This window comes from Mycobacterium sp., assembly GCF_002863225.1.
In the GTDB taxonomy this organism is placed as follows: Bacteria; Actinomycetota; Actinomycetes; order Mycobacteriales; family Mycobacteriaceae; genus Mycobacterium.
In genome coordinates, this window is record NZ_PKEK01000010.1 from 57672 (window position 1) to 115342 (window position 57671).

General features: G+C 65.8%; 53 protein-coding genes, 1 tRNA gene and 4 pseudogenes (1 of these 58 only partly in view). 27 read left to right on the top strand and 31 right to left on the bottom strand.

What is annotated here, in order from left to right; all coding sequences use genetic code 11:
- The 7 genes from CYU59_RS02325 to CYU59_RS02355 form a co-directional block, all read right to left on the bottom strand.
- Positions 1–319, bottom strand: the start of a protein-coding gene (locus CYU59_RS02325) for an RNA methyltransferase (RefSeq protein ID WP_292975628.1). It extends 341 nt beyond the left edge of the window; 319 of the gene's 660 nt are visible here — the first part of the coding sequence; its start codon is at positions 317–319; the stop codon falls past the left edge of the window.
- Positions 304–1194, bottom strand: coding sequence for a hypothetical protein (locus tag CYU59_RS02330; protein ID WP_292975457.1), 891 nt, complete (start codon positions 1192–1194; stop codon positions 304–306). The genes CYU59_RS02325 and CYU59_RS02330 overlap by 16 nt, the downstream gene beginning before the upstream one ends.
- 5 nt (positions 1195–1199) lie before the next feature.
- A complete protein-coding gene (gene pyrE / locus CYU59_RS02335) occupies positions 1200–1739 on the bottom strand; it encodes an orotate phosphoribosyltransferase (RefSeq protein ID WP_292975459.1) in 540 nt (179 codons plus the stop codon).
- Positions 1726–2502, bottom strand: a complete 777-nt coding sequence (locus CYU59_RS02340) for an SDR family oxidoreductase (RefSeq protein WP_292975461.1) — start codon at positions 2500–2502, stop codon at positions 1726–1728. The genes pyrE and CYU59_RS02340 overlap by 14 nt, the downstream gene beginning before the upstream one ends.
- A 147-nt stretch (positions 2503–2649) precedes the next feature.
- A complete protein-coding gene (ttfA, locus tag CYU59_RS02345) occupies positions 2650–3498 on the bottom strand; it encodes a trehalose monomycolate transport factor TtfA (protein ID WP_292975464.1) in 849 nt (282 codons plus the stop codon).
- A 113-nt stretch (positions 3499–3611) separates the two neighbouring features.
- The gene (clpB, locus tag CYU59_RS02350; RefSeq protein ID WP_292975467.1) at positions 3612–6158 is read right to left on the bottom strand and encodes an ATP-dependent chaperone ClpB; all 2547 of its coding nucleotides are present in this window, start codon (positions 6156–6158) and stop codon (positions 3612–3614) included.
- 128 nt (positions 6159–6286) lie between these two features.
- Positions 6287–7141 (bottom strand): DUF6159 family protein, encoded by an 855-nt coding sequence (locus tag CYU59_RS02355; RefSeq protein WP_292975469.1) that lies wholly within the window; start codon positions 7139–7141, stop codon positions 6287–6289.
- 112 nt (positions 7142–7253) lie between these two features.
- Between CYU59_RS02355 and CYU59_RS02360 the strand changes: the two genes are divergently transcribed.
- From CYU59_RS02360 to CYU59_RS02385, 6 genes are all read left to right on the top strand, one after another.
- Positions 7254–7577, top strand: a complete 324-nt coding sequence (locus tag CYU59_RS02360; protein ID WP_292975471.1) for a hypothetical protein — start codon at positions 7254–7256, stop codon at positions 7575–7577.
- 163 nt (positions 7578–7740) lie between these two features.
- Positions 7741–9027 carry a serine hydrolase gene (locus tag CYU59_RS02365; protein ID WP_292975631.1) on the top strand — a complete coding sequence of 429 codons (1287 nt, stop codon included), beginning with the start codon at positions 7741–7743 and terminating at the stop codon, positions 9025–9027.
- A gap of 18 nt (positions 9028–9045) precedes the next feature.
- Positions 9046–9717, top strand: a complete 672-nt coding sequence (locus tag CYU59_RS02370; protein ID WP_292975473.1) for a GAP family protein — start codon at positions 9046–9048, stop codon at positions 9715–9717.
- Positions 9718–9753: 36 nt separating this feature from the next.
- Positions 9754–10917 carry an FAD-binding oxidoreductase gene (locus CYU59_RS02375; RefSeq protein WP_292975475.1) on the top strand — a complete coding sequence of 388 codons (1164 nt, stop codon included), beginning with the start codon at positions 9754–9756 and terminating at the stop codon, positions 10915–10917.
- Between the two features lie 258 nt (positions 10918–11175).
- Positions 11176–12249, top strand: coding sequence for a hypothetical protein (locus tag CYU59_RS02380; protein ID WP_292975477.1), 1074 nt, complete (start codon positions 11176–11178; stop codon positions 12247–12249).
- 94 nt (positions 12250–12343) lie between these two features.
- On the top strand, positions 12344–13234 hold the full coding sequence (locus CYU59_RS02385; RefSeq protein WP_292975479.1) for an aldose 1-epimerase: 891 nt from the start codon (positions 12344–12346) through the stop codon (positions 13232–13234).
- Between the two features lie 77 nt (positions 13235–13311).
- Here the strand turns inward: CYU59_RS02385 and CYU59_RS02390 are convergent, their stop codons facing one another.
- The 4 genes from CYU59_RS02390 to dnaK are packed head-to-tail and all read right to left on the bottom strand — an operon-like array spanning position 13312 to position 17408.
- Positions 13312–13683, bottom strand: a complete 372-nt coding sequence (locus CYU59_RS02390; RefSeq protein WP_292975482.1) for a helix-turn-helix domain-containing protein — start codon at positions 13681–13683, stop codon at positions 13312–13314.
- Positions 13683–14855 carry a molecular chaperone DnaJ gene (gene dnaJ / locus CYU59_RS02395; RefSeq protein ID WP_292975484.1) on the bottom strand — a complete coding sequence of 391 codons (1173 nt, stop codon included), beginning with the start codon at positions 14853–14855 and terminating at the stop codon, positions 13683–13685. The genes CYU59_RS02390 and dnaJ overlap by 1 nt, the downstream gene beginning before the upstream one ends.
- A gap of 49 nt (positions 14856–14904) precedes the next feature.
- Positions 14905–15555 carry a nucleotide exchange factor GrpE gene (gene grpE / locus CYU59_RS02400; protein ID WP_292975486.1) on the bottom strand — a complete coding sequence of 217 codons (651 nt, stop codon included), beginning with the start codon at positions 15553–15555 and terminating at the stop codon, positions 14905–14907.
- Positions 15552–17408, bottom strand: coding sequence for a molecular chaperone DnaK (gene dnaK / locus CYU59_RS02405; protein WP_292975487.1), 1857 nt, complete (start codon positions 17406–17408; stop codon positions 15552–15554). The genes grpE and dnaK overlap by 4 nt, the downstream gene beginning before the upstream one ends.
- 262 nt (positions 17409–17670) lie before the next feature.
- Between dnaK and CYU59_RS02410 the strand changes: the two genes are divergently transcribed.
- The 5 genes from CYU59_RS02410 to CYU59_RS02430 all read left to right on the top strand — a co-directional run bounded on the left by CYU59_RS02410 (position 17671) and on the right by CYU59_RS02430 (position 21564).
- A complete protein-coding gene (locus tag CYU59_RS02410) occupies positions 17671–19140 on the top strand; it encodes an amino acid permease (protein WP_292975489.1) in 1470 nt (489 codons plus the stop codon).
- Between the two features lie 29 nt (positions 19141–19169).
- A complete protein-coding gene (locus tag CYU59_RS02415) occupies positions 19170–19805 on the top strand; it encodes a TetR/AcrR family transcriptional regulator (RefSeq protein WP_292975490.1) in 636 nt (211 codons plus the stop codon).
- Positions 19790–20449, top strand: a complete 660-nt coding sequence (locus CYU59_RS02420; RefSeq protein ID WP_292975492.1) for an enoyl-CoA hydratase-related protein — start codon at positions 19790–19792, stop codon at positions 20447–20449. The genes CYU59_RS02415 and CYU59_RS02420 overlap by 16 nt, the downstream gene beginning before the upstream one ends.
- Positions 20450–20464: 15 nt before the next feature.
- Positions 20465–20920: a PPOX class F420-dependent oxidoreductase gene (locus CYU59_RS02425; protein WP_292975495.1), complete on the top strand. Its 456-nt coding sequence runs from the start codon at positions 20465–20467 to the stop codon at positions 20918–20920.
- Positions 20921–20997: 77 nt separating this feature from the next.
- The gene (locus CYU59_RS02430) at positions 20998–21564 is read left to right on the top strand and encodes a hypothetical protein (RefSeq protein WP_292975497.1); all 567 of its coding nucleotides are present in this window, start codon (positions 20998–21000) and stop codon (positions 21562–21564) included.
- On the opposite strand, the gene CYU59_RS02435 is transcribed toward CYU59_RS02430, so the two are convergent.
- Positions 21561–22070: a TetR/AcrR family transcriptional regulator C-terminal domain-containing protein gene (locus CYU59_RS02435; protein ID WP_292975500.1), complete on the bottom strand. Its 510-nt coding sequence runs from the start codon at positions 22068–22070 to the stop codon at positions 21561–21563. The genes CYU59_RS02430 and CYU59_RS02435 overlap by 4 nt on opposite strands.
- A gap of 65 nt (positions 22071–22135) precedes the next feature.
- On the bottom strand, positions 22136–22858 hold the full coding sequence (locus CYU59_RS02440; RefSeq protein WP_292975502.1) for a maleylpyruvate isomerase family mycothiol-dependent enzyme: 723 nt from the start codon (positions 22856–22858) through the stop codon (positions 22136–22138).
- A gap of 283 nt (positions 22859–23141) precedes the next feature.
- Between CYU59_RS02440 and CYU59_RS02445 the strand changes: the two genes are divergently transcribed.
- The 5 genes and pseudogenes from CYU59_RS02445 to CYU59_RS02465 all read left to right on the top strand — a co-directional run bounded on the left by CYU59_RS02445 (position 23142) and on the right by CYU59_RS02465 (position 26072).
- Entirely contained in the window at positions 23142–24200 is a 1059-nt protein-coding gene (locus CYU59_RS02445; RefSeq protein ID WP_292975505.1) for a dihydrodipicolinate reductase, read from the top strand.
- A 25-nt stretch (positions 24201–24225) separates the two neighbouring features.
- On the top strand, positions 24226–24663 hold the full coding sequence (locus tag CYU59_RS02450; RefSeq protein WP_292975507.1) for a hypothetical protein: 438 nt from the start codon (positions 24226–24228) through the stop codon (positions 24661–24663).
- Positions 24635–24828: pseudogene (locus CYU59_RS02455) on the top strand (hypothetical protein); the annotation flags it as partial. The gene CYU59_RS02450 and the pseudogene CYU59_RS02455, both read left to right, overlap by 29 nt.
- Before the next feature lie 78 nt (positions 24829–24906).
- Complete coding sequence (locus CYU59_RS02460; protein ID WP_292975509.1) at positions 24907–25503, top strand: TetR/AcrR family transcriptional regulator; 597 nt, start codon at positions 24907–24909, stop codon at positions 25501–25503.
- Positions 25500–26072 carry a DUF308 domain-containing protein gene (locus CYU59_RS02465; RefSeq protein WP_292975511.1) on the top strand — a complete coding sequence of 191 codons (573 nt, stop codon included), beginning with the start codon at positions 25500–25502 and terminating at the stop codon, positions 26070–26072. The genes CYU59_RS02460 and CYU59_RS02465 overlap by 4 nt, the downstream gene beginning before the upstream one ends.
- A gap of 20 nt (positions 26073–26092) precedes the next feature.
- On the opposite strand, the gene CYU59_RS02470 is transcribed toward CYU59_RS02465, so the two are convergent.
- Positions 26093–26707, bottom strand: a complete 615-nt coding sequence (locus CYU59_RS02470; RefSeq protein ID WP_292975513.1) for a dihydrofolate reductase family protein — start codon at positions 26705–26707, stop codon at positions 26093–26095.
- Between the two features lie 70 nt (positions 26708–26777).
- On the opposite strand from CYU59_RS02470, the gene CYU59_RS02475 reads away from it, so the two are divergent.
- The 6 genes from CYU59_RS02475 (at position 26778) to CYU59_RS02500 (ending at position 33690) form a co-directional block, all read left to right on the top strand.
- Positions 26778–27707, top strand: coding sequence for an LLM class F420-dependent oxidoreductase (locus tag CYU59_RS02475; protein WP_292975515.1), 930 nt, complete (start codon positions 26778–26780; stop codon positions 27705–27707).
- Positions 27708–27721: 14 nt separating this feature from the next.
- Positions 27722–28219 (top strand): hypothetical protein, encoded by a 498-nt coding sequence (locus CYU59_RS02480; RefSeq protein ID WP_292975517.1) that lies wholly within the window; start codon positions 27722–27724, stop codon positions 28217–28219.
- Positions 28220–28276: 57 nt separating this feature from the next.
- Entirely contained in the window at positions 28277–28696 is a 420-nt protein-coding gene (locus CYU59_RS02485) for a hypothetical protein (RefSeq protein ID WP_292975520.1), read from the top strand.
- A gap of 2 nt (positions 28697–28698) precedes the next feature.
- On the top strand, positions 28699–29103 hold the full coding sequence (locus CYU59_RS02490) for a hypothetical protein (protein WP_292975522.1): 405 nt from the start codon (positions 28699–28701) through the stop codon (positions 29101–29103).
- A gap of 177 nt (positions 29104–29280) precedes the next feature.
- Positions 29281–32370 carry a heterodisulfide reductase-related iron-sulfur binding cluster gene (locus CYU59_RS02495; RefSeq protein ID WP_292975524.1) on the top strand — a complete coding sequence of 1030 codons (3090 nt, stop codon included), beginning with the start codon at positions 29281–29283 and terminating at the stop codon, positions 32368–32370.
- A gap of 27 nt (positions 32371–32397) precedes the next feature.
- Positions 32398–33690, top strand: coding sequence for a pyridoxal phosphate-dependent aminotransferase (locus CYU59_RS02500; RefSeq protein WP_292975634.1), 1293 nt, complete (start codon positions 32398–32400; stop codon positions 33688–33690).
- Positions 33691–33699: 9 nt separating this feature from the next.
- Here the strand turns inward: CYU59_RS02500 and CYU59_RS02505 are convergent, their stop codons facing one another.
- Entirely contained in the window at positions 33700–34116 is a 417-nt protein-coding gene (locus tag CYU59_RS02505; RefSeq protein WP_292975526.1) for a DUF732 domain-containing protein, read from the bottom strand.
- Positions 34117–34595: 479 nt separating this feature from the next.
- On the opposite strand from CYU59_RS02505, the gene CYU59_RS02510 reads away from it, so the two are divergent.
- Positions 34596–35819 (top strand): PPE family protein, encoded by a 1224-nt coding sequence (locus tag CYU59_RS02510; protein WP_292975528.1) that lies wholly within the window; start codon positions 34596–34598, stop codon positions 35817–35819.
- A gap of 3 nt (positions 35820–35822) precedes the next feature.
- Here CYU59_RS02510 and rfbA read toward each other — a convergent pair whose 3' ends face one another.
- The 8 genes from rfbA to dcd all read right to left on the bottom strand — a co-directional run bounded on the left by rfbA (position 35823) and on the right by dcd (position 46228).
- Complete coding sequence (gene rfbA, locus CYU59_RS02515) at positions 35823–36689, bottom strand: glucose-1-phosphate thymidylyltransferase RfbA (RefSeq protein WP_292975530.1); 867 nt, start codon at positions 36687–36689, stop codon at positions 35823–35825.
- Between the two features lie 3 nt (positions 36690–36692).
- A complete protein-coding gene (locus CYU59_RS02520; protein ID WP_292975533.1) occupies positions 36693–37061 on the bottom strand; it encodes a nuclear transport factor 2 family protein in 369 nt (122 codons plus the stop codon).
- Between the two features lie 43 nt (positions 37062–37104).
- Positions 37105–38430, bottom strand: a complete 1326-nt coding sequence (locus CYU59_RS02525; protein WP_292975536.1) for a UDP-glucose/GDP-mannose dehydrogenase family protein — start codon at positions 38428–38430, stop codon at positions 37105–37107.
- Positions 38431–38518: 88 nt separating this feature from the next.
- Entirely contained in the window at positions 38519–40219 is a 1701-nt protein-coding gene (locus CYU59_RS02530) for a hypothetical protein (protein WP_292975538.1), read from the bottom strand.
- Positions 40220–40340: 121 nt separating this feature from the next.
- A complete protein-coding gene (locus tag CYU59_RS02535; protein WP_292975636.1) occupies positions 40341–41960 on the bottom strand; it encodes a hypothetical protein in 1620 nt (539 codons plus the stop codon).
- Between the two features lie 198 nt (positions 41961–42158).
- Positions 42159–44165 carry a hypothetical protein gene (locus CYU59_RS02540; protein ID WP_292975540.1) on the bottom strand — a complete coding sequence of 669 codons (2007 nt, stop codon included), beginning with the start codon at positions 44163–44165 and terminating at the stop codon, positions 42159–42161.
- Between the two features lie 161 nt (positions 44166–44326).
- Complete coding sequence (locus CYU59_RS02545; protein WP_292975543.1) at positions 44327–45604, bottom strand: ammonium transporter; 1278 nt, start codon at positions 45602–45604, stop codon at positions 44327–44329.
- Positions 45605–45658: 54 nt separating this feature from the next.
- Positions 45659–46228: a dCTP deaminase gene (gene dcd / locus CYU59_RS02550; protein WP_292975546.1), complete on the bottom strand. Its 570-nt coding sequence runs from the start codon at positions 46226–46228 to the stop codon at positions 45659–45661.
- A 71-nt stretch (positions 46229–46299) separates the two neighbouring features.
- Here dcd and CYU59_RS02555 point away from each other — a divergent pair.
- Positions 46300–46373 (top strand) — tRNA-Gly (locus tag CYU59_RS02555).
- A gap of 62 nt (positions 46374–46435) precedes the next feature.
- On the opposite strand, the pseudogene CYU59_RS02560 reads toward CYU59_RS02555, so the two are convergent.
- The 5 genes and pseudogenes from CYU59_RS02560 to CYU59_RS02580 form a co-directional block, all read right to left on the bottom strand.
- Positions 46436–46687: pseudogene (locus CYU59_RS02560) on the bottom strand (tyrosine-type recombinase/integrase); the annotation flags it as partial.
- Positions 46688–46849: 162 nt separating this feature from the next.
- Positions 46850–47938 carry an endonuclease NucS domain-containing protein gene (locus tag CYU59_RS02565; RefSeq protein ID WP_292975549.1) on the bottom strand — a complete coding sequence of 363 codons (1089 nt, stop codon included), beginning with the start codon at positions 47936–47938 and terminating at the stop codon, positions 46850–46852.
- 24 nt (positions 47939–47962) lie between these two features.
- A pseudogene (locus CYU59_RS02570) lies at positions 47963–48595 on the bottom strand (type ISP restriction/modification enzyme); the annotation flags it as partial.
- A gap of 104 nt (positions 48596–48699) precedes the next feature.
- Positions 48700–49569 (bottom strand): hypothetical protein, encoded by an 870-nt coding sequence (locus CYU59_RS02575; protein ID WP_292975551.1) that lies wholly within the window; start codon positions 49567–49569, stop codon positions 48700–48702.
- Positions 49570–50327: 758 nt separating this feature from the next.
- Positions 50328–51185, bottom strand: a complete 858-nt coding sequence (locus CYU59_RS02580) for a TIGR04255 family protein (RefSeq protein ID WP_363113748.1) — start codon at positions 51183–51185, stop codon at positions 50328–50330.
- Between the two features lie 146 nt (positions 51186–51331).
- Between CYU59_RS02580 and CYU59_RS02585 the strand changes: the two genes are divergently transcribed.
- A complete protein-coding gene (locus tag CYU59_RS02585; protein WP_292975554.1) occupies positions 51332–51754 on the top strand; it encodes a hypothetical protein in 423 nt (140 codons plus the stop codon).
- Positions 51755–51893: 139 nt separating this feature from the next.
- Here the strand turns inward: CYU59_RS02585 and CYU59_RS02590 are convergent, their stop codons facing one another.
- The gene (locus CYU59_RS02590) at positions 51894–52496 is read right to left on the bottom strand and encodes a TetR/AcrR family transcriptional regulator (protein WP_292975556.1); all 603 of its coding nucleotides are present in this window, start codon (positions 52494–52496) and stop codon (positions 51894–51896) included.
- Positions 52497–52622: 126 nt separating this feature from the next.
- On the opposite strand from CYU59_RS02590, the gene CYU59_RS02595 reads away from it, so the two are divergent.
- Positions 52623–53384 (top strand): hypothetical protein, encoded by a 762-nt coding sequence (locus CYU59_RS02595; protein WP_292975558.1) that lies wholly within the window; start codon positions 52623–52625, stop codon positions 53382–53384.
- A gap of 41 nt (positions 53385–53425) precedes the next feature.
- Here the strand turns inward: CYU59_RS02595 and CYU59_RS02600 are convergent, their stop codons facing one another.
- The gene (locus CYU59_RS02600) at positions 53426–54034 is read right to left on the bottom strand and encodes a TetR/AcrR family transcriptional regulator (protein ID WP_292975561.1); all 609 of its coding nucleotides are present in this window, start codon (positions 54032–54034) and stop codon (positions 53426–53428) included.
- A gap of 92 nt (positions 54035–54126) precedes the next feature.
- On the opposite strand from CYU59_RS02600, the gene CYU59_RS02605 reads away from it, so the two are divergent.
- Entirely contained in the window at positions 54127–55299 is a 1173-nt protein-coding gene (locus CYU59_RS02605; RefSeq protein ID WP_292975563.1) for an SRPBCC family protein, read from the top strand.
- A gap of 47 nt (positions 55300–55346) precedes the next feature.
- Here CYU59_RS02605 and CYU59_RS02610 read toward each other — a convergent pair.
- Positions 55347–57653: pseudogene (locus tag CYU59_RS02610) on the bottom strand (GH92 family glycosyl hydrolase); the annotation flags it as partial.
- Between the last annotated feature and the right edge of the window lie 18 nt (positions 57654–57671).

Consider the following 57671-nt stretch of genomic DNA (forward strand, 5'->3'; position numbering starts at 1 on the left):
TCCACCGGCGGCGGCCGACGATGTGCACGGTGTCCACGGCGAACGCGTTGGCCGCGCGCACCACCCCGCCGATGTTGGCGTCCTGGCCGAAGTTCTCGATCGCGACATGCAGCGGGTGCCGCCGGCCGTCGATGTCGGCCACGATCGCCTCTCGGGTCCAATACCGGTAGGCGTCGACGACGTTGCGGGTGTCGCCGTCGCGCAGCAGGTCCGGGTCGTACCGCGGGTCGTCGGGGAGCTCGCCTTGCCAGGGCCCGACCCCTGCGCCCGGGACGCTCCACTCGGTGGGACCGGGCCCGTCGCTCACTTGGCCGTCCAGACCGCGGCGTGGGTGCCGACGATCGACACCGTCGCGTAGAGCAGCGCGGCGTTGAGCTCACCCTGGGTGCACAGCGACGCGTTGACGTGCACCGAGTCCAGTGACGCTTCGGGCAGGATCAGCACCGACGAACCGTAGGCCACACACGCCGGACTCAGGCCCGGCGGAGGCAGTGTCGGCGAGACCAGCAGCATCATCGGCCCGCCACGCGCCGCGGAGTCGTCGCGGTACTTCGCGGCGATGGTGTCGGCCTGCAGGCCCAGCAACATATAGCCGCTGCCGTTGAACGCGGCCGGGTCGCCCAGCGCGTCCTTGTTCAACTGGGTGCCGTCGGCGCGCCACGCCGCCACACTGGTGGTCCGCACCACCAGCCCGGTGTCGCTTTCCTTGGTCGGCAACACCCCGACCGGAAACGCCGCCGCGTAGGCCGCCGCGGTGTCGGCGATCCGATCGCGCGGGGAGTAGAGGTAGACGCCGCGGACGGCGGCGCGGTCTTTCATCGGGCCCAGGCACACCGTGCCCGCCATCCGCTTGTCCCTGGACTCGGAGAAAGATTGCACGACAAGGTTTTTCACGCCATCACAGCTGCCGATGCCGGCCGCCTCGATGGGGTGGGCCAGCGCTCCGTACAGCCCGAGGCGGATATCGCGCGGCTCGGCATGGGGTTTCGCCGGATCCGCCGGGGCGGCATCGATGTCGACCAGCACATAGTCGTCCTGCCAGCGCAGGTTCGACACCGACGTGTTCCAGCCCAGCACCGCCAGCGACTCGCCGATCCGTGCCGCTCCCGCGCCGTAAACTTGTTGCTTGCCAGCCGAACTCGTACATCCACAGAGCAGCGCCAACGCCGCGATCGTCGCGATGACAGTGCGCACTGTGACTAACTCAGCCCGAGATCCGCCAGCCCGAGCACGCTGCGGTACGGAATGCCTTCGGCCTCGATGACCTCGGCCGCACCGGTGGCCCGGTCGACGACCGTCACCACGCCGACCACCTGGGCGCCCGCTTCCCGCACCGCGCGCACCGCGGTCAACGCCGACCCGCCGGTGGTGCTGGTGTCCTCGACCACCAGTACCCGCTGGCCGGTGATGTCGGGACCTTCGATGAGACGTTGCATGCCATGGGTTTTCACGGCCTTGCGAACGACGAACGCGTCGATCGGTCGGCCTGGCGCATGCATGACGGCAGTGGCCACCGGATCGGCCCCCAGAGTCAGCCCACCCACTGCGACGTAGTCCCAGTCGGCGGTGAGGTCGCGGACCAGTCGGCCGATCAGCGGGGCGGCCCGGTGGTGCAGGGTGGCCCGGCGCAGGTCGACGTAGTAGTCGGCCTCCTTGCCCGAGGACAGCGTGACGCGGCCGTGCACGACCGCCAATTGCGTAACCAGGTCGGCCAGTTCGGCCTTCTCAGGTGCGGCCACGGCCCCGCCCGAAGACACTGGTCGCGGCGCGCGACAGGGTTCGCGGCACCATCCGGGTGACGGTGGTGATCGCTTTGTACTGCAGGCCGGGAATGATGAGCACGTTGCCGCGGGCGACCTCGGCCAGCGTTTCCCGGACCACGTCGTCGACCTCCAACCACATGAACGACGGCAGCGAGGCCATGTCGATTCCGGCCCGGTCGTGAAACTCGGTGTGCACGTAGCCCGGGCACACCACGTGGATGCCGACGCCGGTGCCACCCAACCCGGCGGCCAAGCCTTCGGTGAACGACACCACGTACGCCTTGGACGCGGAATAGGTGGAGCCACGGCCCGACAGCAGACCCGCCACACTCGAGACGTTGATGACGGTGCCACGACCAGCGTCGATCATCGCCGGCAGTGCGGCCCGTGTGAGCTGCATGACCGCGGTGACGTTGACGTCGAGTTGACGTTGCAGCAGTGCGGGATCGGCGGTCCAGAACTCGCCGGACGTTCCCAGGCCGGCATTGTTGACCAGCACATCGACGCCGGCGGCCACCCGCTTGGCGACGGCGTCGCGGCCGGCGGCGTCGGCCAGGTCGGCGGGAAGCACCTCGACGTCGCGGCCGCCCTCGTCGGACAGCTCGGCGGCGAGTGCCTCGAGCCGTACGACATCCCGGGACACCAGCACCAGGTCGTACCCGTCGGCCGCATAGCGTCGGGCGAATCCTTCGCCGATACCGGAGGTGGGCCCGGTGATCAGGGCGACGGGGCGAGGCACGGCGTCAGTGTACTGAGCGCGAAATCGTGCACGAGGCCCGTCTGGGTACCGCTGTGCCCGCCTTCGCGCGAATCACCACATCAATTCGCTACGAGGTGGGCACATTGGTAGTCGCCGCCGCTGGAGATTGCTGTGGCAGATGTGAATTCAGCGTTGGTGATGCGAGGCCTGGTGCCCGTTGCGCCCGGTCGGTGGGCGGCGGGTCTGCTCCTGACGAGCAGGCGGCGGGGTCGCGGAGGCAGAACGGGTCGTGGGTCCGCCTTCACGGGAGAACGCCTCCGGCTGGTGGGGCGTCTCGCTGCGGCCGGCCGGGGCCAGCGGACGGCTGGGTGAGGCCTTGCGACGGCCGGCGGCCGGCGGCGCACCGGATGAACCCGTCGACTGCGGCACCGGCGGCAGAACCCGCAGCAAGTCGTTGAACTGTCGCACGGTGCGCAGGCCCTCGTCCCACTGCGCACGGGTGCTGCCGATCGGCATGCTGACCAGCGTCCAGTTCTCTTCGTTCCACATGATCTCGGCGCAGTCGGGGGCGGTGTGCGCGAACGTGACCATGCGCCGGTCGCAGGCGCGCCGGGCGGCGTCGAGGTTCGTGGAGTACACCATCCGCGGCCCGATCGCACCGAGCAGCCAAATGTCGTTCTCCCGAGGCTCTTTGAGGCCCTTGAGCCGAACATCGACGACGACGTTGGTACCGACCTTGCGATGCAAGGCGATCACCGTGGCGACTTCTTCGATGTCGAAGATGAACACCGCCTCGCCCCGGATCTGACCCAGCACGACGTTGTTGGCGGGGACGTTGCTGCCCACGGTGGACATCACGCCGCGCTTCCAGCGCTTGAGGATCTCGGTGGACTCGCGCTCGTAGTCGAATCCGTGCGAGCGCGCCCAGGAGTGGCGACGGCGACCCCGGCCGCGACGTCGGTCGATGTCGACGTACAGCAGCACCGCTGCGCACACAAAGCACAGCGCCGAAAGGGTGAACCAGAGTGGAACCATCGCCCCGTAGCCTAGCCGCTGTCGGCCCTGAACGAAGAACGCCAGCAGGTCACAACAGAATTAAAGTTTGCCGGCGCTTCGGCGGCGATCACACCGCCGAAGCGCCGAACACCTCAGCCCAGCACCAGCGATTCGCCGTCGGCGCTGACGTTGACCGGCACCACGTCGCCGTCGTGCACATCACCGGCCAGCAGCATTTTCGCCAGCTGGTCACCGATGGCGTGCTGCACCAGCCGCCGCAGCGGACGGGCGCCGTAGACCAGGTCGAACCCGCGCTTGGACAGCCACTCCTTGGCCGGCAGCGACACCTCCAGTTGGAGCCGCCGTTGGGCCAGTCGCTTGGCCAGCTGCTCGAGCTGGATGTCGACGATCCGGACCAGCTCGTCGGGTTGCAGGGCGTCGAAGATCAGCACGTCGTCGAGCCGGTTGATGAACTCGGGCTTGAACGCCGAGCGCACCGCGGCCATCACCTGCTCCTCCGTGCCGCCCGACCCGAGGTTGGACGTCAGGATCAGGATGGTGTTGCGGAAGTCGACCGTGCGGCCCTGCCCGTCGGTCAGCCGGCCCTCGTCGAGAACCTGCAGCAGCACGTCGAACACGTCCGGGTGGGCCTTCTCCACCTCGTCGAACAACACGACGGTGTAGGGCCGGCGGCGGACCGCCTCGGTCAACTGACCGCCCTGGTCGTAGCCGATGTAACCGGGAGGCGCACCGACCAGGCGGGCCACCGAGTGCTTCTCGCCGTACTCGCTCATGTCGATGCGGACCATCGCCCGTTCGTCGTCGAACAGGAAGTCGGCCAGCGCCTTGGCCAGCTCGGTCTTGCCGACACCGGTGGGCCCGAGGAACAGGAACGAACCCGTCGGCCGGTTGGGGTCGGCAACCCCGGCCCGGGTCCTGCGCACCGCGTCGGAAACGGCAGCCACCGCGTTCCGTTGCCCGATGACGCGTCTGCCCAGCTCGTCTTCCATCCGCAGCAGCTTGGCGGTCTCGCCTTCCAGCAGCCGCCCGGCCGGGATGCCGGTCCAGGCTGACACCACGTCGGCGATGTCGTCGGGTCCGACTTCCTCCTTGAGCATCACGTTTTCCCGCGCCGCCGCCTGCGGCACCGTGGCGTCGAGCTTCTTCTCGATTTCCGGGATGCGGCCGTAACGCAGCTCGGCGGCCTTGGCCAGGTCGCCGTCCCGCTCGGCACGTTCGGATTCGCCGCGCAGCGAGTCCAGCTGTTCTTTGAGCTCGCGGACGACGTCGATGGCGTTCTTCTCGTTCTGCCACCTGGTGGTCAGCTCGGCCAGCTTTTCCTTCTGGTCGGCCAGCTCGGAGCGCAGCTTCTCCAGACGGTCGCGCGACGCGTCGTCGGATTCCTTCGCCAGGGCCATCTCTTCGATCTCGAGCCGGCGCACCAGACGCTCGACCTCGTCGACCTCGACGGGCCGCGAGTCGATCTCCATCTTCAGCCGGCTGGCCGCCTCGTCGACCAGGTCGATCGCCTTGTCCGGCAGGAAGCGGGCGGTGATGTAGCGGTCGGACAGCGTCGCGGCGGCGACCAGCGCGGAGTCGGTGATGCGGACCCCGTGGTGCACCTCGTAGCGATCCTTCAGTCCGCGCAGGATTCCGACGGTGTCCTCGACCGACGGCTCGCCGATGAAGACCTGCTGGAAGCGCCGCTCCAGCGCGGCGTCCTTTTCGATGTACTTGCGGTACTCGTCGAGCGTGGTGGCGCCGACCAGGCGCAGCTCGCCGCGGGCCAGCATCGGCTTGATCATGTTGCCGGCGTCCATCGCACCCTCACCGGACGCGCCGGCGCCGACGATGGTGTGCATCTCGTCGATGAACGTGATGATCTGCCCGGCGGAGTTCTTGATGTCGTCGAGCACGGCCTTGAGCCGCTCCTCGAATTCGCCGCGGTACTTGGCGCCGGCCACCATCGAGCCCAGGTCCAGGCTGACGACCGTCTTGTCACGCAGGCTTTCGGGCACGTCGCCGTCGACGATGCGCTGGGCCAGGCCCTCCACGATCGCGGTCTTACCGACACCGGGCTCACCGATCAGCACCGGGTTGTTCTTGGTGCGACGGCTCAGCACCTGCACGACGCGACGAATCTCGTTGTCCCGCCCGATGACCGGGTCGAGCTTGCCTTCGCGGGCGCGCTCGGTCAGGTCGGTCGAGTACTTCTCCAGTGCCTGATAGGTGGCCTCGGGGTCGGGGTTGGTGACCCGTGCGCTGCCGCGGACCTTGACGAACGCCTCGCGCAGCGCCTGCGGCGACGCGCCGTGACCGGTCAGCAGTTTGGCCACCTCGGAGTCGCCGGTGGCCAGACCGACCAGCAAGTGCTCGGTGGAGACGTATTCGTCGTCCATCTCGGTGGCCAACTGCTGCGCGGTGGTGATGGCCGCCAGCGATTCACGCGACAGCTGCGGTTGCGAGTTGGCGCCGCTGGCCTGCGGGAGTCGGTCCAGGATGCGTTGCGCTTCGGCGCGGACAGTGGCGGGCTCGACGCCGACAGCCTCCAGCAGCGGCGCGGCGATCCCGTCGTTCTGCGTGAGCAGGGCCAGCAGCAGATGAGCCGGCCTGATCTCGGGGTTGCCGGCGGCAGTGGCCGCCTGCAGCGCCGACGTCAGCACCGCCTGCGTCTTGGTTGTCGGGTTGAAAGAGTCCACGACACCTCCGTTCTAGGTCACGACGGGCACACCGGCCCGCCAAAAATGCTTGTCGCGATGTTCAACGCCGTCAAGGTTGAGTCTGTTCCGCTCAACTCTAACTATTTTCGGGCAATGTCCGCCAGTGCCTAGGCCGGGCGGGGTTGGAACGCCGCCTGCAGCTGCGAGCCGTCGAAGCCACCAGGCGTCTGCCCGTGCAGCGCGAACTGGAACACCGCGACGCGGAAGATCTGACTCAGGGTCGTCGAGACCACCGCGACGGCGAACATCGTCAGCACCGCCACGGCCAGCACGAGATAGCCGAGCAGCGCTTGTCCGCCGGTCAGCAGAAACATGACGGCGAATACCGCGACGGTCCCGATCGCAAGACTGAAACCCACCGTCACCAGCCCGATCGTGGCCGCTCCGGTAGCGCCCTCGCCCCAGCGGGCCTTGATGACGGCGGCGGAGTGCTGCAGCGACCGCAACGGGCCGGTGCCCTCGAACGCGATCACCGGCACGACGAAGAACGTGGCGATCCCCCACGCGGCGCCGGCGATTCCGGCCGCGATCTTGCCCAGCAGTGGCACCCGGTTCTCGAACGCCCGTAACAACAGCCCGAACGTGGTGGCCACCAGCGTCCAGCCCAGGATCGGGCCGATCCGGTGCGCGGCGGCCGCCAGCCCGTCGCGGACTCGGGTGTCCTCCCCGCGCATGGAGCGCACCGCGCACGCCGCCAGGGCCACGTTGAAGAACAGGGCGACAAAGGTCGATGCGTATGCGTATGCGGATGCGATGCCGGCGGCGTAGATGACCGGGTCGTTGCGTTCGACGGTCCGATGGTCGAAGACGCCGCGGGAGATCAGCGCCGGCGCCCAGATCGAGACCATCGCCAGGCAGGCGAAGACCGTCGACAGGACCGGGAACAGCGCCAGCGACGCGTCGCCGCGCAAGATGTCCCAGCTCTGCCGGGTGAGCGCCCAGCCGCGTGCCAATCTGTCCATCGACGCACCTCCGGCGTGCCCCCGTGAGCGTCGATCTTAGGTTGCGGCAACCGCGCGGGAGCCGTGATCCGAACGACCCGCCGGGTCGTCCATTCGAACGTATGATCGATCGGTGGGTGACCTCGCGTCGATCGGATACAACGGGCAGCCGGTGCGCAATCCGTTCCGGGTCGTGCGCCCACCACTCACCGTGCTCATCGACCTGACCGTGCTGTTTCCCCGCGAGCCGCACCGCAGTGGCCGGTACAACCCGAATGGCCTGCAGTTGCACAAGGTGGTCGAGGGGCAGCTCACCTGCTGGGGCATCTGCGAGCAGGGCGATTGGTGGGGGCTGGTGACCTACCCGATTGCCTACGGGGCCAAGCGCAAGATGGTGACGCACTGGGTTCCGGCCTGGACACTCCGCAAGAGTCCACCACGGCGCGAGGGGCTGTAAGTCCAGGGAAAACCCCGGTATCCCGCGATGGATTCGACGTTTACTCTTCCTGTCACAGCCGCGTCCTCGTCTCGGCTGCCTGAACAGAGACCCGATGAACGCATCCGTCACGCCCACGCCGTTGCGCCGGCTCGCCGCGCTGACCGGCGTCGCGATCGCCCTGATGTCCGGCGGCTGCGCGACGCCGCGCGCAACGCCCGGAACGCCGTCCGGCAACGTCAAAATCGTCACCGGCACACCGCCGGGGTTTCGCGCGCAACAGACCGTCGACATGTTGAACTCCGATTGGCCGATCGGACCGACGAACGTCGCCACCCTGGCGACGCCCAGCGCGGCCGGCGGCGTGCAGGCCACCATGGAGAACCTCTGGTGGGACCGCCCGTTCACGGTCATCGGGGTCGACTACAACGCGGGGCGCGCGGTCGTGCACCTGCTCAACTCGTTCGGCGCGCAGCAGAACATCGCGATCCACACCGACGACGCCGGCATGGTCGACCGATTCGACGCCGAAGTCGTTGCGCCCAAGATCAATTCCTGGGCCGACGTGGACGCCGAACTCGCCAAGTCGCATGCCCGCCATTCGTATCAGGTCGCCAAGGTCGACGACGGGCGCTGCGATCGGGTAGCCGGCCTCAACACAGCCGAATCATTGCCTCTCGCTTCGATTTTCAAGCTGTACGTACTGTATGCGGTCGCCGAGGCGATCCGGGCCGGCACGCTGTCCTGGGACGAGCAGCTGACCGTCACCGATAAATCCAGGGCGGTCGAATTCGCGACACTCGACGACCATCCGACCGGCTCGACGATCTCAGTGCGCGCCGCCGCCGACATCATGATCGCGAAAAGCAGCAACATGGCCACCGACCTACTGATCGACCGGGTCGGCACGGTCGCCGTCGAGCACGCCCTGGTTGCCGCCGGCCACCATGCCCCGCAGAGCATGACGCCGTTTCCGACCATGCATCAGTTGTTCACTCTCGGCTGGGGCCAGCATGATCTGCGCCAGCAGTGGAAGGATGCGGCGGGCGCACCCGCAGATCGGGCGCGTCTGCTCGACGAGGTCAAATCGGTTCCCTATCAACCAGATCCGCGCCGCGGCCACACTCCGGCGTCGACGTACGGCATCGAGTGGTACGGCAACGCCGAAGACATCTGCCGGGTGCACACCGCGCTGCAGGCCGGCGCGGTCGGGGCGGCCGAGCCGGTGCGACAGATCCTGGCGGCGAGTCCGGGTATCGACCTCGACCGGCAGCAGTGGCCCTACATCGGCGCGAAAGGCGGAAACCTGCCCGGGGACTTGACTTTCAGCTGGTATGCCGTGAACCGATCCGGTCAGGCCTGGGTTGTCAGCTTCCAGTTGAGCTGGCCACAGTTTCACGGCCCCGCAGCGGGCGCGTGGATCATTTCGATCGCCAAGCAGGTATTCGCGATGGCAGACAAGCAGTCCTAGGCCGGTTAGGGTTCTCCCGTGTCGACCAGCTTGGGCTCAGTGCTGACCACGCTCGTGCCGCTGGCATTGGTGGTCTCGATCTCGCCGCTGTCGATCATTCCGGCGGTGCTCGTATTGCAGACGCCCCGACCGCGGCCCACCGGGCTCGCCTTCCTCGGCAGCTGGCTGTTCGGGTTGTGCGCGCTCACCGCGATCTTCGCGTCGTCCTCCGACGCACTGGACGGGCTGCGCAAGTCGCCACCGACCTGGGCCTCCTGGCTGCGGGTCGTGCTCGGCGTGGCGCTGATCGCGTTCGGCGTGTACCGATGGCTGACCCGGAAGGGGCATTCCGAGTCACCGAAGTGGATGCGGGCCTTTGCAACCATGACGCCGTCGCGCGCCGCGCTGACGGGTCTGCTGCTGGTGGTCGTGCGACTCGAAGTGCTGACCATGTGCGCGTTGGCCGGTTTGGCGATCGGCAGCAGCGGGCTCGCCAGGCCGGACGAGTGGACGGCCGCGGTGATCTTCATCGTGGTCGCCGCGTCGTCGGTGGCGCTTCCGGTGCTCGCATACGTCGGCGCCGGTTCCCGTCTCGACGATTCGATGGCGAGCCTGAAGCTCTGGATGGAGAAGAACAACGCGGCACTGCTCGCGGTCATCTTCGTCCTGATCGGTGCGATGGTGTTCCACAACGGCATCAAGGCGTTGTGACGGCGAACTCCGCGGTCGGGCATAGGATCGGCGGCCGTGAGCCTCGACGATCGGGATGCGCTGGCGGTTCTGTATGCCGCCGTGGACGCCGATGACGCCAACGGGCTGATCGGCCGGTTCTACACCCGCTGGTTCTCCTTCGACGTGTCGCCGCGCGATCTGTTCCCGCCCGAGATGGCGGCCCAACGTGTCGTCTTCGCCCAGGCATTGAAGTACCTGTACGGCGAACTGGTGGCTCAGCGTTCGGACGAGCCGGTGGCGTTCCTGGCGCAGTTGGGTCGCGATCACCGCAAGTACGGCGTGCTGGCCGAGCATTACGAAACACTGGGGCAGGCGTTGTATGCGACCCTGCGCGACGCGCTCGCCGAAGAATGGACCGACGCCGTGGACGCCGCCGCCCGGCAATCGCTGAACCTGATCACCGGGGTGATGAGCGGAGCCGCCGAGGCCGAAGGCGGACCGGCCTGGTGGGACGGCACGGTGGTCGAACACCTGCGGGTGTCTCGCGATCTGGCGGTGATCCGGCTGCAGCTGGACAACCCGATGCCGTACCACGCCGGCCAGTACGTGAATGTTGCTGTGCCGCAATGCCCGCGGCGCTGGCGGTACCTGACCCCGGCCATTCCGCCCGACAGCAGCGGTGGCGTGGAGTTTCACGTTCGCGCAGTGTCCGGCGGCTTGGTCAGCAACGCGATCGTCAACGAGACCCGGGCCGGCGACCGGTGGCGGATGTCCAGTCCGCACGGCGCCCTGCAAGTCGACCGGGACGGCGGGGACGTGTTGCTGGTGGCCGGTAGCACCGGGCTCACGCCGCTGCGCTCGATCGTCATGGACCTCACCCGCTGGGGTGAGAACCCGCGCGTGCACTTGTTCTTCGGCGGCCGGTATCCGTGCGAGCTCTACGACCTGCCGACGCTGTGGCAGATCGCCTCGAGCAATCCCTGGCTGTCGGTGACGCCGGTCTCCGAGTTCGACGGCGACCCGGCGTGGGCCGAGGAGTATCCGGACGTGACACCGCCGCGGGGCCTGCACGTACGCCAGACCGGGAAGCTGATGGACGTCGTCACCCGGTACGGCAACTGGGGCGACCGGCAGATCCTGGTTTGCGGCGGCCCACACATGGTGCGCGCGACCAGGGACGCGCTGATCGCCAAGGGTGCGCCTGCGGAGCGCATCCAGCACGACCCGTTGTCCCGCTAGCGCGGCCCGCCGGACGCGTCGATCGACCGCGGCTTGCCCAGGATTTTTTAAAACTACCCAGGTAAACCTCAGGTCGCGAGGTCACGCTCGGGCGACGGAACAATGCAGAAATAGCGCTTCTAGCTGCAGTTATGCCACGGCTAGCCGCGCTGAACGAGCTTAGAAGAAACTTATTGCGTCTCAGTTATCTCTAAGGTAGCGTCGCTCACGCCTTAGGACAGGCAACCCTAACAAACGATACTGAACAGAGGAGATGTGGTGCAATTAGCCTTGGAAACTGGCCCGAGCACCCGGTCGATGGTGCGCCCCGTTGCGGCCAATCGAACTAAAGCCGCGCTAGTCGCCGGGTTTGCCCTGGCGGGCGCCGGCCTGATCGCTGTAGGACCGTCGACCAACCCGACGCTGCCAAGCGTGCAGCACCATGAGGTTCAGCTGGTCGACCAATTCGTGAATCCAATCGACCCCGCCACCGTGTTCCCTCTCGCACTGCAAAACATCGGGAACCTTCAGACAGCAATCGGCAATGTTCCGCTCGACGACAAGCTGACCGACCTCTTCACCGCTTACGGCGATCGGCTCGCCAACAGCTTTGAGGTGTCGGCCAACGCCTTCCAGGATTTGATCGAGCAATTTCCGACGACGCTGCAGAATTCACTGGATTACCTGGCCGACGGCGAGTTCGTCGCGGCGTACAGCGAACTCAACAGCTTCGGCCTGTTCGGTCTCGAGGATGTGGCGGCGCCAATCTTCGATCTGGTCAGCAGCAGGCGCGGTGAGGGGATACTCAACGACCTGGCTCAGCAGACGTACCAGGCGTTCAATGCGGTGTTCACCAGGGGTGACCTGTCTGGTTTCACCAAGGCGCTGCTCGGACCTGGCATCACCGCCAACTTCGAGGCGGCACTGATCGCCGATAACGTCGAGGACGCGATCAACAGCGGCGACTACCAAGGTGCATTCAACAACCTGCTCAACGCACCCGGCCAGATCCTGGGCGCCTACCTCAACGGGGCTCAATTCCCCTTCGTCGAGAATGGCGAGACGTTCCCCGGCCTCCTCAACGGAGGTCCGTTGCAGTTCCTGTTCGTCACCCTCCCTACCCAGATCTCCGACGCCATCACCCTCCCCGACACCGTCGCGGCGGCATCGGCCGAGGCGATCGACAACGGCGACTGGAGCTCGCTGCTGGGCGGCGACTGGGGTGCGCTGTTCGACGCCGGTAACTGGAGCGCCTTGTTCGACGTTTCTGCCCTCACCGACAGCGTGACGTCAGCAATCGACCCAAGTGCTGTCACCGACGAAGTGACCGCACTGGCGACGTCGCTCTTCTAGCGCGAGAACAGGCGGGGCGGTGGGAGTTGAGGAGCTCCCCCGCCCTGCCCTGTTTTCCGGAGCAGCACACAGCGCTCGCACTAGTGTCTAGCCCATGCACACCGTCACGCTGAGCGACCCGTCATCGTCGGTAGAGGCGAAGTTCGTGCCGGAGGCCGGCATGATCGGGATCTCGCTGACCGACGCGGGCGTCGAGTTGCTCGGACAACGGCGCGGGTTGGACGCCTACGTGACCAACGGGAAGACGATGGGCATACCGATCCTGTATCCCTGGGCAAATCGGTTGGGCGGCAACACCTATGAAGCTGAAGGTACAACCGTCACGCTGACCGACGGTGAATTCGGGGTGCGCACCGATCCCAACGGGCTGCCGATTCACGGCGTCCTCGCCGCGTTTGCGAACTGGCGGGTGACTCACGAGTCCGCCCACGAGCTCGCCGCCGAGGTCGACTTCACCACCGACGACGAACTGTTGGCCAGCTTTCCTTTTCCGCACCGGCTGGCCCTGACCATCACCCTGGTCGACCGGACATTGCGGGTGCGTGTTTCGGTGAACCCGACCGGCCGGCAAGCGGTGCCGTTGTGCTTCGGATTCCACCCCTACCTTCAGCTGCCGGACGTCCCCCGCGCGCAGTGGGTGATCGAGACCCCGGCGCTGCGACACCTCGCACTCGACGACAGAGGGCTGCCGACCGGCGACGCGGTTGTCCAGCCCGCGCTCAGTGAACCCTTGGGAGACAGAGGTTTCGACGACGGGTACGACCAGGTGGCCGAGGGCGCGGTGTTCGCGGTGTCCGGTGGGGGCCGGCGGATCGAGGTCCACTTCGAAGAGGGCTATCCCGCCGCGCAGATTTTCGCGCCGCCCGGTGAGGACGTCGTGTGCTTCGAGCCGATGACCGCGGTCACCGACGCCCTGCGCCGCGGTGGTTACCGGTCGGCGCAGCCCGGCGACTGGGGCATCGCCCAATTCTCGATCCGCGTCTAGCGCCCGGGGCGAAAAAGAACCCAGGGCTGCGAATCCGCGAAGATTGCAACCCTGGCTTCTGTTTCGGCGTACGACAGCTAGCGGCGCGGCTTCCAGACCACCACCGCGGTGCTCTTCGGCACCACCGCGAGGTCACGCCGCTGGTTGGCCCGCAAGGCTTCGATCTCGGCGGCCATCTCCTGCAGCCGGGACTGCAGCGCCTCGACCTGGTTGGTCAACTCGATGATGCGTTTGATACCGGCGAGGTTGACGCCTTCGTCTTGCGACAGCCGCTGCACCTCGCGGAGTAGATCCACGTCGTGCTGCGAATAACGCCGTCCCCCACCGGAACTCCGGTCCGGACTGACCAACCCGAGCCGGTCGTAGGTGCGTAGGGTCTGCGCGTGCATCCCGGCGAGTTCGGCGGCCACCGAGATGAGAAAAGTCCGGGCCTCGTCCTTCTTGGCCATCAGCGGTTACCCGCCCATCCGGCGCGCGGATCGAAGCCGCTGGATCGCTCGGCGACCGCATACGCTTCGAGTGCTTCCTTGGCGGCGCCCTCGAGGTTCGGGGGCACGGCGACTTTCACGGTGACCAGAAGGTCGCCCTGACCGCCGGAACGCTTCGGCACACCGCGGCCGCGTACCCGCAGGATGCGACCGTCGGTCGTCCCCTGCGGCACCCGAACGCCGACCTTGCCGTCCAGAGTTGGCACTGAAAGCGTTGTCCCTAGCGCCAATTCGGTGAAGCTGACCGGAACGGTGACGGTGAGGTCGTCGCCGTCACGAGCGAACACCTTGTCCGGCCGCACGTGCACGGTGACGTACAGGTCGCCCGACGGGGCGCCCCGCAAGCCGGCTTCACCCTGACCCGCCAGCCGAATCCGCTGCCCGTCTTCGACGCCCGGCGGAATGCGGACGTTGATGGTCCGGGTGCGAGTGGTGACACCGGTTCCCTTGCACTCGTCGCAGGGATTCTCGATGATCGACCCGGTGCCGCGGCAGTCCGTGCACGGCTCGGAGAAGCCGAAAGCGCCTTGGTTGCGGCTGATTACACCTGAGCCGTTGCATGTCGCGCAGACCTTCGGGCTGGTGCCTGGTCGGGCTCCACTGCCGTGACAGTTGGTGCACGGCGCCGGGCTGGTGAGCCGCAGCGGCATCGCGACGCCCTTGGTGGCTTCCAGGAAGTCCAGCTCGGTCTCGGTTTCGAGGTCGTTGCCGCGCCGGGGCCGACTCGGCCGCGGTTGTGCGCCACGGCCGAACAATCCGCCGAACAGGTCGCCGATGTTGCTGCCGCCGCTGCGGCCCGCCGCATCGAACAGGTCGTTGAGGTTGAAATCGGCACCGTCGCCGCCGAAGCCGCCGGTGAAGTCACCGCCGCCACCGCCGTTGAACCGGCGTCCGAATCCTCCACCGGCGAAGAGCCGACGGGTCTCGTCGTATTCCTTGCGCTTGGCCTCGTCGGACAAGACGCTGTACGCCTCCGAGACCGCCTTGAATCGTTCGGCCCCGTCCGGGTTCTTGTCCGGATGCAGGTCGGACGCCAGCTTGCGGTACGCCGTCTTGATCTCTTTGGCGCCGGCATCAGAGGAGACGCCCAACTCCTTGTAGAAGTCCTTTTCGACCCACTCGCGCTGAGCCATGTTGCGTCACCTCCTCCGCCTGCTGTGAGTTGTGCTGCCGCCGCTGGTTCTACGACGGTTCTGATTCTGCGTGCTGCTCACCCTCGTTCGCTTCGTTATTGCCCGAGTCGGCGCTCGGCGCGTTGCCGACCACGGTGTCCACCACCCCGACGAGCGCGTGCCGCAGCACCTGCTCGCCGAACTTGTAGCCCTGGCGCATCACGTTGCCGATCACCGGCTTGGAGCCCTCGCCGCCGTCGCCGTCGTGCTGCACGGCCTCGTGCAAGGCCGGATCGAAGTCGTCGCCCTCGGCACCGAATGCCGTCAGCCCGAGCCCGGCCAGCGCACCGACCAGTTTGTCGGCCACCGACTTCAGCGGACCCGATTCCAGATCACCGTGGTTGCGCGCCCGGTCGAAATCGTCCAGCACGCCCAGCAATTGGCTGACCACCGCGGCTTTGGCCCGTTCGGCGGTTGCTTCCTGGTCGCGCAGCGCCCGCTTGCGATAATTCGCGTAGTCGGCCTGCACCCGCTGAAGATCAGCGGTCAGCTCGGCAACCTTCTCGTCAGTGGCCGAGCTCTCGGCGGCCGGTCCGCCCGCACCGGGCGCCGCCCCCGAAGGGACGGCGCCGGCAGCGGCGTGACGTACTTCGCCGGTCTCAGGGTCGATTCGCCGCTTGTCGGTGACGACGACCGGCTCTTCCGGATTGCCTTCGGTCACTGGCCCTCCCGCTCATCGTCGACCACCTCCGCGTCGACCACGTCATCGGCACCACCGCCCGCACCGGGCTCGCCGCCACCGGCAGGCTGCTCGGCCTGGGTGGCTTCGTAGATGGCTTGGCCGAGAGCCTGCGACTCCTGGCCCAGCTTCTCCATCGCGGTCTTGATCGCGCCGATGTCGGTGCCCTCCAACGCTGTCTTGGCTTCGGCCACTGCGGCGTCCACTTTGTTGAGCGTGTCCTCGGGAACCTTGGATCCGCCTTCGGCACTGCGCTGTTCGCTGACGAACTTCTCCGTCTGGTAAACCAGCGTCTCGGCCTGGTTACGGACATCGGCCTCTTCGCGGCGCTTGCGGTCTTCGTCCGCGTGCGTCTCGGCGTCCTTGATCATCCGGTCGATCTCCTCCTTGGAAAGGCCGGAGCCCTCCTGGATTTTGATCGTGTTCTCCTTGCCGGTGCCCTTGTCCTTGGCCGTGACGTGCACGATGCCGTTGGCGTCGATGTCGAAGGTGACCTCGACCTGGGGCACGCCGCGCGGAGCCGGCGGCAGGCCGGTCAGCTCGAAGCTGCCGAGCAGCTTGTTGTGCGCCGCGATCTCACGCTCACCCTGGAAGACCTGGATCTGCACCGACGGCTGATTGTCGTCGGCGGTGGTGAAGGTCTCCGACCGCTTGGTCGGGATGGTGGTGTTGCGCTCGATCAGCTTGGTCATCACGCCACCCTTGGTCTCGATACCGAGACTCAGCGGTGTGACGTCAAGCAGCAGAACGTCTTTCACCTCACCCTTGAGCACACCGGCCTGCAGTGCGGCGCCCGCGGCAACAACCTCATCGGGGTTGACGCCCTTGTTGGGCTCCTGGCCGCCGGTCAACTCCTTGACCAGATCCGACACCGCGGGCATGCGGGTGGACCCGCCCACCAGCACCACGTGGTCGATGTCGGACACCGCGATACCGGCGTCCTTGATCACCGACTGGAACGGCTGGCGCGTGCGGTCGAGCAGATCCTGGGTGATCTTCTGGAATTCGGCGCGGGTCAGCTGCTCGTCGAGGAACAACGGGTTCTTGTCCGCGTCAACGGTGATGTAAGGCAGGTTGATCGAGGTGCTCTGCGAGCTCGAGAGCTCGATCTTGGCCTTCTCGGCCGCTTCACGCAGCCGCTGCATCGCCATCTTGTCCTTGGTCAGGTCGATGCCACTGGTGCTCTTGAACTTCTCGACCAGCCAGTCGACAACACGCTGATCCCAGTCGTCACCACCGAGGTGGTTGTCACCAGAGGTCGCGCGGACCTCGACGACGCCGTCGCCGATCTCGAGCAACGACACGTCGAACGTGCCACCACCGAGGTCGAAGACCAGGATGGTCTGTTCTTTCTCGCCCTTGTCCAGACCGTAGGCCAGCGCGGCCGCGGTCGGCTCGTTGACGATGCGGAGCACGTTCAGGCCGGCGATCTGGCCGGCTTCCTTGGTCGCCTGACGCTGAGCGTCATTGAAGTAGGCGGGCACAGTGATCACCGCATCGGTGATGTCTTCGCCGAGGTAGCTTTCCGCGTCGCGCTTCAGCTTCTGCAGAACGCGAGCACTGATCTCCTGCGCCGTGTAGTTCTTTCCGTCGATCTCCACCGACCAGTCCGTGCCGATGTGGCGCTTGACCGAACGAATGGTGCGGTCGACGTTGGTCACCGCCTGGTTTTTGGCGGGCTGGCCGACCAGCACCTCGCCGTTGCGCGCAAACGCGACGACGGATGGAGTCGTCCGCGCACCCTCGGAGTTCGCGACGACGACGGGGTCGCCACCCTCGAGTACTGCGACGACGGAGTTGGTGGTCCCGAGGTCGATACCGACCGCACGAGCCATAGTGAATCCTTCCTGATATTCGAGCTTCGTATGCACTACCCTGCTGAGTGAACCTCGCTCAACATTGCCTTCACAGCAGCTTAGCTGTCAAACCAAGGTTGAGTCTAGGTCACTCAAGATTGTCATTGGGCTCAACGAGGTCACTCGCGAGTTTGTTCCCCATCGGTTGAGGCCGAGATCACACCGTGGGATAGTTCTGCAATTCAGCCCCTAAGCGGTCGTGCCCGGCGCCGCAGCGTTGCCCCACGACGATAGGAACTCGATGCCGCCCAGCACGTCCGGTCCCGCTGCGGGCGGAACCGCGTCCTTCGCGCGCGAGGATGCCGGCTACCACCACGATCTGCGGCCTCGTCAGATCCAGATGATCGCCATCGGCGGGGCGATCGGAACGGGCCTGTTCCTCGGCGCGGGCGGGCGGCTGCTGCAGGCGGGGCCCGGGCTGTTCCTGGTCTACGGCGTCTGCGGCGCGTTCGTCTTCCTGATCCTTCGCGCGCTCGGCGAACTGGTACTTCGCCGACCGTCGGCCGGCTCGTTCGTGTCCTACGCCCGCGAGTTCTTCGGAGAGAAGACGGCCTTCGTGGCCGGCTGGATGTATTTCCTGAACTGGGCGATGGCCAGCATCGTGGACTCCACGGCGATCGCGAACTATTTCCACTACTGGACGCCGCTGCGGGCCATTCCGCAATGGTCGATCGCGCTGGTCGCGCTGATCGCGGTGGTCTCGATCAACATGATCTCGGTCAAGGCTTTCGGCGAGTTGGAATTCTGGGCCGCGCTGATCAAGGTGGTGGCGCTGACGACCTTCCTGGTCATTGGCGCCGTTTTTCTCTTCGGACGCTTCAAAGTCGACGGTCACACCACCGGGCCGGCCCTGTGGACCGCCAATCACGGTTTCTTCCCGACGGGTCTGCTGCCGGTCGTGCTGGTTACCTCGGGCGTGGTATTCGCCTATGCCGCAGTCGAATTGGTCGGCACCGCGGCGGGTGAGACGGCCGAGCCGGAGAAGATCATGCCGCGGGCGATCAACTCGGTGGTCTTCCGGATCGCGGTGTTCTACGTGGGGTCGGTCGCGCTGCTCGCGCTGCTGCTGCCGTACACCACCTACAAGCGCAACGAGAGCCCGTTCGTCACCTTCTTCTCCCATATCGGCTTCGGCGGGGCGGGCAGCATCATGAACGTGGTCGTGCTGACGGCCGCGTTCTCCAGCCTGAACGCCGGCCTGTACTCCACCGGACGCATTCTGCGGTCGATGGCCGTCAACGGCAGTGCCCCGAAGTTCACCGCGCAGATGTCGAAGAACGGCGTCCCCTACGGCGGAATCCTGTTGACCTGCACGATCGGGCTGCTCGGCGTCGTGCTCAACGCCATCAAACCAAGCGAGGCGTTCGAGATCGTGCTCAACATCGCGGCACTGGGCGTGCTCGCGGCCTGGGCGACGATCGTGCTGTGCCAACTGCGACTGTTCCGGATGGCCAAGGCCGGGACGACGACACGGCCCGCGTTCCAGATGCCGCTGGCGCCGTACAGCGGCTACGCGACCCTGGCGTTTCTGGCGGGCGTCGCGGTGCTGATGGCCAGCGACGCCGAACGCGGCATCTGGATCATCACCGCGGTGGTGGTGGCCGTACCTGCCCTGACCGGCGGATGGTTCCTGGTCCGGGGTCAAGTGCGCGCCGCGGCCGCTGAGTTGAGCGCACCATCGGCGGACCTCCGGGAGCCGGCCCCGGAGTAATAGAGCAGACGCTCTGTTATCGTTCCGGGGTGCCCCGGCCCCGCGTGTACGAGCCCGACCGGGTGTTGGACGCCGTGGAGTCGTTGGCGGTCGCGGCCGGCCCGGGCGCGGTCACCATCCGCGCGGTCAGCGCGGCCATCGGTGTCTCCAATGGCGCGCTCTACCACACGTTCGGGTCGCGAGCGGGCCTGATGGGACGGGCCTGGCTGCGCGCCGGACGCCGATTCCTCGCCGTGCAGGACGAGCTGGTCGAGCTGGCGATGGCGGACGGGGACCCGCGCGAAGCTGTGGTGGCAGCCGCGGACGCGCCGGTCGTGTTCGCCGAGCGGCTTCCCCACTCCTCGGCGGTGTTCTGGGCGGTGTCCCGCGACGAGCTGCTGGCGGCGGACCCGCCCGATGACGTCGCCGCAGAACTCCGCGACGCCCAGCGATCGCTGGTCGCCCTGATGATCCGGCTCGCGGGTCAGCTCTGGGACCGCAAGGACGCGTTGGCCGTCGACACGATCACTACGTGCATCGTCGACCTGCCGACCGCGATCGTGTTGCGCCGCAACCGATTGAGCGATCCAACCGCCCGCGGACATCTGCGGGCAGCAGTACGAGCGGTCCTCGACGTAGGACCACCGCCCAGTGAGAAAGGAAAAACATCGTGGGACTCAGCCTGAGCTACGAAGACAAGATTGCCGTCCTGAACCTCGGGGATGACGAGAACCGTTTCTCTCCAGAGTTTCTCGACCAGGTCGACGCGCACCTCGACGAGGTCGTCGGCTCCGATGCGCAGGGGCTGGTGACCACCGGCGGCGCCAAGTTCTACTCGAACGGCCTGGATCTGGATTGGCTGACCGCGCACGGTGATCAGACCACGTGGTACGTCGGCCGCGTGCAGGGGATGCTGGCCCGCTTCCTCACCCTGCCGATCCCGACGGCGGCCGCCGTGGTGGGGCACGCGTTCGGCGCAGGAGCGATGCTGGCCGTGGCGCATGACTTCCGGGTGATGCGATCGGACCGCGGCTTCTTCTGTTTCCCGGAGGTCGACATCCGCATCCCGTTCACCCCGGGGATGGCCGCGCTGATCCAGGCCAAGCTCACCCCGCAGGCGGCCGTCGCCTCGATGACCACCGGACGGCGTTTCGGTGGCGAGGACGCCGCGGGCCTGGGCATCGTCGACGCCGTGGCGGGCGAGGGCGCGGTGACCCCGGCCGCCGTCGATCTGCTACGCCCGCTGAGCGGTAAGGACCAGGGCACGCTGGGCGCGATCAAGCAGACGATGTTCGGCTCCGCCGCGGCGGAGTTGACCACCACCGGGTAGCGATACGTTGGTGGTATGTCTCCCAAATTTGCCACCGCGGATCCCGTAGGTCTTTCGGAGCTGCTCGACTTCGTCCGGCCGCGACACAACATGGTGCTGACCACTTTTCGCGCCGACGGCTCCCCGCAGAGCTCGCCGGTGACCGGCGGCGTCGACGACCAGGGCCGGCTGGTGATCTCGAGCTATCCGCAGCGCGCCAAGAGCGCCAACATCCGGCGCACGCCGAGGGCCAGCGTGGTCGTGCTCTCCGACGAGTTCAACGGCGCCTACGTGCAGATCGACGGGGAGGCCGAGTCGATCGACGGGCCCGACGCGGTCGAACCACTCGTCGACTACTACCGCGCGATCGCCGGCGAGCATCCCGACTGGGACGAGTACCGCGACGCGATGCGGAACCAGGGCAAATGCCTGCTCAGGGTGACACCGCGCAGGTGGGGTCCGGTGGCGACGGGCGGCTTCCCGCCGAAGTAGCGGTACGCCGTTCATCGCGGCCGGTCGGCGCGTCACTGCCGTCACATGCGTCACTCCATGCGTACGCTTGCTGTGCGATGTTCCCGCCAGGAGTAAGTACCCGTGCCGCCGGCGGCCACCTGCTGGCCGGCGTGCTGCTCGGCGCCGCCCTACTCAGCGGATGTCATTCCACAACGCACGGTAACCCGGTGGCATCGCCGAACGCCGGGCCCGCCGAGCCGTCATTTCCCAAGGGCAAGCCGTCGATCCCGTCGCCGGCGCCCACCCGCCCCGGCCCTCCGGGCGGCAATCCGCCGGCCGCCGCGATCCCGTTATCGCCGGACGACAGCGGTCACGTGTTCATCGAGACCAAATCCGGCCAGACCCGGTGTCAGATCGACAATGACAGCGTCGGCTGCGAGGCGCAGTTCACCAATTCCCCGATGCAGGACGGTGGACGCGCCAACGGCGTCAACGTCACCGCCGGTGGCGATGTGCAGTGGGTGCTGGGCAACCTCGGCGACATCCCTACCGTGACAATCGATTACAAGACCTACGACGCAGCAGGCTGGACCATCGCTGCGACCGAGAGCGGCACTCGATTCGTCAACGCACACACCGGCCACGGAATGTTCGTCAGCATCGAAAAGGTCGACACCTTCTAGCCGTAGGCCTCGAATCCGGCCACGATCAGGTCCAGCCCCTGCTCGAAACGAAGTGCCGCAGGCACCTTCAAGCCATGTTCGAGCCCGGCCAGAGCCTGTTCAGATGAGACCGAACCCATCACGAACACCATCAGCAGCACGCGGGCAGCTTCGCGCCGCCTCCGCGGCACACCGGCGTCCAGCACCAGTCGGTGCAACATCGAATCCACCTGTCGCGCCGCACCTTCGGCCGGGTACGTCTTTAAGACGTCGGCGATCCCGTCGATCCTGAGCAGGGACTGACGTGCGCTGCGGGCGAAGGTACGCAACCGCTGTTGCCATGAACCTTCCTGTGGCAGTTCGATCGCCGCGAGAGTCGCCTGCGCAATCAAATCCAGAAGCTCGCGCTTGTTCTTCACGTGGTGGTACATCGCCGTCGTCGACAATCCCAGCTCGGCGGCAAGCGCCCTGACGGTGACACTTCGGACGCCGCCGCGTTCGGCGAGCCTCATGGCGGTGGCCACCACCAAGGGACGGTCCAGCTCCCCGTACCGAAGCTGCCGCCTGCTTTCGCCACGTTCCGAAATCGACGTCAGATCGCCAGCCCCTTCCACCAGGTGACCACCGCGTCGTCACCGCGTACCGCAAGAGTTCCGTCGGGTATCCGGTTCCACATCCACAACAGCAGCTGGTATGCGGAGGCGACGATCTCCACCTGCGGCTCACCGGGGTCCGCATCGACCCCCGCCGGGATGAGCGACAGCGTGCGCGAGTCGTCGATGTCACTGGGCGAGAGCAACACGGCCGTGACCGGCGGCGGCTCGGCAACCGTGTGCAGCATCAGTGGAAGGAATTCTTCGGCGTATTCGTCGATTCCGTCCAGCGCGAGTGGCGGGTCGATCCGCCCGGGACTACCGCCGACCGCCTGCTCGGCATCGGCGCGGTGAATCGCCACTTCCAGGGCGGCTTTGCGCCGCCACCAGACACTGCCGAGAGTGCCGCGTATCGGCGTCCACACCAACGCTTCCGGCGGCGTTCCCGACAGGACCTCCAGCAGTTGGTCGATCGACTGGTCGAACCATCTCAGGAGTTCCTCGTGGCCGTCGGGCGGCGGCGGCAGGATACGTTCCTGAGCCGCGTCGCCTTCCGCGACGCACTTGGCCATCCACCGACTCGCCCCAGACACGTGACCCAGGAGATCCCTCAGACCCCAGTCGGGACAACCGGGGACGCGTAGCTCGAGGTCTGAGCCAACAGCGATGTCCAGCAACGCTTGTCGGTCCGCCTCGATCGCCGCCAGGTAGTCGTATCCCACCGCAGACCCACCTCGCCGTTCGTCGTCGCCGCACCTTGAGCACCGGGCGGGCCACTGGACCGACACCGATTTTTACATTGTCAACTTCGTCCCGGCAAGTATTCCGGAGGTCCGGCAAGGCTTGACGAGAACCATCCCGCCTTGGCAATCTGAACACTGTTCAATTTAGGACGTTCTCCGAAAGGACCGGCTGTGCCTTCGACATCGTGGACCGGCCGACCGTCCGATACCCGAAGATGACCGTCTCGCCGCCGATCAGTCTGGAAGCACCGAAAGCCCGTTCATGACGCCCTATCGCGTGGTGCAGTGGGCGACGGGCAACGTCGGTCGTCATTCGCTGCGGGCCGTGCTCGAGCGCGATCAGTTCGAAGTCGTTGGGGTGCATGCATTCTCAGCCGACAAGATCGGTACCGACGCCGGCACGCTGGCTGGCATCGATCCGGTGGGAGTGGTGGCCACCGACGATGTCGACGCGCTGATCGGTGCGGTGCCGGACTGCGTGCTGTACACGCCCCGCGTCGTCGACTACGAACTGGTATGCCGGTTGCTGGAGTCCGGCATCAATGTCGTCACCACCGGCGATTTTTTGACCGGCAGCCATCATCCCAAAGAACTGGCGGCGCTCACCGCCGCCGCAACGGCTGGCGAAACGACGTTTCTCGGCACCGGCTTCGAACCCGGATTCATCAACGTGGTGGCGGGATTCCTGTCCGGTGCATGCCGGCGTGTGCACAGCGTGAAGTTGGTCGAGACGCTGGACTGCACCCAGTACCCGGTGCGGGAAGCGTGGACCGTGCTCGGGTTCGCCAAGCCGGCCAAGGATCGGCTCGTCGAGTTCGACCCGTCGAGTGCGCGATACGGGCTCGGCTATTTCGAATCGTTGGACCTGGTCGCCAGCTTGCTCGGCGTCGAACTGGAGGCAAAGCAGGGTCTGATCGAAAATGCCGTGACCACAAGGGATCTTGATCTGGGTTGGATCGCGTTCGCCAAGGGCACCGTCGCGGGACAGCGGCGTACCTACCGCGGTTACCGCAACGGACGCGTCGTCGTCGAGCTCGCGATCTGCTGGACCATGAGCGACGAGGCGCTGGAGCCGCAGTGGACCGACCCAGAGGGTTTCGCGGTGGAGATCGAGGGCGAGCCTCGGGTGGACGCGGTGATCCACTTCGGTCCGCCGCACGACGCCGCACTGTCCGGGGAGCAGTCGATCATGGGCCTGCTGATGGTCGGGACCGCGATGGCCGCGGTCAATGCGATCCCCGACGTCTGCGCCGCCTCGCCCGGTGTGATCACCCATGTCGACTTGCCGATCCGCGGGAGCCGTGGGGCGCTCATCGACTGACGTGTCCAATCGAGAAGAGGAAGCGATGTCTCAGCCAACCGACGATGAAATCAAGAGCTTCGTCGCACACCAGTGCGCAATGTGGAACGACCATGACCGGCAGGGCTACCTGGATGCGTGGAAAGCGATCGCGCCCAACGGAATAACCTTCGAGGATCCGGTCGGGACTCCACCCAAGGCCGGCTGGGACATGTGGCTGAAGATGTGGGACCAGTTCAACAAGTTCAGCGTCGAGCAGCGTGTCGACTTCTTGTCCCTACGCGGAGACGAGGTGGCGCTGCTGATCTACCACCACGCCGAGTACGCGGGTGAGGCGACCGAGACCTTCGACATCGAGGTGTGGAAGTTCGTGGACGGCATGGCACATGTGCGGTGTTGGTGGAACCCGCCATCGAGTGCGACCCACGCGGCGTCGCTGGAGGGCTATTCGGCCGCCGGCGGTCGCGATCCCGCTACCGCCTGACGACAACGGTCACGTGTTCATCGAGACCAAATCCGGCCAGATCCGGTGTCAGATCAACAATGGCAGCGTCGGCTGCGAGGCGCAGTTCACCAACTCTCCAATGCAGGGCGGCTGCGCGCCGGCGGGGACGTGCAGTGGATGCTGGGCAATCTCGGCGGCATCCCTTAGATGCCGGAATAGCACAGAACCCCCGGATCGCCTCCCGGCTTGACATGTCTACCTACTAGTAGGTAGACATGTCTCGTGCCGAAGTCAGAAGGTTCCACCGCCGACGAGATCCTCCGCTGCGCGCGGACCCTGATCGTCGCCGGCGGGTACAGCGGCTTCAGCTACGCCGACATCGCCGAGGCGGTCGGCATCCGCAAGCCGAGCATTCACCACCACTTCCCGACGAAGCTGAACCTGGTCTGCACATTGGTTCAGCAGTATCGCGCCGAGTTCGCCGCGGGCGTCGCCGAGATCGAACGCCACTCCGCGGATCCGATGGATTGCCTGCACGCCTACGTCGGTTTCTGGGAAGACTGCATCGGCGACCCCAGCAGCTCATTCTGTGTGTGCGCCTTGCTCGCAACCGAGATACCCAGTCTCCCTGCGGAATTGGTGCTGGAACTCACGGGCCACTTCAACGACCTGTCCGCCTGGTTGACGTCGGTGCTGGAGCGCGCGGGCGACGCCCAAGTAAAGGGTGACATGCGCGCGGAGGCCGAGACGTTCATGGCCACGATTCACGGCGCCATGCTGTCGGCCCGCGCCTACGGAAGCTCCGACGTCTTTCAGGTCATCGCTCGGAATGCGATGGAAAAGCTCGCGACACAACGCAACAAGGAGAGAAAGCAATGACGACCCAGACCACCACGAGCACTCCGGACACCTGGCTCGCGCGGTACTACTCTGTCCGAGCTGCCTTTTCGATCGCCTGGGTGGCCGCGGCATTCGCGCTCGCCAGCAGCACCCCGGTGATTGTGAGCGCGCTATTGCTGATCTACCCGGCGTGGGACGCCGCAGCCAACCTCGTGGATGCGCATCGCAGCGGTGGCCTGACCCGCAATCCCACCCAACTCGTCAATGCCGTTGTGAGCGTGGGAGTCACCGCAGCGGTCGCCGTCGCGAACAGCCCACACGCCGTGCTCACCACATTCGGAGTGTGGGCGATTTTCTCCGGACTGCTCCAGCTCGCGACCGGCGCGCGCCGCAGACGAGGCAACGGCGGGCAGTGGCCGATGATCCTCAGCGGCGCCCAATCCACTCTTGCCGGTGCGATGTTCGTCGCGAAGGCCAGTGCGCCGCACGTCGTCACCATCACCACCGTCGCCCAGTATGCAGCGTTCGGCGCGTTCTACTTCCTGGTCGCGGCCCTGTGGCTGGCGCGGTCGATCAGATTGTCGAGCCGAGCCCCGCGATCAAGTTGATCGTGAACGCCGGCCCCAGCTCAGCGGATGACGCGGTATCGCAGGTGGACGACGCCCGGCGCTTCCAGCACCCGATCGAGCTCGAGGGCCGGCGTGCCCGCGCTGAACCCCTCGAGCAGTCGCTCGCCCGAGCCGAGGATCACCGGGCTCAGCTGCAGGTCGATCTCGTCGACTATCCCGGCCGCGATCGCTTGCCGCGCGCACGACGCTCCTCCGGCGATGGAGATCGGCGCGGCGCCGGCCGCCTCGCGGGCCCGGGCATAGGAGGCCTCGATCCCATCGGTGACGAAGTAGAAGGTCGTCCCGCCCCGTAGTTCGATCGGTTCGTGCGGGTGATGGGTCAACACGAAGACCGGGCAGTGGTACGGCGGTTCGTCGCCCCACCAGCCCTGCCAATCAGAGTCGCCCCACGGGCCGCGGACCGGCCCGAACATGTTGCGGCCCATGATGGTTGCGCCCATGCCGTCGAGCATCTCGGAGACCACCTGCCGGTTGACCGGGTGATCCGCGGCCGGGCCACGGTGCCAATGATGCAGGCCGATGCCGCCCACGCCGCCCGGATGTTCCAGACACTGGCCCGGGCCGGCGACATAGCCGTCGGCCGATACCGACATCGATAGGTTGGTTCTGCTCACGTCCGGACAGACTCGGTCCACCGGCGAAACTCATCGGTGGCTCTAAGCAACGCCGCCTAATGTGGCGCTCGTGGACTTTCGGGTATTCGTTGAACCGCAGCAAGGCGCCAGCTACTCCGATCAGCTCGCCGTCGCGCAAGCGGCGGAATCGCTGGGATTCTCCGCGTTCTTCCGGTCCGATCACTATCTCGCGATGAGCGGTGACGGGCTGCCCGGACCGACCGATTCGTGGGTGACGCTGGGCGGCATCGCCCGCGAGACGTCGACGATCCGGCTCGGCACCCTCGTCACCTCGGCGACGTTCCGCCACCCCGGCCCGCTGGCCATCTCGGTGGCCCAGGTCGACGAAATGAGCGGTGGCCGCGTCGAATTCGGCCTCGGCAGCGGCTGGTTCGAAAAGGAGCACCTGGCCTACGCCATCCCGTTCCCGCCGCTCAAGGAGCGGTTCGCCCGACTGACCGAACAACTCGAGCTGATCACCGGCCTGTGGACCTCGCCGGCCGGAGAGACGTTCGACTACGCGGGAGCGCATTACGCCGTCAAGGATTCGCCGGCGCTGCCCAAGCCGGTGCAACAGCCGCATCCGCCGATCGTGATCGGCGGATCGGGCGCCAAGAAGACGCCGCGGCTGGCCGCTACCTTCGCCGACGAGTACAACGTGCCGTTCGCGCCGATAGACACCATCAGCACGCAGTTCGACCGAGTCCGCGAGGCTGTCGACGCGGTGGGACGCCCGGCCGATTCGATGACCTATTCGGCGGCCTTCGTGGTGTGCGCCGGGCGCGACGACGCCGAGGTCACCCGTCGCGCCAACGCGATCAACCGAGAGGTCGACGAGCTGCGGTCCAACTCGCCACTGGCCGGCACACCCGGGCGGATCGTCGATGCGCTGGCGCCCTACGCCGACATCGGTCTGCAGCGGGTGTATCTCCAGGTACTGGATATGTCGGATCTCGACCACCTTCAGCTTTTCGCCGACGAAGTGCAGCGCCAGCTCTGAGTTAGCATCGGGACGTGACTGGTCCTGCGGACGACCCGAGCGACCGGCCGACTCAACTGGCCGGATACGCCGTCGACGGCACCCCGGTTCTCGAGCAAGAGCCGGACGCACCGGCCGACGCCGCCGTCGCAGACTCGGCGCCCAACCCCTGGTACCGCAACCGCGTGCTGCTCGCCCTGTGGGTGCTGGTGGTCGCGTTGCTGTTGACGCTGGTCGTCTACGGCATCGTCGAGTTGTCCCGCGACGACGGAACCACCGGCCCGGCCGCCACCACCTCCTCGTCGACCACCCCGTCCAGGTCCTCCACGACGTCAGCTACCACCACCAGTCCGTCGACCACCGCCGAGGCGCCGCCACCGTCCGAAAGCACCGGGGAGACTCCCGAGGACGCACCGCCGCCGGCCAATGGCGCACCCGCGCCCGCGGAGCCGCCGCGCCACCACCATCACCCGCACATCCCGTCGACAATCACACTGCCGCACACTGTGGTTACGCTGCCGCACGGATTCTGAGTCGCCACCCGCAGGCGACGCAGGTGCTGCCAGCATCCGCGGCTAGGATCGGTGCACGTGACCGGTTACGAACCTCCCGAAGACCCCAGTGAAGCGCCGACCGGCCTCTACGACTACAGCGGCCAGGCCCAAGGTTCGCCGAAGCGCAGCACCTGGTACCGCAACCCGATCGTGCTGTTGGCCGCCGGCCTCTTTGTAGCGATCCTGCTGGGTTTGGCGTTCTATCTGCTCGCCGACCGCACCAACGGCACCGGCGGAACGAAACAAACTCCGACGTCACCGACGAGCTCGACGAGCGTGCCGTCCTCGTCCGCGGCCCCGACGACCACGCAGCCCGTCGTCCCGCCGGAAACCACCGCGGTGACCTCGCCGTCCGCCGCCACCGAGCCGACCAGCCCGGCAAGCGCCACCCCGCCGACGACCACCGTCGAGGGCGGCCACCACCACCACCATCACCATGACGGCGGGAATCCATAGCGGTGAGTGGCAGCCGCTACCCCCACGACGACAACCCCCGGGGCCTGGATGCGACCGAGCGCTTCAGCGTCGGCAGCGCGTCGCCGTGGTACCTCAAGCGGTGGGTGCTTGCCCTGTGGGGCCTGGCGGTGGTGGTCCTGATCGCGATCATCATCTACGGCCTGACCGTCCTGGCCCGTGGCAACGGAGGTGGCGCGCCGGCACCCACCACCACCCGGACCTCGACCACCACCTCCTCGATCACCACGTCATCCACCACCCCTTCGACGACGACACCGACCACGACGACAACTGACGAGACAATCGAGCCCACCCCGTCGCCCACCTCGACCTGGACGCCGCAACACCCTCGTCGTCACAGGTGGCACGGCAATTTGCCCCCTGTACCGGTAGTGCCACACTTCTGAGCCGGGTCGGCGGATCGCCCGCCGCCCGCCAAGTTAGGGCATCCTTCGTCGCGGGAACCCGGTCGAAGGTGTCACTATGGGCTTAGTTTTATGGCTTGAGCACTGCAGTAGTAAGTTACTGACGAGTAACCCAACCTTAGTTACCGGTCAGTAACATCGAAAATTGGGGAGACCTCCGTGGACACGCAGATGCTGATCAGACTGGTTGTCGGTTTGGGCGGGACGGCAGTCATCGCTTTGCTCGCGGTCCGCCGCGTGCTCTGGCTGGTCAAACTCACGCTCTCCGGGCAGCCGGTGACCGGCCGCACCGACGACGTCGGCCGCCGGGTCTGGGCGCAGATCTCCGAGGTATTCGGCCAGCGCAAGCTGCTGAAATGGTCCGTTCCCGGTGTCGCGCACTTCCTCACCATGTGGGGCTTCTTCATCCTCGGCTCGGTCTACGTCGAGGCCTACGGCGCGCTGTTCAACAACCACTTCCACATTCCGATCGTGGGCCGGTGGGAGGCGCTGGGCTTCCTTCAGGACTTCATCGCGCTGGGCGTGCTCCTCGGCATCGGCACCTTCACCGTCATCCGGTTGCGCTCCGAGCCCAAGGAGTACGGCCGTTCGTCACGGTTCTACGGCTCGCACACCGGCGGCGCGTGGCTGATCCTGTTCATGATCTTCCTGGTTATCTTCAGCTTCTCGATCTTCCGCGGCGCCTCCGCGGTCACCGGCACACTCCCCTACGGCTGGGGCGCGTTCTTCTCGCACGGCATGGGCGTGATCATGCAGCCGCTGGGCGTCCCCGCCAACGAGTGGATCGAGACCATTGCGCTGCTCGCCCACATCGCCGTCGCGCTGGTGTTCCTGGTGATCGTGCTGAACTCCAAGCACCTGCACATCTTCCTGGCGCCGGTCAACGTCACCTTCAAGCGGCTGCCTGACGCCCTCGGCCCGCTGCTGCCGATCGAGGCCGACGGCAAGCCCATCGACTTCGAAAACCCGCCGGACGACGCCACTTTCGGCCGCGGCAAGATCGAGGACTTCACCTGGAAGGGCAACCTCGACTTCGCCACCTGTACCGAGTGCGGGCGCTGCCAGTCGCAGTGTCCGGCCTGGAACACCGGAAAACCGTTGTCGCCCAAGCTCGTCATCATGGATCTGCGTGATCACTGGATGGCTAAGGCTCCCTACATTCTCGGCGAGAAGGAGAGCGCGCTCCAGAACACTCCCGAAGGCGGGCTCAGCGAGAATCTGGTCGGAGAAAAGGAAGCAGACCAGCACCACGTGCCAGAATCCGGGTTCGGCCGGATCACCGGCTCGGGTCCCGAGCAGGCCACCCGTCCGCTGGTCGGCACCGCCGAGCAGGGCGGCGTGATCGACCCCGACGTGCTGTGGTCGTGCGTGAACTGCGGCGCCTGCGTCGAGCAGTGCCCGGTCGACATCGAGCACATAGACCACATCGTCGACATGCGCCGTTACCAGGTCATGATGGAGTCCGAGTTCCCGTCGGAGCTCTCAGTGTTGTTCAAAAACCTTGAGAACAAAGGCAATCCGTGGGGGCAGAACGCGTCCGCGCGTACCGACTGGATCGGTGAGGTCGAGTTCGACGTGCCGGTCTACGGCGAGGACGTGGACAGCTTCGACGGTTTCGAGTACCTGTTCTGGGTCGGCTGTGCCGGTGCCTACGACGACAAGGCCAAGAAGACCACCAAAGCCGTCGCCGAACTGCTGGCCACCGCCGGTGTGAAGTATCTGGTGCTGGGCACCGGTGAGACCTGCAACGGCGACTCGGCCCGCCGCTCGGGCAACGAGTTCCTGTTCCAGCAGCTGGCCCAGCAGGCGGTCGACACCATCGACGGCGTGTTCGAGGGAGTGGAGACCGTCGACCGCAAGATCGTGGTCACCTGCCCGCACTGCTTCAACACCCTGGGCCGCGAGTACAAGCAACTGGGCGCCAACTACACCGTGCTGCACCACACCCAGCTGCTCAACCGGCTGGTGCGCGACAAGCAACTCGTCCCGGTGAGCCCGGCCTCCCCCCAGGACGTCACCTATCACGACCCGTGCTTCCTGGGCCGCCACAACAAGGTCTACGAGGCACCCCGCGAGCTGATCGGCGCGGCCGGCGCGAAGCTGGCCGAGATGCCGCGGCACGCCGAGCGCAGCTTCTGCTGCGGCGCCGGTGGCGCGCGGATGTGGATGGAAGAGCACATCGGCAAGCGGATCAACCACGAGCGCGTCGACGAAGCGCTGGCGACCGGAGCCAGCACTATCGCCGTCGCCTGTCCGTTCTGCCGGGTGATGCTCACCGACGGTGTGGGCGATCGTCAGGAGGCCGCCGGACGCGAAGGCGTTGATGTCCGCGACGTCGCGCAGCTGCTGCTGGAATCGCTGGACAGCGACGCCATCACGCTGCCGGAGAAGGGCACCGCCGCCAAGGAGGCCGCCGAGCGGGCCGAAAAGGCCGAGAAGGCGACACCGAAGGCCGAGGCGGCCACGGCGACCGCTCCGGTCGAGGAGAAGACCGCCGAGCCCGCGGAGTCGAACGGCGCCGCGGCGGCCGAGGACAAGTCCGAACCCAAGTCGGTCACCGGTCTGGGCATCGCCGGCGGCGCCAAGCGGCCCGGCGCCAAGAAGGCGGCGCCGAAAGCCGACGACACACCGGCCGAAGACAAGGCTGCCGACACGGCAGCACCGGTCAAGGGTCTGGGCATCGCCGGCGGTGCCAAGCGGCCGGGGGCCAAGAAAGCGACCGCCAAAGCCGAACCCGCGCAAACCACTTCGGCATCCGAGGACACCGCCACCGAAGCCAAGACGGCGGCCGCGCCCGTCAAGGGTCTGGGCATCGCCGGCGGCGCCAAGCGGCCCGGCGCGAAGAAGTCCACCGCGGCGGCGCCCGCAGCGCCCGAGTCGAAGACCGAGGCCGAGTCGAAGCCGGAGGCTGAGTCCAAGCCGGAGCCGGAGGACACCGCCACCGAGGCCAAGGCACCCGCCGCACCGGTCAAGGGACTCGGTATCGCCGCCGGCGCCAAGCGGCCCGGCGCGAAGAAGACCGCAGCGGCACCCGAGCCGGCGGCCGAGGCGAAGCCCGAGCCGGAAGCCAAGCCTGAGTCTGAGGCGAAGCCCGAGCCCGAGGCGAAGCCCGAGCCCGAGGCCGCGCAGGAAGCGAAGGACGAGCCCGCGTCGAAGCCCGCCGAATCCGAGAACGGTGAGGCCGCGCCGGAGCCGCCGGTGAAGGGTCTGGGGATCGCGCGGGGCGCCCGTCCACCCGGTAAGCGCTGATCAGACCCTCGCGGAATTGTTAATTGAATAGACAACCGTGGCACCATTGATGGCGTGACTACTCATCAGCTGCCGTGGCAAAACGCGGGGCATCAGCCGCGGCAGCGGACGTTCGCGCAGTCATCGAAGCTTCAGGACGTGCTCTACGAGATCCGCGGGCCGGTGCACGATCACGCCGCCCGGCTCGAGGCCGAGGGGCACCGCATCCTCAAACTGAACATCGGCAACCCCGCACCGTTCGGCTTCGACGCGCCCGACGTGATCATGCGCGACATGATCCAGGCGCTGCCTTACGCCCAAGGCTATTCGGACTCCAAGGGCATCCTGTCGGCGCGCCGCGCCGTGGTCACCCGCTACGAGCTCGTCGAGGGCTTCCCCCGTTTCGACGTCGACGATGTCTATCTCGGCAACGGTGTCTCGGAACTGATCACGCTGACCCTGCAGGCGTTGCTCGACAACGGCGACCAGATCCTGATTCCGGCTCCCGACTACCCGCTGTGGACGGCGTCGACGTCGCTCGCGGGCGGCACTCCGGTGCACTACCTGTGCGACGAAACTCAAGGCTGGCAACCGGATATCGCCGACATCGAGTCCAAGATCACCGAACGGACCAAGGCCTTGGTGGTGATCAACCCGAACAACCCCACCGGCGCGGTCTACAGCCGCGAAGTCCTGACGCAGATCGCCGCGGTGGCGCGCAAGCACCAACTGCTGCTGCTCGCTGACGAGATTTACGACAAGATCCTCTACGACGACGCCCAACACATCAGCTTGGCGTCGGTCGCGCCAGACCTGTTGTGCCTGACCTTCAATGGGTTGTCCAAGGCGTATCGGGTGGCCGGTTACCGTGCCGGCTGGCTGGCCATCACCGGGCCCAAGGACCACGCCAGTAGTTTCATCGAGGGCATCCACCTGCTCGCGAATATGCGGCTGTGCCCGAATGTTCCTGCGCAGCACGCCATTCAGGTCGCACTCGGCGGGCATCAGAGCATCGACGACCTGGTGCTGCCGGGCGGGCGACTGCTCGAGCAGCGCGATGTCGCGTGGTCCAAGCTCAACGACATCCCCGGCGTGTCTTGCGTCAAACCCGCCGGGGCGTTGTACGCCTTCCCACGGTTGGACCCCGAGGTCTACGAGATCGCCGATGACGAACAACTCGTCCTCGACCTGCTGCTGCAGGAAAAGATCCTCGTCACCCAGGGAACCGGATTCAACTGGCCCGAACCGGACCACCTGCGGATCGTCACGCTGCCGTGGTCACGCGACCTGGCCCGGGCGATCGAGCGGCTGGGCAATTTCCTGTCCAGCTACCGCCAGTAGCGTCCTGGATCAGGTCGGGTCGTCCTGATGCCCGTCCGGGCAATACACGTCGATCGCGGTATCGGCGAAGTCGGTGGCGGTGTCCACTGACATGCCCGGAGACCCCTGCAGGATGTCCTGCACGATCTGATCTTTGCCCTCGCCACCCAGATAACGGCCACAGACATAGTGGGCGTCTTTGACCGCGGCGGCGTCCGATCGGTCCAGCTGCAGGTTCTGGACTTCGAGCCGGCGGAGGAACTGGGCCTCTTTGCCCGGGCTGTCGGCGGCCGGCGTCGGTGACGTCGCGGAGTCCGCGGCGTGGGCCGGGTCGTGCTTCATCCGGCCGAAGACGATCACGGCGGCCAAGGCACCGGCCAGTAGCAGCACGGCGGCCACCACCGCCAGGACAGGCAGCGGTTTGGGATCGGCGTTCGGCGTCGTCATGGGACGTCCAGCGTATGCGCTGTTCACCAGCTGACGTCGGAGCACTCGACGCGGGTCTGCCATGGAGTGCCGAATGGATTCGATGTCCAGACCCTCGGCGACGCCCAAGGATAAAATTTGAGGTTTATATGAATGTGCCTGTCGGGCGGGCCAGTAGGCGCCCCGCGGGCGCACGATGATTACATCTATGCGCTCGTTTCCGTCTACGGACCTGCCACATAGTCGTGGCCGCGCGAGTTGCTCAGCGGTGCATATGACCTGATCACGGGGGTGACGGCGGGTCAACCAGCGGTTGACGCACCGGCGAATTGCCTTCCCCATGCACGCCGGATTTCCTGCACTATTGGAACCAAGGGTTTAATTGTCACCGAAAGGAGAGTTGCGATGTTTTCTGTTGCAGAGCAGGCACAGTTGCCGGCAGCAACGGCCGACCGCAACCGATCGTGTACCTCGACGCCATTCAGGTTGGGTATCTGACCATGGATTTTGGCGCGCTACCACCCGAAATCAATTCCGGGAGAATGTATTCCGGGCCCGGATCGACGCCGTTACGCACGGCGTCGGCGGCCTGGAACCTGCTGGCAGCCGAACTCGATTCCGCGGCCAACCAATACCAGAACACGATCAACATCCTTGCCGACGACGACTGGCGCGGCCCGACGTCGGCCTCCATGGCAGCCGCTGTCGCGCCCTACATCACCTGGATGGCCACCACCGGCACACAGGCTGAACAGGCTGCGGCCCAGGCCTCGGCTGCCGCGACCGCCTTCGAGACGGCATTCGCGTTGATGATTCCTCCGCCGGTGATCGCGGCCAACCGCGCGCAACTGGCGATGCTGGTCGCGACCAATGTGATCGGCCAGAACACCCCGGCGATCGCGGCCAACGAGGCGCAGTACGGCGAGATGTGGGCTCAGGACGCCGCCGCGATGTACGGCTATGCCGGCAACTCGGCGGCAGCGACGACGGTCAAGCCGTTCACCCAGCCGCCGGAGACGTCGAACCCGGCCGCCCAGGCCATCCAGGGCTCGGCGGTGACCCAGTCGCAGGCCGCGAGTACCGGCACGGGTGTGCAGTCACAACTGCAGCAGGTGCTCTCCAACGTCCCGTCGTCGCTGCAGCAGCTGACCTCGCCGCTGGCCGCGGCCCCGGCGGCGCCGAACGACTTCGGTTTCCTCGGCCAGGTCCTGAACTTTCTGGACGGCGCCGACGGCAACTCGATCGGAACCTTCCTGAATTCCAGCCTGACGAACGGTTTCGTGTCGGCCGGATACACCAGCCCCGCGCTCATCGCGCCCGGGATCTTCAGCGCCCTGGCTGACATCAACTCAGTCGGGCCCGGCGAGACGGCCCCCGGGGGCGCCGGCGTCACCGCCGCGATCAAGCCTCCGCCGGCGCCGCTGCCGATGAGCGTGCCGGGCGGTGGAGTGTCGGCGAACGCCTACGGCAGCACCCTGGTCGGCAAGTTGTCCGTCCCGCCGGCGTGGACGGCCACCGCGCAGGTCGCCAACCACAGTGGTGTGACGTACGCCGGCGGCGGCTGGACCAACGCGGTCGGTCCGAGCGGCGGCGGCACCGGAGCGGTTCCGGCCGGCATGCCCGGAATGCCGGGCGCCGCGGGCGGCAGGTCCGGTGGGTTCGGTCATGGTCCCCGCTACGGAAACCGTCTGACGGTCATGGGGCGTCCGCTGTCGGGTGGCTGAGCCTCAGCGCCGCTCCAGCAGCTGCAGCAGGTAGGCGCCGTAGCCGGATTTGAGCAGGGACTTCGCCCGCTGGGCGAGTTGGTCGTCGTCGATGAAACCCATCCGCCACGCCACTTCTTCGGGAACGCTGACTTTCAATCCTTGCCGTCGTTCCAGCGTGCGCACGTAGTCCCCGGCGTCGGCGAGTGAGTCGAATGTCCCGGTGTCGAGCCACGCCGTGCCCCGGGCCAGCACCTCGACAGCCAGCCGCCCCTGGTCGAGGTAGGTCCGGTTGATATCGGTGATCTCGTATTCGCCTCGCGCGGAACGCTTTAGACTCCGCGCGATCTCGATGACGTCGTTGTCGTAGAAGTACAGGCCCGGCACCGCGTAGCTCGATTTGGGCGCAGCCGGTTTCTCCTCGATCGAGACCGCGATGCCGTCAGCACCGAATTCGACGACTCCGTACGCCGATGGGTTGGCCACCCGGTAGGCGAAAATAGCTCCGCCGCTGAGGTTTTGAAATCGCCTGAGATTGGTGCCCAACCCCGGCCCGTAGAAGATGTTGTCGCCCAACGCCAGAGCTACCGAGTCGGTGCCGATGTGGTCTGCGCCGATCACGAAGGCCTGGGCCAGGCCTTCCGGCTCGTCTTGTACCGCGTAGCTGATGTTGATGCCGAATGCGCTGCCGTCACCCAGTACTCGCCCGAACGCGGGTGCGTCGGACGCGGTGGTGATGACCTGGATGTCGCGGATGCCGGCCAGGATCAGAGTGGAGAGCGGGTAGTAGATCATCGGCTTGTCGTAGACGGGCAGCAGCTGCTTGCTGACACCCATCGTGATCGGGTACAGACGCGTGCCCGCACCCCCGGCCAGGATGATCCCGCGCATCGCCTATTCCACCAGATCGGCGTTGGTCAGTTCGGTCGCCGCCAAAGCCGCCGCCAGGTCCTGATGACGGAATGCCGAGGTGATGTGGTCATGCACGACACGGAAGGCCGACGCGGCCTCAGAGCCGGATTCGCCTGGGCCGCTGATCTTTTGTTCGACGACCACCACGCCGTCGTGAACGAACAGCCGGCCGACCTCGATCGAGCGTGGGTTGGCGGTCAACCACTCCCGCAGCGCGGCATGACCTTGCGCGGCGCCGTGCGAGTCGCCGACCTCGATGTCATCGCTGGACAAGGACAACAGGGTGTCGATGTCGCCGGCGTTCAAAGCGTCGTGCCAAGCCAGGACGGTGGCCATTTCCGAAGTGGTCATGCCGAGAAACGTACCGCGTGCGACGGCACAATGGGTCGAGCGGTCAGGCGACGCGGCGTCCCAAGCAGTGCAGGCGCCACCCGGCCTGCTGCCAGCGTTGCACGTCGAGGCAGTTGCGGCCGTCGACGACCACCCGGGAGCGCACCCGGTCGGCGAGCGTGTCCGGGTCGAGGTCGACGAATTCGGGCCACTCGGTGAGCACCAGGACCGCGTCGGCGCGATCACACGCTTCCTCCACCGACACTGCGTAGTTCAGCGTCGGGAAGAGTCGCTGCGCGTTCTCCAGCGCTTTGGGGTCGTAGACGTTGACGGCAGCGCCGTTGAGCTGGAGCTGGCCGGCGACGTTGAGCGCCGGCGAGTCGCGCACGTCGTCCGATTCGGGTTTGAACGCCGCGCCGAGCACCGCGATGTTGGCGCCCAGCAGCGACCCGCCGCACGCCTTGGTCGCGAGCTCGACCATGCGGGTGCGGCGCCGCATGTTGATGTTGTCGACTTCCCGCAGGAACGTGAGTGCCTGATCGGCACCCAGCTCGCCGGCACGGGCCATGAAGGCACGGATGTCCTTCGGTAGGCAGCCGCCGCCAAAACCCAAGCCGGCGTTGAGGAATCGGCGCCCGATCCGCGGATCGTGACCGAGCGCGTCAGCCAGCAGGGTGACGTCGGCCCCGGCTGCCTCGCACACCTCGGAGATCGCGTTGATGAAAGAGATCTTGGTGGCCAGGAACGCGTTCGCGGACACTTTCACCAGCTCGGCGGTCTGCAGGTCCGTCACCAGGAATGGGACGCCGGCATCCAGCATCGGCGCATACATTTCCCGGATGGCAGCCTCGGCCCGTGTCGAATCATCCTGCACGCCAAGCACAATGCGGTCCGGATTCAAGGTGTCCTGAATGGCGTAGCCCTCGCGCAGGAACTCCGGGTTCCACGCCACTTCGACGTCCACACCGGGCCGGGCGGCGCTCCGCGCTCGGTGGACCAGTTCTGCAGCAGTCCCGACGGGAACGGTCGACTTTCCGACGATCACCGCCGGCCGGGTCAAACGCGGTGCCAGCGTGTCGATTACGGCATGGACGTGGCTCAGGTCTGCGCCGTATTCGCCGCGCTTTTGCGGCGTGCCGACGCCGAGGAAGTGCACGTCGGCGAAGTCAGCAGCCAGGTCGTCATCCGTGGTGAAGCGCAGACGGCCGGCGGCGATGTTGTCGCGCAACATCTTTCGCAAGCCTGGCTCGTAGAACGGAACATCGCCGGCGGCGAGCTTGGCGACCTTACCGGGATCGATGTCGACACCGACCACTTCATGCCCGAGTTCGGCCATTCCGGCCGCGTGGGTAGCACCCAGATAACCCGTACCAAAAACGGTGCACCTCATACCCCCGTGTGTAGGTCGCCGCGATGAGCTAACGGCATCGCCCTACTGAGCGGGGGGCAAACGCAAGGTGACCGTTTGCCGTCGAAGGCTAAAAGCCCAGGCCAGGTATGCCGAACCCACCGCGGCCACCACCGCCACCACCGTGGGCGCCACCACTGCCGCCGCTGCCGTGGCCACCACCGCCGCCGCCACCACCGGGAAAGCCGCCTCCGCCGCCGCCGCCGGGAAAGCCACCGCCGCCACCAGGATTGCCGCCGCCGGGGTTACCGCCACCGCCGCCGTTGCCGGGAAAACCGCCTCCCCCGCCGCCGCCGCCGGGAAAGCCACCGCCGCCACCGGGGTTGATGCCGCCGGGGTTACCGCCGCCACCGCCGCCGTTGCCGGGACGTCCACCACCGCCGCCGGGATTCCACGGCCGGGGTCCACCGAATATCGGTGGCGAACCGGGAATCGGGATCGGGATCGGGATCACCGCGGGAGGCGGAGCGACCGGAGCCGGCGCCGCCGGGATCGGGGCCGGCGCGGGTGCCTCAGGCGCGGGTGCGGGCGCCGCGGGCACCGGGGCCGGGGCGGGTGCCTCGGGCGCGGGAGCGACAACGGCCGGCTCGGGTGCCGGTGCCTCTGGAGCGGGCGCAGGCGCCTCGGGCGCCGGAGCGGGCGCCTCGGGGGCCGGAGCGGACCCCGGTGCCGGTGCCGCCGGAGCGGCGGGAGCCGGCTTGGCGTTGTGGCCCGGGTCTGGCCGGGTCGCGGCCGTGGGGCGCATGTTTATCGCCAGCGCGACCAGCAGTGCTGCAGCGCCCACCACGAAGAGCGCGGCGACGGCGCTGGCCACCAGGAACAACGGCCGACGGCCACCCTCGGGTTGCTCGTCGTCTTCCGCGGCTTCGGTATAGGCCGCGCCGGTGTACAGACCGGTTTCGATCGCGCTCTCGTCCGCGAGGGCGGTGAAATCCTCGTCGTCGTCGGCCACGGCGCTGTAGGCCAGGGCCTGCTCGCCCGTCTTGCTCTCGGTAGCGACGTCGAAGTAGCCCGGGGCGACGGCGTAGGGGTTGATGAAGCCGGTGCCGGGATCCTGGGCGTAAGCCAGAGCCTCGGTCGATGACGTGAACAGCGGCGCGTTGGCCGATGCCAGCGCGGCGCCGCGAGCCAATGCGGTCTCGGGCTCCTCCGGAGCGCTGAGGATCAGGCCGGTCGCGGCTTCCAGCTGCGGCTTGAGCGAAGCGACGTCGACTCCGTTGGAGCCGACCAGGAACAGGCCGTCGGGCCGCGCGTCGAGCGAACCCGCCCCCGCCGCCAGCGCAGCGAGGTCGCCGAACGGATCGCGTCCAGGAGTCAGCGGCTGGCGACGCACATCGCTGATCGATCCGTCGGAGGTGTCCACCACCGCCAGCGTCGCGGTATCGGGCTCGACGAAGAGCAGACCGGTCTTGGCGTGGCCGATTGAACTACCGACCACCTGAGCCAGTGCCGCCGCCGCCATGAACGACGACACCAGCATCACGTTCTCGACCTTGCGGGCGGCCAGCGCATCGCGCAGCGCCGCGGCATCGATCGGGTCGGTCCAGGTCACGCCGATCGATCGCACGTCATAGCCACTGTCGACGGCACCTTCGCGGGTGCCGAGAATCGCCGAGACAACCTGGTCGGCCGCGTTGATCGTCGGAGCGTCGGCCGATGCGTTGACGTCGAACCCGTCTTCGTCGACCGTGGCGCCGTCGGCGTTCTCGCCCTCGACGAGAACCATGCGGACCGCCGTGGGTGCCATCGACACGCCAAGTACGGTGTCCACTCTTCCTCCAAAACTGCTCGCTCGCGGGGTTGCTGAAAGCTGTCCAGTCACCGGTCGAAGATCGCTTATACGACGATACCGACGGGCGGACGCCGCGGCTATGGGTTAATCGGCGAATTGCCTAGTGACGGCCGCCGTGGCCGCCACCGCCATGGCCCCAACCGCCACCGCCGCCGCCGTGGCCGAAGCCGGGAATGCCGGGGATACCGCCCCCGCCTCGTCCGGGTCCACCGCGACCGCCCTTGGGGCCGCCCCAGTCGGGCCCACGCCCGGGACCACCCGGACCACCCCAGCCAGGCCCGCGGCCGGGTCCTCCCCAGTCAGGCCCACGCCCAGGACCACCCGGACCACCCCAGCCGGGTCCGCGGTCGGGGGGTCCACCCCAGCCCGGGCCGGGCAACAGACCCGGCAGGATCGGCGCGATCGGGATCGGAATCGGTGCAGGCACGACCGCCGGTGGTGGCGGCGGCGGTGCGAACACCGGCGGCGGCGCCGGAGCGGGCGCGAACACAGGTGGCGGCGCCGGAGCCGGAACGCCCGCTTCGACGGGTGCGGGTACGGCGGCCGGGGCCGGAACGGGCGCGGCCTCCGGGGCCGGCGGCGCCGCGGGTAGCGGAGCCGGAAGCGGTCGCGCCGGCGCGACGACGTTGTGACTGATGCCGGGCCGCGTGTTGGACGACGGCCGGATGCTGAAAGCCAGCGAGATCACCAGGCCCATCACCCCGGCCACGAAGATGATCAGCACACCCATCGCAACCAGGAACGGCGTGCGGCTCTGCTGTTCCTGTTCCAGGCGGTCGAAGTCGGGATACATGCCGGTGGTGAAGTCTTCGTGGTCGTCCACGTAGGCGTCGTGGTCCAGCTGCGTGTAGATCGCTGCGGAGTCGTCGTCGACGGCGCTGTAGGCCAGCGCGTCCGCACCGGCATCGGCGACGGGGACGGCCGCCTCGGCGACGGCCAAATATCCGGGGGTGTCCACGTGGTGGCTCACCACACCGGTTCCGGGATCCAGGGCATAGGCCTGCGCAGCCGTCGACGAGGCGAACAGCGGTGCGTTGGCCGAGGCCAGCGCCGCGCCCCGGGCCAGCGCCGTCTCCGGGTGCTCGGGCACGCTGATCGGCAGCGAGGTGGCGTCTACCAGCGCCGGCTTGATCAGCGGGATGTCCACACCCGAGCCGACCACCAGCAGGCCGTCAGGCTGCAGGTCGAGGCCCTCGGCGGTGGAGACCATGTCGACCAGTGCGGCCACCGCCTGGTCGTCATCGTCCGGCAGCTGCTGACGGTGGACGTCGATGATCGAACCGTCGCTGGTGTTCACCACCGCCAACGTCGCGGTGTCCGGCTCGACGTAGAGCAGGGCGTTGCGGGCGTAACCGGTGGCGCTGCCCATCGACTGCGCCAACGCGGCCGCTGCCAGGAACGACGACACCAGCATCACGTTCTCGACCTTGCGGGCGGCCAGCGCATCCCGCAGCTCAGCCGCTGCCCGCTGGTCTGTCCACGTCACGCCGGTCGACAACAGGTCGTAGCCGGCCTCGCTGGCGCCTTCGCGGGTCCCGAGAATCGCCGCGACCACCTGATCCGGCCCGCTGAACGTGGCCGGCTCTTCGTTGGCGGCAACAGCGAAGTTGTCCTCGTCGACGGTCGCCCCGTCGGCGTTTTCTCCCTCGACCAGCACGACGCGAACCGCCGTGGGTGCCATCGAAACACCGAGTACGGTGTCCACCAATCCTCCCGCCATTTGGCTAGCCATCCGCGGGCCATCTGACATTGCAGACCGTCGGTCGCCAGTACAGAAGTTATCGCCACTCCGGAGCGCGGCGAAACTACCGCGGACTTAGCAGTGCTCTATGAAGATGTGGCCAGGGGCGATGGTCGAACGATGCCCCCAGGCCGACCTTCGCAGCCGATTTTACCTTGTCGTGCAACGGGCCGCGGGCTAGTGGTGCCCGCCGCCGAAGCCACCGCCGCCGTGTCCACCACCACCGAAGCCACCCCCGCCGAAGCCACCGCCGCCGTGTCCACCACCACCGAAGCCGCCCCCGCCGCCGCCAAAGCCGCCGCCACCGAATCCGCCGGAGCTGTGACCGCCTGGGCTACCGCCACCGAAACCACCCGGGTTACCGCCACCGCCGAAACCGCCGGGGTTACCGCCACCGCCGAAACCACCAGGGTTGCCCCCGCCCCCGAAACCACCGGGGTTACCGCCACCGCCGAAACCGCCCGGGTTGCCCCCGCCCCCGAAACCACCGGGGTTGCCCCCACCGCCCGGGTTTCCGCCGCCGAAACCGCCGGGCGGGTTGAACGGGTTACCGCCGGGCGGGTTGGCCGAGGGCCCCTGGACCGGAGCCGGTATCGCCGGAATGCCGAGGCCCGGCAGGCCGGGAAAGAGCGGCGTTTGCGGCACGTGCACCGGGTCCGGTTGCTGCACGGGAGGCTGCACCGGCACCACGACCGGTGGTTTCGGGTCGGGAAGCTGCACCGGCGGCTTGACCGGCGGCACCTGCACCGGCGGATCGACAGGCGGCACCTGCACCGGCGGCTTGACCGGCGGCACCTGCACGGGCGGGTTGACCGGCGGCACTTTGACCGGCGGCTGCGGGCCGCGAACCGGACCCACATGAACCGGGGGCGACTGGCGCACCGGAATGGGGATCGGAATCGGAATCAGCGCCGGCACCGGCGCGGGAGCGGCGATCGGGGCCGGCGGTGCAGCGATCGGCAGGGGTGGCGCCGCAGGGATCGCCGGGAGGGGCTGCGCGGCCGGTGCTGGTACCGGAGCGGGCGCCGCAGGCACCGGAGCCGGGATCGGCGCATTCGCGGGCGCGGGCTCGACGGCCGGAGCGATCATGCGATTGGCCTGCGGCACGTCGACGGCCTTCGGGGCCGGAGCGGGCGCCGGAGACTCGATGATCAGGTGCTGCAGCGGTCGCGGCAGAAAGGCCACATTGGGCCGAATACCCAGCGCCAGAGCGACTTCCAGCGACAGCGCCGCGGCAACGAAAGCAACCGCGAGGATGCTTCCGACCAGAACCAGCGGCCGTCGCTCGGACTCACCACCGGGGCGCTCGTCGCTGAACTCGTCTTGGGCAATGGTGTGGACGTCGGCATCCTCATCGGGAACCGCGCTGTAGGCAAGATCGTCCTCACCCAGTGCGCTGCCCAACGGAACATCAGGTGCCGCAAGGTATCCCGGCGATACGGCGTAGGGGTCGATCGCACCGGTGCCGGGGTCGAGCGCATACGCCAGCGCCGCCGTCGACGAGGCGAAAAGAGGTGCGTTCGCCGAAGCCAGAGCCGCGCCCCACGCCAGGGCGGTCTCGGGTTCCTCGGCTGCGGTGACGGGAAGCGTCGTCACGGCTTCGAGTTGAGATTTCAGCGTGGCGACGTCCACTCCGGAGCCGACGATGAAGACGCTCTGCGGGCGCGTCTCCAACGACTCCAAACCTGCCACCAAGCCGGCCAATTCGGTAATGTCATGGCCGCTCGAGAGCAGCTCCTTGTGGACGTCGGTAATCGACCCGTCAGCGGAGTCGACGACGGCCAGCGTCGCGGTGTCGGGCTCGAGGAAGAGCAGCGCGGTGTGCGCGTCGCCGACCGTGCAACCGACGGTCTGCACGAGCGCTGCCGCGGCCATGAAGGACGACACCAGCATGACGTTTTCGATCTTGCGAGTGGCGAGTGCGTCACGCAGCGCGGCCGCGTCCACCGGGTCGGTCCACGTGACCCCGGTCGAGGTCAGCGCGTGACCGGCCTCGGCGGCGCCCTCGCGGGTGCCCAAGATGGCCGAGATCAACTGGTCGGCCGCACTGACCGTGGCCGCGCCGTCGTCGGCGGAGAAGTCGAATTTGTTGTCCTCGACAGTCACGCCGTCGGCGTTTTCACCTTCTACCAACAGCATTCGAACAGATGTGGGTGCCATCGACACCCCGAGCACGATATCCACCGCGCCTCCAGAGCCACTCGCAGCGCGCCACGGTTTTAGGCGGAGGGAACACCGCGTCCGGCGCTACACCTGAATATTCTCCGCGCAAGCTGTGCGGTGGGGCAGCCGAACTTAAGCAGAGCTTATGAAATTCAGATACGACCGGGGCCGCACGTCGCCGATCATTGATCGCCCATCGTCGACGAGCGACGGGACGGTAGATGACCGTGCACACCCTCCGCGTACGCAGTCTCGGCGTGCTCGCTGAAGTCGACCCCCGCCGTCTCGTCCTCAGGGCTGATGCGGAAGCCGATGAACCGATCGACGATTTTGGCCAGGAGAAATGACATCCCGAATGCGTACAACGCAACGACAGCGGCAGCCAGAGCCTGCTTGCCGAACTGAAGGAATCCGCCGCCGTAGAAGAGACCCGACGGGCCGCCGGTCATGACGTCAGTGGCGAGCATTCCTATCAGCAGCACTCCCACGACACCGCCGACGAAGTGCACGCCTACGACGTCAAGCGAGTCGTCGTAGCCGAACTTGAACTTGAGGGTGATCGCGAACGAGCACACGACACCCGCAGCCAGTCCGACGACGACCGCGCCCAGTGTGTTGACCGTGCCGCAGGAGGGCGTGATCGCAACGAGACCCGCGACGACACCGGACGCCGCGCCGAACGTCGTCGGCCGCCCATCGCGGATCTTCTCGACGGCCAGCCAACCAAGCATGCCGAGGCATCCTGCTACCAGCGTGTTGAGAAAGATCGCCGCGGCCATGCCGTTGGCGGCCAGCGCCGAACCGGCGTTGAAACCGAACCAACCGAACCACAACAGGCCCACGCCGAGCAGGACGAAGGGCAGGTTGTGCGGGCGCATCGCGTCCCTCATGAAGCCGATACGCGGACCCAGGACCAGGGCGAGCGCCAGAGCAGAGGCGCCGGAGACGATTTCAACAACGAGGCCGCCGGCGTAGTCCAGCACGCCGAGCTTGAACATCCAGCCGTGAGGATTCCAGACCCAGTGCGCGACGACCGAGTAGACGGCGATTGCCCAGGCCGGGACGAAAACCACCCAGGCGGAGAAACGCGCGCGGTCGGCGATCGCGCCGCTGACGAGTGCGGCGGTGATGATCGCGAATGTCAGCTGGAAAGTGGCGAAAAGCAGTTCTGGAACAGCGCCGTGCGGGGTGCCGGGGCCGATGCCCGCCATCCCGACGTGGGCGAGATCGCCGATGAGTCCGAATCCGCCGCCGTCGCCGGAGAAGGCCAGAGAGTAGCCGACAAGCAGCCACGCCACCGTCACGAGCGGGATCGCGACAAAGCTCATCATGATCATGTTCAAGACACCGTCGGTGCGCACCATGCCGCCATAGAAGATCGCCAGCCCCGGCGTCATCAGCATCACCAGGGCTGTGCTGGCAAGCAGCCAGGCAGTCGCAGCGGGATCTATATGCAGCATTCGAAGGAGAATAGGACCGAATCCCCGCTGCCGCGCACCGACCCGGGATGCGGCTCAGTCTTTGACGAAGTTGAGATAGGACCGCGACGGCGTCGGGCCGCGCTGGCCCTGATACTTCGAACCGACCGAGGCGCTGCCGTAGGGATGCTCGGCCGGACTGGTCAGGCGCAAGATGCACAACTGTCCGATCTTCATACCCGGCCAGAGGATGATCGGCAGGTTCGCGACGTTGGAAAGCTCGAGCGTGATGTGGCCGCTGAAACCCGGATCGATGAAGCCGGCCGTCGAGTGCGTGAGCAAACCCAGCCGGCCGAGGGAGGACTTGCCCTCGAGTCGACCGGCCAAATCCTCTGGCAGCGTGCACGTTTCCAGTGTCGACCCCAACACGAACTCCCCGGGATGCAGCACGAACGGCTCGCCCTCGGCCGGCTCCACCAGGGAGGTCAGCTCATCCTGCTGCTGCTTGGGGTCGATGTGGGTGTAGCGGGTGTTGTTGAAGACCCGGAACAAACTGTCCAGCCGGACGTCGACGCTGGACGGCTGGACCAGGGCGTCGTCGAACGGGTCGATTCCCAACCGGCCGGCAGCGATTTCGGCTCTGAGATCGCGATCGGAAAGCAGCACGCGACGAGCGTAGCGGCCCGTGATGCTGATGAACGGCGCGACGCTGGGTGCTAGCCTTCCCAAGCAACATTGCCGATGTAGTTCAATGGCAGAACATCAGCTTCCCAAGCTGAATACGCGGGTTCGATTCCCGTCATCGGCTCCACATCTGATCAGCACTTTCGTTGTTCGAACTGTTCGAAAATCCGTCTTGTTGTCACGACGTTGTCACAACTGCCGGACAACCCTGTCCAGCGTCGCCCCGGCGGCCTTGAGTGCTTCGTTCTGGGAGTGCGTGTACAGCCTCATCGTCAGGCTCGCATCCTTATGTCCGATCCATGCCGCGATGACGGCGACAGGAACCCCTGATAGGTGCATGAGCGTGGCGCAGGTGTGCCGGGCCGCGTGCAGCTTGATATATCGAACCCCGGCCGCCTTGACTGTGTCGCGCCAGTAACGCGAGAGCACCGACGGACTGTGAATACGGCTCCGCCCAAGCTCAACTCACCAAGGCTCAGAACGCTCTACTCATTGTCCAGCGCAATGCTGAGTCCCTCAAGGCGTCATACGCTCAGGGGCACTCAGCTTCCGTCCTCGCCAGACCACACAACTACGACCCCGACAAGTGAGCCATTGCTTGGCTTAGTCCGTCAGGTCGAAATCCTTCAAAAGCGTTTCAATAGTGAATTTGTTTCGAAGCTTGCACGCTGAGTTTTGGTTGGCAAAGAAGCCGGTCCGCCAGATGCCGTCGTCCCCGGATACGGTGTGCTCCCAATCCACCGGAACGATCCATTCCCGGTTGTCGGGGTCATCTGTCTCGGGGTGCGTATAGACGCCCTCGACTTCGAGGTCTGTGAATGGCGTTGTCTCACCGCCTATTTCGATGGTGGCTGACTCGGCAGGTTGAGCCGACCCGGTGACCGTGCCGACGCCGACGTACCGACCATTGGGCGGCCCTGGGAGAAACACGAACACCCGCGCACCCACGGGGAGTTTGACTAACGTACGCGAATACCAGAGGCCTCCACCGGCCGCGACGAATCCGTATTTACGTGCGTCCAACCAGGAACGCCCACCCACGTAAGCACCGTAGGAGACATACCATGAGTGGCCGTCCCACGTCTCGGTCTTGGACTTCGCGTTCGGCGTCGGAGCAACCTCCACGGACTCAGGTCGCAAATACGTGCGTGCGAGATACTTCTGGTGGCCGTCTTCGTAGTAGCGGAAGAACACCACGTTGATCGGCAGGCCATGAATGTCATGCAGATAGCTCACGATCCGCTCGGTGCTCGCGTCCAGGCTGCTCGCGACTACGGTCAGCGTGTGCACGTTGTTTATCTCGTCCGGCGGCGCTGCACCGAATCGGTCCGCAAACGCCGCATCGAAGGCTGATCCAGGGTTCTTCTCTTCGTAGATGTGGCGGATGTCGTCGTTGCTCAAACCTTGTACCCATGAGCCGTAGTCCAAAAGTTGCGCGACTACTTCTCGGGGCGTCTTGTCCTTCTTGAGTTCGAGGATGTGCACGGTGCCCTCTGCATCGACCGCGAGCAAGTCAATGAACTTCTGATAGCTCGTTGCCACCTGGCGGCCAATGATCAGCAAGTCCTGGCCCAGGAGCGAAGAGTCAGTCTCAATCAGGGTTTCGAGCTGAGATTCCAATGGCATACCCGTCGAAACCAGCCGGATGGGCTTGCCGTCGTCAACGCGCCAGAGTTCCATTTCCATTGCCATCAAACAATTCCCGTCGTTAAAGAGCTAATCGGATGCGCCTTCGGCAAGTTGATCGACGATCCTAATGGTCTCTACGCTCACCGTGGTGACCTTCTTGATGAGCTCGACGATGTAGGTCGGGTCGTCATGCTCGTCACACCAGTCGTTGGGGTCGTTGACGATGCCGGATGCTTTGTCCGTTGAAACCTGGTATCGATTAATGACCCACACCAGCGCCGAGCGTGACCCAAGCTGATACCGCTCGGCATCTTCGGGTATGCCCGTAATGGTGACCTTCGCGTTGTAAATGATCGTCGAGTGGTCCGTCTTGGATGCCCACTTCATCTTCTGCACGCGCCAAGACTGTCGGTCGGTTGGGTCCACACCTGGCTTGATTTCAACTTCAAGGGGATACGGCTTTGCATCCTCGTATGTGAGGTGTAGGTCGGCGAGTGTGCGACCGATTGCGACAAGCTGGTCGAAACGTTCTCGGCGTTCCGGCGTTGGAACGTGGGGCAGCATCTTCTTTAGGTCTGCGGCGTGCTCAGAGCGATAAGTCGGGTCGTGTAGTACCCCGTAGGTGTAGTAGAAGATGTCATCCTTGACCACTTGTTGGCCCGAGGATTGCCTGTAAAGCATGAGAATTGAGTCAGTAATGTTGTCTTTGCGGCGGGCTCCCGTGCGTGCCGCATCGCACTCGACTTGGTTAGTCATGTTGCCAGGTAAAGCGCCTTAAACCCCGATGCACGCAGTGAGAACTTCCCACAACCTACTGACAACGATCACGACGACTGAGTGTCTTCGATGAGCGACGATTGAATGTAGTCAGCGGCGCACATGTCAGTCATGCTGGTGATTTCTGGGCCGACGATGGTGATCCCGCCGCTTTGAGCGCGACCGTAGAGGCCCAACACGAGAGCCGCCCAACCTTCGCCATCTATCTTCTGGCGTGCCGCTTCATCAGTTGCAACAACGAAAACGGTGACGACGGTGGGCGTGTTCGGATCGTTCCAGTCAACTCGTATCTCTCGTACCCCTGAGTTCAGCGCAACACCGCCGTCCGGAAGGGCTCGCATGGAAGCGAAGAGTGGTGTGACAACTAAATCAATGCATGATTGAGGCGCTGCGAGCCGCTGCCGTCGTGCTCCGAGCCTCAACGCGAGTTGGGCGTAGCCAGCTTCGTCGGGGAATGCCTCCGCCGGGTGCCGAGTCATTAGAAGAGTCTTTTCAACCGGAATCTCTAGACGAAGGTCGGCGACCCAGAGCCGATCGGCAGCCCAGTCAGCGGTTACGTGTATGTAGTGGCCGATCTGCGCTCCTTTTACCTGCCCATGCTGACCTATTGGGAGGCGGTCGAATGCGTCATAGACAGGCGCAACGGTGATCCAAGGGTTGTTGCCCTTCATGAGGTCGCAAGACTGCGTCAGGATCATCGCTCGCCTTAGCGGATAGCCTTCTTCGCCTACAATTGACGGCGTTTCGGCCACAAGTGTCTGCCTGCGTCCGCTCCACAGGTATGTGTCTGACGCCAGGAAAAATGTGGGAACTTCGTCGATCACGTGACCTTGGCGGTAGGCGTCGAGATGTTCGTAAAATCCTGGCGGCCATCCTTCGGATGCACCGAAGTCAGGCTGTGGGCCAACGGGATTCACGTTCTATGGTTCAGACGGGTCGTCAAGATTTGCGGCTAACCAGCTATTCACAGGGGGGAGAGTCGGGGCCGTTAATTCCCTTCGCAAGCGTTTCGCGATACCCCTGACCTGCTCATCATCACCCTTCGCCTCAATGAGCTGGTCAAGGGGTGATGGGTCGCCATCGTGAAACCAGCGTCTAGCAGCAGCATCGCCAGCTACCTGAACGGCAGACGCCGCTAGACCATGCAGACGTAGCACACGGTGAACGGTTGCCGGTCGCGGATTGGTTGCACGATCACGCCACGCATAAACGGCTCCACGACTTATCCCGGCCGCCTCAGCTGCTTGCTGGAGTCCGATGCCCAACCACTCTTGTATTTGCGCCAAGCTTAGGTCGAGGAGAGCAGCAGGTCCCGGCTCGGTCGTCGAGACTGTGAACGGCGCTATCATCGGAACGATTCTGGCGCTCCAGCGGCTAGCGGCGGGCGTCATCTCGAACACTATCCGGGCACTTCTCGCAGTGTCTACCGACGCCCTCGTATGAACCAGCTGATTCCGTAAGCGCATGTCGTATATGCGCGAGAACGCATCGACGAGGCCGAGTTCGCGTTCAAGTGATTCTTGCGTGAACCAGACATTTTCATATCCAAATTTGGAAGCGGGGAGGTTCCCAAATGGATCGCTATAAATGCTCGACGCAGTTGACGCATAGCTCTTGGGCAAGGTCGCAGGCTCTTCCGACCGATCAATTTTCGTCTTCACGGCGTACGCGCTCTTCACTTGACCCCCTTGAGCCAAAGGTAGAGATCATCTTCAAGCGAAGCGCGAAATAGAGCCCCAGTGTATCCGTGCAGTATTTCTGCCGTCTGAGTTACATCGTCGACTGTGAAGGGCATCGGGATTTCACGAAACACGTCGTAGTCGAGCAGATATTTTCTGGGACCCTCAGCGCCCTCATCAGCGAGCAGTCCGTGGTGGAACATGCACCGAGCATCACTCTCAAGCAGCAGCAGTTGCCGTTGGTCGGAGCCGAGCACAGCACTGCCGAATGTGGTGTCGTCCACCAGGCCCCGCACCGATTCTCTTATCAGGCCGCGCCAATCTTGTTGCCCATCTGGCATCGGAACCTGGTCTATGAAACGCATCCCAAGACGCAGGCATTGAGATGGATCGAAGACGGTTGCCACCGTTTCAGCTACAGCCTTGAATACAGTCGCCATAGTCTGCCAACCCTCATATTTTTGAGTCTCAAGCGTCACGCTGTCCGAGTTGAGCATTAACGACCACCCGTCGACCGACTCAAGCCTGTATGCGTTCTTGTTCTCCTGCACGGGTCCTGCGGGGGTAAACGTGAATCGCATTTGGGGTGCCACCTGGAGACTCGCCCATGAGCTACCTAGCCGCTTCTGAACTGCCCTGGCTTGCCCGTGTGTAAGGTCGCCGACCTCTTCGAAGTTGACCTGCACTGCCACGAGTACCAGCGGGCTTCGTTCTAGCTTCTGGCTCACGTAAGGGGGGAGCTGTAGCGGAGCCGGAACGCCATTTGTTGACACCAATTGAACATACCCGCCTTGCCTGACGGTCGAGGGAGTTACTGGAGTAGCGGGGCGCGTGTTTCGCCGCCTGGCCCGCACCGCAGAACCAGGTGGGGGCGGGACCCCCCAACCCCACCTTTGAAGGCCAACGGCCGAGACTGATGATTTTGGCCTGTACGGGTCTGGGAGATTTTGCCGCCGGCTTGACGCGCCTAACGAGTACGTCGTGTGCCAGGCTCGTAGGCGTGATTCACATCGTTCAGTACAAGAGCGGAGAGACGAAGAAGCATCTTGGGCCCCCGATCTTTTCTGGGGAGTCGTACAAGGTCGGTATGGACAAGCGACCCCCAGGCGAGTGGGTGAAGGTAACTGTGGAGGCCCACGGCAGCGTGACCGGGGCAGTTTCGCAGGGGCCGGACTCCGCCATCCGCCAGCTTGCAAACCAGTCTTGGAAAGGCGACCGAGAGACCACCGACATGTATTCAGTCGTCGAGGTCACCGACCTGGCAGAACCGGCGGTACTTCGCGGGCCGCCGGTGTGGATAGACACGTCGCTCAAGATCGGTGATGACGTTTACCCTGAAGGCAAATGGACGAAGGTGACGGTCAACGCGACTGGGTGGGCAGCGGCGACCGCACCGAAAGCTGAGCCGGACCAAGGCGATTAACCCTCTCGCCCAGAGCCATCCTCCACCGTACGCGGGTTCGATTCCCGTCATCGGCTCCAGGCCTGAGCGGCGCCAGCATCGTTCGATTGAGCGATACCAGAGCAGAGGGTGCTCACACCAGACGAGCCACCGAGACGGGTCAGTGCTGCGCGTCGATCATGGCGGCGATCGCCTTCTGAGCGTCTTTCGCGGCCAGCGGAGGCGTGGCGAACATCTCGGCGATCATCATCGCGACCGGTGTGGTCCACAGCAGCAAACCCAACGCGACGGTGTGGTCACCGTTGGTCTCGGCATTCAAGCGGGCCATCAAGTTCGCCAACGCCTCGCCCAGACGTTCCATGTGTCGTCTTCCGAGTCCACTCCGTAAATGCTTGGTGGAGATGAGAATCTCCAACCCCGCCATAGCCTTTGGATTCGCGAAGGCCTCCCAGGTCGCACGCACCAAGTCTTCGGTGTCCGTGGCTGCCGCCGGATCGGACAACACTTCGAGCGATGCGGTCAGCCGATCCACGGCATCTTCGATTACCGCAGTCAGCAGGCCATCTCGATCCCCGAAGTGATGCTGGATGACACCCCAACTCACGCCCGCTCGTTCGATGATGTGCCGTGCGCTGGCCGCGGAAAAGCCTTCCTCACGGATGCACGCAACGGTCTCGTCGATGAGTAGGTCGCGGGTCCGGTCCCCCCGCTCCTGTCGCCCGGTGGTCGGACGACGCGGGACGGTCCGCTTGCGACCTGTCATCTACGCAATCCGCCCTGCTCACCGTGCTGCCTCACCCACGACACCTTAGGGGAACACCCTTGCCTTAAAAACATGGCGCGTGCAATGCTTCGGGCATGCCGCTGCACGTCGTTCGAGGAGTGGACCATGACTGAGACGATCAAGACCGACGACAAGCAAGCGTCACCGGAGAGGCCGGGACTGTCGTCGTTGCAGAAGTCGCTCTTCGGCGTCTTGGCGTTCTTCTTCATCATTCACATCGTGTTCTGGTACCTCGAATTTCATGCCGGGGTGTCCCACTTCGTAGCGTCCACCACGTTGGTCGTCTTCGTTGTGGGCTGCTTCTTGACTGCACTGGCGATGCCGTGGCTTCCGCTACCGGGCCAGCGTGACTGGACCAGATCGGAACGACTGAGCGCGATGGTCATTGCGTGGGTCTTCATCGCCCTGATACCGCGATTCATTTGGGAACTACCGTGGCTCTTGCTCTTTGACCAGATCAAAGCCGGCGTCCAACACGGTGCGCTTTGGACCTATATGTGGTCGCCCATCCTCCTTGGCGGCGACGCGCGTTACCTGAACGGCGACCCGCTCATCGTCGTCCTGGAGTGGATTGCCTTCTTCATCGGACTATTCGAGGCCTACGCGATGGTGCAGTTCTTCCGAAATGGTAAGCAGTTCACCAGCACTCAACTGTCTTTCATCATGGGCGGGATGATCGTGGAGGTCACACTGCCTGCGGTCTACTTCGGGGTAGAGGTCGCCAACAACTTGCAAAGCATGACCAGTCCCGTCGAGATGTGGATCAAATTCGTAGTCCTGAACCTGCTGTGGTGCACCATGCCGTTCGTCACCTACTTCTGGGGCGTCCGCAGGCTGGCTCGCCAGGACCTCGCGGTGAAGTTTTGAACGCGACCCGCCGGGTCACTCACGGCAGACGGGGTGGCGCATTACCGGCTGATTGCTGCGCGGGCGCGAACTGAGGGCGCAATCCAATCCGCAAGGAATTGCCGCAGTTTCGCACCAGAACGCGCCGGCCGTCCAGGATCCACGATCAACGACTGCAGCGTTCGCAGCATCACTTCGACGAGTTCGTCGAGCTTGTCATCCGCGAATCCCGCGCCGGCCCAGTCGACATCGAACCGCTCAACGATGGATCGACCAAGATCAACGGCCATGTCAGAGGTGACGCCTGCTGTGAAGGCACTGGCCTTACCGGGTTCGAACACCAAGCTGAGGTAACGGTCTTCGGCGATCTGCTCGAACGTGAACGCGATGCCCTCCACCACAGCCTCGGTGGGGTCAGAAATCGAAACCAGTTGCGCGGCAAGCCGATCCAAGAATCCACCTATTGCCGCTAAGGCCGTAGCAGCAATGAGTGCCTCTTGGGTTGGGAAGTACCGGTAGATCGTCTGGCGGGTGACTCCGAGTCGCTGAGCTACCTCCGACACGTTGACGGTTCCGCCTTCGTCAATGATGCGCCGGGTCGCGGTGACGATTCGCTCGACCGCCTCGTCGTCGTCCTGGGGCATGTCGCCCGACCACCCATGCCTACGCATGACGTGATCGTCGCATAGCGTCCAGCATCATTTGTTGACAATACAGTGCATGTCGAATGTATGGTCTGAGTGGCCGTTCAGAGGAGTGCGCGATGACGCTGGCAAGCAACCGACCTGCCCACGGAACTGATGAGACGCTCACCCGGCGTGCGCTCCACCATGCGATCAACCGAACGACCGACTTCGCCGACACGGAGTTGCGGGTTCCGCTGCACTACTACCGCGACCCCAAGATCACCGAGATCGAGGAGTCACAGATTCTGCGTCGAGTGCCGCTGGCCGTCGTGCCGTCTGCGCAGATTCCCGAGAAGAACGACTACGTTGTCCGCTCCGTCCTGGGTGATTCCCTGCTGGTCACCCGTGACCGATCCGGTACCAGCCACGTGTTCCTGAACTACTGCCGCCATCGCGGAGCCATGCCCGCGTGCGGGTCCGGGAACTCGTCTCGCTTCGTGTGCCCGTACCACGCGTGGACTTACAAAAACACCGGAGAACTGTTCACGGTTCCAGGCAAGGCCGGCTTCTCTTCAATGGACACAACGGATTACGGTCTGGTCGAACTGCCCTCCGATGAGCGCTACGGCTTCGTCTGGGCGGTCTTGACTGCGGACGCCACAATCGACCTCGACGCGCACCTCGGAGACCTGGCCGCTGAACTCGAGCTCTGGAACTACGACTCTTTCGGCTACCACACCGAGCGCGAGTTCACGTCCGAGGTCTCGTGGAAGGGCGCGCTGGAAGCGTTCGCCGAGGGATACCACTTCCCCTACGTCCACGGCCAGAGCCTCATCGGCCAAAACACCCTCGCCAACACCACGATCTACGACGAGTTCGGCAAACATCATCGACTCGGCTTCCCGTTCAACTGGATCACCAATGTACAAACGGACCCCGCCGCGTCGGCGGAACCGTCCGCCAACATGGGCGTCATCTACTGGGTGTATCCCAACCTCATCCTCGCCAACAGCCCAGTCGGCGTGGAGATCATCGACATCCTCCCCGACGGAGAACCCACCCGCTGCACCGTCCGCCACAGTTGGATGGGCCGAGTCCCGGCAACCACCGACGACATGCGAGCGGGTTACGACGCAATCTACGAAGGAGTGCACGCCGCCGTCAGAGACGAGGACTTCGCGATGTTGCCTCAATGCGGAGAGGGAGTCCGCCACGGACAACACGATCACATGATCATCGGGCGCAACGAGATCGGCGTCCAGCACATGATCAGGGTCTTCGCCCAGGAACTGGGTGTCGCGCTGGCGTAGCGCATGCACGGAGGAATCGGCCTCGCTTGCATTCACCGTCTCGGGCCACCGAACGACGGCGGCGCCGAGGATGGACCGCTGCCCCACAACAGGTTCGGGACGGCCGACAGCGAAAATGCGACGTCGCCGCCGGTCCGGATGATCGACTCCGGAAGATACGTCTGATCGCTGGGCCGATCGTCGATGCTGAGGCCGTTGATGTAGGTCAGCCCGTCCGACGCCCCCGGGGCGGAGAGACGAATGCTTTTGCCTGCCGGCAAAGCGATTTCGACGCGGTCGAACAGCGGGGTGTTGACCGCGAGGATCGGCGTGCCTGGCGTGACGGGATAGAGGCCCAGCGCCGCCCAGACGTACCAACTCGACATCGCCCCGAGGTCGTCGTTGCCCGGTTCACCGTCGGGCGTCGGGCTGAAGGCGGTGCGGCGCACCCGATCGACCGTCAGCTGGGTTTTCCACGGCTGGCCGATGTAGTCGTACAACCACGGGACGCCGAAGTTCGGCTCGTTGCCGATCCACAGGTTGGGTTTGTACGGGCCGGCATTGACCTCGCTGGTGAAGCGGTCGAGTCGTAGGCCCGTCGCCAGCGGGCCGCCGAGCGCGTTCACCAGCCCGGCAACATTGTGCGGGACCATCCAGAGGTACTGCTCGGCGTTGCCCTCCTCGAATCCCTCCTGTCCGAGGTGGTCGGCGTCGGGCAGCACGAGTCCGGGACCGTCGGCGAATTTGCCGGCGGTGTCGCGGGGCGACAGATAGCCGGTCGCGGGATTGAGCAAGTTACGCCAGAACTGCGCTCGCCTCTGGAATTCGGTTGTAACAGAACCGAATCCGATCGATTCGGCAAAACGGGCGATCGCGAAGTCATCGACCGACCACTCCAGCGTCACTGACGCACCGGGATAGGAATTGACACTGCCGAATGGTCGCGTCTGGGGCAGGTAGCCGTATTCGACGTAGCTTTTGGCGATCGGCCGCTCCACGTAGTCGCCCAGCCCGACACCACCTTCGGACGCTGCCTTCAGCATGTAATACAGCGCGGTTTTGACGTCGAAGTCGTTGCCGCCGAATGTGTACAGCCCGACGATGAGCGGGACCGGGTTGTCTCCGGTCATGATCGCGGTCGACGAATTAGCCAGTCCCCAGCGCGGAAACGCTCCGCTCTGCGCGGCGTCGTTCACCAGCGACTGCGCCATGTCACCGGCCCGCTCCGGAAACAGCAACGCCTGCAGCGCGGCCAGGCAACGGTAGGTGTCCCAGTCGGAGAAGTTGGCGTATTGGGCGTGCCCCTTGGCGACGGTGTGCACGCCACCGTCGAATCCGAGGTAGTTGCCGTCGACGTCGTTGAAAGTGTTGGGGTGCAACAGGGATCGATACAGTGCCGTGTAGAACGTGTTCAGGTCGTCACGGTTGGTTCCAGCAACCCGAATCCGTGACAGCGCCGCGTTCCATTCCGTGGCTGCGGCCGCGCGGACGTCATCGAAGCCGCGACCGCGTTCGGCAGCCAGGTTGGCCCGGGCGCCGTCGACACTGACGTAGGAGATCGCCGTGTGCACCTCGATCACCGAGCCGGCCGGAAACTCGACCCATCCCCCGACCTGCGCCGCCTTGGCCGCGCGCGCTCCCGGGTGCACCGCGTGCCCATCGAAGGTGCCGTGGGAGATGAACGGCCGGCTGACTGTCATCACGAAGTACACGGTGTAGGTGTTCTTGGCGCCGCAGAATCCACCGGATGTCGCCGACCCGGTGATCGTCGTGTTGTCGTCGCCGATCTCGATGCTCGACGCAGAGTTGCCCGCCAGTGATCCGCCGGGGCGCACGTGGAAGATCGCGGGCCGACCGTCGGCGGGATAGCGGTACCGGCCGACACCGGTACGGGTGGTGGCGGTCAGTTCCGCACTCACTCCGGTGTCGGGAAAACGCGCCGCGTAGTAGCCGGGTGTGCCGATCTCGGTGTCGTCGTGCGCGATCGTCTCCCAGGCCCACCAGGGTTGCGCGCCGATCGGCGTGGTGGTCGGCAGCACCGGGATATCGCCGAAAGCCGGACAGCCTGCTGAGGCGTGGGTCAGGCTGAACCCCGTCGAGCGGGGGTTGCGGTAGTCGTAGCCGGCGTAGGTGTCGGTGGTGTCCGGCGAATACTGCACCATCCCGAACGGCGTCGCGGCGCCGGGAAAGTTGTTGATCTCCCCCATCGTCTCGCTGCCTGTTCCGGTGCCGATGAGCGTGTTGACGTGCTCGACCGGATTCACGACCAGCGGGAGCTCCTCGGCGCGAGCCGGAGCAACCGTCAGCGGCACCCAGACACCAGCCGCGGCGATCACCACGGTGAGTGCGCCAAAAGCTCTCCGGGTCCACCCCATTCGACGCAGCGTATTGGT

Bases quoted from the DNA above. Each gene is read 5' to 3' on its own strand.
- ttfA (WP_292975464.1), bottom strand. From the start codon at position 3,498: ATGGTTCCACTCTGGTTCACCCTTTCGGCGCTGTGCTTTGTGTGCGCA.
- CYU59_RS02355 (WP_292975469.1), bottom strand. From the start codon at position 7,141: ATGGACAGATTGGCACGCGGCTGGGCGCTCACCCGGCAGAGCTGGGAC.
- CYU59_RS02365 (WP_292975631.1), top strand. From the start codon at position 7,741: ATGTCCGGCGGCTGCGCGACGCCGCGCGCAACGCCCGGAACGCCGTCC.
- CYU59_RS02385 (WP_292975479.1), top strand. From the start codon at position 12,344: ATGCACACCGTCACGCTGAGCGACCCGTCATCGTCGGTAGAGGCGAAG.
- CYU59_RS02390 (WP_292975482.1), bottom strand. From the start codon at position 13,683: ATGGCCAAGAAGGACGAGGCCCGGACTTTTCTCATCTCGGTGGCCGCC.
- dnaJ (WP_292975484.1), bottom strand. From the start codon at position 14,855: ATGGCTCAGCGCGAGTGGGTCGAAAAGGACTTCTACAAGGAGTTGGGC.
- dnaK (WP_292975487.1), bottom strand. From the start codon at position 17,408: ATGGCTCGTGCGGTCGGTATCGACCTCGGGACCACCAACTCCGTCGTC.
- CYU59_RS02410 (WP_292975489.1), top strand. From the start codon at position 17,671: ATGCCGCCCAGCACGTCCGGTCCCGCTGCGGGCGGAACCGCGTCCTTC.
- CYU59_RS02425 (WP_292975495.1), top strand. From the start codon at position 20,465: ATGTCTCCCAAATTTGCCACCGCGGATCCCGTAGGTCTTTCGGAGCTG.
- CYU59_RS02430 (WP_292975497.1), top strand. From the start codon at position 20,998: ATGTTCCCGCCAGGAGTAAGTACCCGTGCCGCCGGCGGCCACCTGCTG.
- CYU59_RS02445 (WP_292975505.1), top strand. From the start codon at position 23,142: ATGACGCCCTATCGCGTGGTGCAGTGGGCGACGGGCAACGTCGGTCGT.
- CYU59_RS02450 (WP_292975507.1), top strand. From the start codon at position 24,226: ATGTCTCAGCCAACCGACGATGAAATCAAGAGCTTCGTCGCACACCAG.
- CYU59_RS02465 (WP_292975511.1), top strand. From the start codon at position 25,500: ATGACGACCCAGACCACCACGAGCACTCCGGACACCTGGCTCGCGCGG.
- CYU59_RS02505 (WP_292975526.1), bottom strand. From the start codon at position 34,116: ATGACGACGCCGAACGCCGATCCCAAACCGCTGCCTGTCCTGGCGGTG.
- CYU59_RS02510 (WP_292975528.1), top strand. From the start codon at position 34,596: ATGGATTTTGGCGCGCTACCACCCGAAATCAATTCCGGGAGAATGTAT.
- rfbA (WP_292975530.1), bottom strand. From the start codon at position 36,689: ATGCGCGGGATCATCCTGGCCGGGGGTGCGGGCACGCGTCTGTACCCG.
- CYU59_RS02520 (WP_292975533.1), bottom strand. From the start codon at position 37,061: ATGACCACTTCGGAAATGGCCACCGTCCTGGCTTGGCACGACGCTTTG.
- CYU59_RS02525 (WP_292975536.1), bottom strand. From the start codon at position 38,430: ATGAGGTGCACCGTTTTTGGTACGGGTTATCTGGGTGCTACCCACGCG.
- CYU59_RS02535 (WP_292975636.1), bottom strand. From the start codon at position 41,960: ATGGCGGGAGGATTGGTGGACACCGTACTCGGTGTTTCGATGGCACCC.
- CYU59_RS02545 (WP_292975543.1), bottom strand. From the start codon at position 45,604: ATGCTGCATATAGATCCCGCTGCGACTGCCTGGCTGCTTGCCAGCACA.
- CYU59_RS02565 (WP_292975549.1), bottom strand. From the start codon at position 47,938: ATGGCAATGGAAATGGAACTCTGGCGCGTTGACGACGGCAAGCCCATC.
- CYU59_RS02590 (WP_292975556.1), bottom strand. From the start codon at position 52,496: ATGACAGGTCGCAAGCGGACCGTCCCGCGTCGTCCGACCACCGGGCGA.
- CYU59_RS02595 (WP_292975558.1), top strand. From the start codon at position 52,623: ATGACTGAGACGATCAAGACCGACGACAAGCAAGCGTCACCGGAGAGG.
- CYU59_RS02600 (WP_292975561.1), bottom strand. From the start codon at position 54,034: ATGCGTAGGCATGGGTGGTCGGGCGACATGCCCCAGGACGACGACGAG.
- CYU59_RS02605 (WP_292975563.1), top strand. From the start codon at position 54,127: ATGACGCTGGCAAGCAACCGACCTGCCCACGGAACTGATGAGACGCTC.